The 55,987-nt window shown below is 68.1% G+C and carries 58 protein-coding genes and 2 pseudogenes (2 of these 60 only partly in view); 29 read left to right on the top strand and 31 right to left on the bottom strand.

Going from position 1 to position 55,987, the window contains the following annotated elements; genetic code table 11:
• Positions 1 to 398 carry the 3' portion of a heme-binding beta-barrel domain-containing protein gene (locus tag SBI80_RS10895; RefSeq protein WP_318975214.1) on the top strand. Its footprint begins 235 nt before the window's first position, so the window shows 398 of its 633 coding nt (coding positions 236–633); its start codon lies off the left edge, out of view; it ends in the stop codon at positions 396 to 398.
• A complete protein-coding gene (locus tag SBI80_RS10890; RefSeq protein WP_318974516.1) occupies positions 398 to 658 on the top strand; it encodes a hypothetical protein in 261 nt (86 codons plus the stop codon). Before SBI80_RS10895 ends, SBI80_RS10890 begins: the two co-directional genes overlap by 1 nt.
• Positions 659 to 926: 268 nt before the next feature.
• Here the strand turns inward: SBI80_RS10890 and SBI80_RS10885 are convergent, their stop codons facing one another.
• Entirely contained in the window at positions 927 to 1,796 is an 870-nt protein-coding gene (locus tag SBI80_RS10885; protein ID WP_318974515.1) for an aminodeoxychorismate lyase, read from the bottom strand.
• A 43-nt stretch (positions 1,797 to 1,839) separates the two neighbouring features.
• Here SBI80_RS10885 and ygfZ point away from each other — a divergent pair, with 43 nt between their 5' ends.
• Positions 1,840 to 2,919 carry a CAF17-like 4Fe-4S cluster assembly/insertion protein YgfZ gene (gene ygfZ, locus SBI80_RS10880; protein ID WP_318974514.1) on the top strand — a complete coding sequence of 360 codons (1,080 nt, stop codon included), beginning with the start codon at positions 1,840 to 1,842 and terminating at the stop codon, positions 2,917 to 2,919.
• A gap of 145 nt (positions 2,920 to 3,064) precedes the next feature.
• The gene (locus tag SBI80_RS10875; protein ID WP_318974513.1) at positions 3,065 to 3,256 is read left to right on the top strand and encodes a DUF3073 domain-containing protein; all 192 of its coding nucleotides are present in this window, start codon (positions 3,065 to 3,067) and stop codon (positions 3,254 to 3,256) included.
• 36 nt (positions 3,257 to 3,292) lie between these two features.
• Here SBI80_RS10875 and purM read toward each other — a convergent pair whose 3' ends face one another.
• Complete coding sequence (purM, locus tag SBI80_RS10870) at positions 3,293 to 4,372, bottom strand: phosphoribosylformylglycinamidine cyclo-ligase (protein ID WP_318974512.1); 1,080 nt, start codon at positions 4,370 to 4,372, stop codon at positions 3,293 to 3,295.
• 93 nt (positions 4,373 to 4,465) lie between these two features.
• On the opposite strand from purM, the gene SBI80_RS10865 reads away from it, so the two are divergent.
• Positions 4,466 to 4,882 carry a cupin domain-containing protein gene (locus tag SBI80_RS10865; protein WP_318974511.1) on the top strand — a complete coding sequence of 139 codons (417 nt, stop codon included), beginning with the start codon at positions 4,466 to 4,468 and terminating at the stop codon, positions 4,880 to 4,882.
• Between the two features lie 26 nt (positions 4,883 to 4,908).
• A complete protein-coding gene (locus SBI80_RS10860; protein ID WP_318974510.1) occupies positions 4,909 to 5,886 on the top strand; it encodes an NAD(P)H-binding protein in 978 nt (325 codons plus the stop codon).
• Positions 5,887 to 5,890: 4 nt separating this feature from the next.
• Here the strand turns inward: SBI80_RS10860 and purF are convergent, their stop codons facing one another.
• Both purF and SBI80_RS10850 read right to left on the bottom strand, forming a co-directional pair.
• A complete protein-coding gene (purF, locus tag SBI80_RS10855) occupies positions 5,891 to 7,426 on the bottom strand; it encodes an amidophosphoribosyltransferase (RefSeq protein WP_318974509.1) in 1,536 nt (511 codons plus the stop codon).
• A gap of 116 nt (positions 7,427 to 7,542) precedes the next feature.
• The gene (locus SBI80_RS10850) at positions 7,543 to 7,935 is read right to left on the bottom strand and encodes a sterol carrier family protein (protein WP_318974508.1); all 393 of its coding nucleotides are present in this window, start codon (positions 7,933 to 7,935) and stop codon (positions 7,543 to 7,545) included.
• 16 nt (positions 7,936 to 7,951) lie between these two features.
• On the opposite strand from SBI80_RS10850, the gene SBI80_RS10845 reads away from it, so the two are divergent.
• The gene (locus SBI80_RS10845) at positions 7,952 to 9,154 is read left to right on the top strand and encodes an MCE family protein (protein WP_318974507.1); all 1,203 of its coding nucleotides are present in this window, start codon (positions 7,952 to 7,954) and stop codon (positions 9,152 to 9,154) included.
• A 41-nt stretch (positions 9,155 to 9,195) separates the two neighbouring features.
• Positions 9,196 to 9,618 (top strand): PPOX class F420-dependent oxidoreductase, encoded by a 423-nt coding sequence (locus SBI80_RS10840; protein WP_318974506.1) that lies wholly within the window; start codon positions 9,196 to 9,198, stop codon positions 9,616 to 9,618.
• Here SBI80_RS10840 and SBI80_RS10835 read toward each other — a convergent pair.
• The 4 genes from SBI80_RS10835 to SBI80_RS10820 all read right to left on the bottom strand — a co-directional run bounded on the left by SBI80_RS10835 (position 9,585) and on the right by SBI80_RS10820 (position 14,373).
• Positions 9,585 to 10,229 (bottom strand): Rv0804 family intramembrane glutamic endopeptidase, encoded by a 645-nt coding sequence (locus tag SBI80_RS10835; protein WP_318974505.1) that lies wholly within the window; start codon positions 10,227 to 10,229, stop codon positions 9,585 to 9,587. The genes SBI80_RS10840 and SBI80_RS10835 overlap by 34 nt on opposite strands.
• Before the next feature lie 115 nt (positions 10,230 to 10,344).
• Entirely contained in the window at positions 10,345 to 12,642 is a 2,298-nt protein-coding gene (purL, locus tag SBI80_RS10830) for a phosphoribosylformylglycinamidine synthase subunit PurL (protein ID WP_318974504.1), read from the bottom strand.
• 73 nt (positions 12,643 to 12,715) lie between these two features.
• The gene (locus tag SBI80_RS10825) at positions 12,716 to 13,060 is read right to left on the bottom strand and encodes a VOC family protein (RefSeq protein WP_318974503.1); all 345 of its coding nucleotides are present in this window, start codon (positions 13,058 to 13,060) and stop codon (positions 12,716 to 12,718) included.
• 14 nt (positions 13,061 to 13,074) lie between these two features.
• A complete protein-coding gene (locus SBI80_RS10820; RefSeq protein WP_318974502.1) occupies positions 13,075 to 14,373 on the bottom strand; it encodes a M18 family aminopeptidase in 1,299 nt (432 codons plus the stop codon).
• Between the two features lie 51 nt (positions 14,374 to 14,424).
• On the opposite strand from SBI80_RS10820, the gene SBI80_RS10815 reads away from it, so the two are divergent.
• Positions 14,425 to 15,453 (top strand): Dyp-type peroxidase, encoded by a 1,029-nt coding sequence (locus tag SBI80_RS10815; protein WP_413232697.1) that lies wholly within the window; start codon positions 14,425 to 14,427, stop codon positions 15,451 to 15,453.
• Positions 15,450 to 16,247 carry a family 1 encapsulin nanocompartment shell protein gene (locus tag SBI80_RS10810; protein ID WP_318974501.1) on the top strand — a complete coding sequence of 266 codons (798 nt, stop codon included), beginning with the start codon at positions 15,450 to 15,452 and terminating at the stop codon, positions 16,245 to 16,247. The genes SBI80_RS10815 and SBI80_RS10810 overlap by 4 nt, the downstream gene beginning before the upstream one ends.
• A gap of 111 nt (positions 16,248 to 16,358) precedes the next feature.
• On the opposite strand, the pseudogene SBI80_RS10805 reads toward SBI80_RS10810, so the two are convergent.
• The 6 genes and pseudogenes from SBI80_RS10805 to purS all read right to left on the bottom strand — a co-directional run bounded on the left by SBI80_RS10805 (position 16,359) and on the right by purS (position 21,025).
• Positions 16,359 to 17,500 (bottom strand): annotated as a pseudogene (locus tag SBI80_RS10805) (hypothetical protein).
• 170 nt (positions 17,501 to 17,670) lie between these two features.
• Positions 17,671 to 18,408, bottom strand: coding sequence for a hypothetical protein (locus SBI80_RS10795; protein WP_318974498.1), 738 nt, complete (start codon positions 18,406 to 18,408; stop codon positions 17,671 to 17,673).
• Complete coding sequence (locus SBI80_RS10790; protein ID WP_318974497.1) at positions 18,405 to 19,748, bottom strand: hypothetical protein; 1,344 nt, start codon at positions 19,746 to 19,748, stop codon at positions 18,405 to 18,407. The genes SBI80_RS10795 and SBI80_RS10790 overlap by 4 nt, the downstream gene beginning before the upstream one ends.
• Positions 19,749 to 19,751: 3 nt before the next feature.
• On the bottom strand, positions 19,752 to 20,036 hold the full coding sequence (locus SBI80_RS10785) for a hypothetical protein (RefSeq protein WP_318974496.1): 285 nt from the start codon (positions 20,034 to 20,036) through the stop codon (positions 19,752 to 19,754).
• Positions 20,037 to 20,114: 78 nt separating this feature from the next.
• On the bottom strand, positions 20,115 to 20,789 hold the full coding sequence (gene purQ, locus SBI80_RS10780; protein WP_318974495.1) for a phosphoribosylformylglycinamidine synthase subunit PurQ: 675 nt from the start codon (positions 20,787 to 20,789) through the stop codon (positions 20,115 to 20,117).
• Complete coding sequence (gene purS, locus SBI80_RS10775) at positions 20,786 to 21,025, bottom strand: phosphoribosylformylglycinamidine synthase subunit PurS (protein WP_318974494.1); 240 nt, start codon at positions 21,023 to 21,025, stop codon at positions 20,786 to 20,788. Before purS ends, purQ begins: the two co-directional genes overlap by 4 nt.
• Positions 21,026 to 21,088: 63 nt before the next feature.
• Here purS and SBI80_RS10770 point away from each other — a divergent pair, with 63 nt between their 5' ends.
• Positions 21,089 to 21,739 (top strand): MBL fold metallo-hydrolase, encoded by a 651-nt coding sequence (locus SBI80_RS10770; RefSeq protein ID WP_318974493.1) that lies wholly within the window; start codon positions 21,089 to 21,091, stop codon positions 21,737 to 21,739.
• The gene (locus tag SBI80_RS10765) at positions 21,739 to 22,350 is read left to right on the top strand and encodes a hypothetical protein (protein WP_318974492.1); all 612 of its coding nucleotides are present in this window, start codon (positions 21,739 to 21,741) and stop codon (positions 22,348 to 22,350) included. Before SBI80_RS10770 ends, SBI80_RS10765 begins: the two co-directional genes overlap by 1 nt.
• On the opposite strand, the gene SBI80_RS10760 is transcribed toward SBI80_RS10765, so the two are convergent.
• The 5 genes from SBI80_RS10760 to SBI80_RS10740 form a co-directional block, all read right to left on the bottom strand.
• Positions 22,347 to 23,981, bottom strand: coding sequence for an FAD-binding dehydrogenase (locus tag SBI80_RS10760; RefSeq protein ID WP_318974491.1), 1,635 nt, complete (start codon positions 23,979 to 23,981; stop codon positions 22,347 to 22,349). The two genes, SBI80_RS10765 and SBI80_RS10760, sit on opposite strands and share 4 nt — an antisense overlap.
• A 25-nt stretch (positions 23,982 to 24,006) precedes the next feature.
• Positions 24,007 to 24,711, bottom strand: a complete 705-nt coding sequence (locus SBI80_RS10755; protein ID WP_318974490.1) for a DUF2334 domain-containing protein — start codon at positions 24,709 to 24,711, stop codon at positions 24,007 to 24,009.
• 68 nt (positions 24,712 to 24,779) lie between these two features.
• A complete protein-coding gene (locus SBI80_RS10750) occupies positions 24,780 to 25,268 on the bottom strand; it encodes a glutathione peroxidase (RefSeq protein ID WP_318974489.1) in 489 nt (162 codons plus the stop codon).
• Positions 25,265 to 27,406, bottom strand: coding sequence for a S9 family peptidase (locus tag SBI80_RS10745; RefSeq protein ID WP_318974488.1), 2,142 nt, complete (start codon positions 27,404 to 27,406; stop codon positions 25,265 to 25,267). The genes SBI80_RS10750 and SBI80_RS10745 overlap by 4 nt, the downstream gene beginning before the upstream one ends.
• Entirely contained in the window at positions 27,403 to 28,293 is an 891-nt protein-coding gene (locus SBI80_RS10740; protein WP_318974487.1) for a phosphoribosylaminoimidazolesuccinocarboxamide synthase, read from the bottom strand. The genes SBI80_RS10745 and SBI80_RS10740 overlap by 4 nt, the downstream gene beginning before the upstream one ends.
• Positions 28,294 to 28,333: 40 nt before the next feature.
• Here SBI80_RS10740 and SBI80_RS10735 point away from each other — a divergent pair, with 40 nt between their 5' ends.
• Positions 28,334 to 28,948: a hypothetical protein gene (locus SBI80_RS10735; RefSeq protein ID WP_318974486.1), complete on the top strand. Its 615-nt coding sequence runs from the start codon at positions 28,334 to 28,336 to the stop codon at positions 28,946 to 28,948.
• 107 nt (positions 28,949 to 29,055) lie between these two features.
• A pseudogene (locus SBI80_RS10730) lies at positions 29,056 to 29,915 on the top strand (DUF559 domain-containing protein).
• A gap of 41 nt (positions 29,916 to 29,956) precedes the next feature.
• Here the strand turns inward: SBI80_RS10730 and purB are convergent.
• Positions 29,957 to 31,375 (bottom strand): adenylosuccinate lyase, encoded by a 1,419-nt coding sequence (gene purB, locus SBI80_RS10725; RefSeq protein ID WP_318975211.1) that lies wholly within the window; start codon positions 31,373 to 31,375, stop codon positions 29,957 to 29,959.
• A 65-nt stretch (positions 31,376 to 31,440) separates the two neighbouring features.
• Between purB and relZ the strand changes: the two genes are divergently transcribed.
• Positions 31,441 to 33,156: a bifunctional ribonuclease/(p)ppGpp synthase gene (gene relZ / locus SBI80_RS10720; RefSeq protein WP_318974485.1), complete on the top strand. Its 1,716-nt coding sequence runs from the start codon at positions 31,441 to 31,443 to the stop codon at positions 33,154 to 33,156.
• Here the strand turns inward: relZ and SBI80_RS10715 are convergent.
• From SBI80_RS10715 to SBI80_RS10705, 3 genes are read right to left on the bottom strand one after another with little or no spacing between them, the layout of a single operon-like run.
• The gene (locus SBI80_RS10715; RefSeq protein WP_318974484.1) at positions 33,153 to 34,595 is read right to left on the bottom strand and encodes an APC family permease; all 1,443 of its coding nucleotides are present in this window, start codon (positions 34,593 to 34,595) and stop codon (positions 33,153 to 33,155) included. The two genes, relZ and SBI80_RS10715, sit on opposite strands and share 4 nt — an antisense overlap.
• Positions 34,596 to 34,649: 54 nt before the next feature.
• Complete coding sequence (locus SBI80_RS10710; RefSeq protein WP_318974483.1) at positions 34,650 to 35,636, bottom strand: SDR family NAD(P)-dependent oxidoreductase; 987 nt, start codon at positions 35,634 to 35,636, stop codon at positions 34,650 to 34,652.
• 30 nt (positions 35,637 to 35,666) lie between these two features.
• Positions 35,667 to 36,278, bottom strand: a complete 612-nt coding sequence (locus tag SBI80_RS10705; protein ID WP_318974482.1) for a TetR/AcrR family transcriptional regulator — start codon at positions 36,276 to 36,278, stop codon at positions 35,667 to 35,669.
• 82 nt (positions 36,279 to 36,360) lie between these two features.
• Here SBI80_RS10705 and SBI80_RS10700 point away from each other — a divergent pair, with 82 nt between their 5' ends.
• On the top strand, positions 36,361 to 37,260 hold the full coding sequence (locus SBI80_RS10700) for an alpha/beta hydrolase (RefSeq protein WP_413232696.1): 900 nt from the start codon (positions 36,361 to 36,363) through the stop codon (positions 37,258 to 37,260).
• Between the two features lie 4 nt (positions 37,261 to 37,264).
• Here SBI80_RS10700 and purD read toward each other — a convergent pair whose 3' ends face one another.
• A complete protein-coding gene (purD, locus tag SBI80_RS10695; RefSeq protein ID WP_318974480.1) occupies positions 37,265 to 38,533 on the bottom strand; it encodes a phosphoribosylamine--glycine ligase in 1,269 nt (422 codons plus the stop codon).
• Positions 38,534 to 38,585: 52 nt separating this feature from the next.
• On the opposite strand from purD, the gene SBI80_RS10690 reads away from it, so the two are divergent.
• Genes SBI80_RS10690 through SBI80_RS10680 form a run of 3 tightly spaced genes read left to right on the top strand, consistent with a single transcriptional unit; the run spans position 38,586 to position 41,036 of the window.
• A complete protein-coding gene (locus SBI80_RS10690) occupies positions 38,586 to 39,878 on the top strand; it encodes a cytochrome P450 (RefSeq protein ID WP_413232695.1) in 1,293 nt (430 codons plus the stop codon).
• 26 nt (positions 39,879 to 39,904) lie between these two features.
• A complete protein-coding gene (locus SBI80_RS10685) occupies positions 39,905 to 40,522 on the top strand; it encodes a TetR/AcrR family transcriptional regulator (RefSeq protein ID WP_318974478.1) in 618 nt (205 codons plus the stop codon).
• A 10-nt stretch (positions 40,523 to 40,532) separates the two neighbouring features.
• A complete protein-coding gene (locus SBI80_RS10680) occupies positions 40,533 to 41,036 on the top strand; it encodes an EspA/EspE family type VII secretion system effector (RefSeq protein ID WP_318974477.1) in 504 nt (167 codons plus the stop codon).
• Between the two features lie 4 nt (positions 41,037 to 41,040).
• Here the strand turns inward: SBI80_RS10680 and SBI80_RS10675 are convergent, their stop codons facing one another.
• The 5 genes from SBI80_RS10675 to SBI80_RS10655 form a co-directional block, all read right to left on the bottom strand.
• Entirely contained in the window at positions 41,041 to 42,267 is a 1,227-nt protein-coding gene (locus SBI80_RS10675) for a hypothetical protein (protein ID WP_318974476.1), read from the bottom strand.
• Positions 42,257 to 42,700: a carboxymuconolactone decarboxylase family protein gene (locus tag SBI80_RS10670; RefSeq protein ID WP_318974475.1), complete on the bottom strand. Its 444-nt coding sequence runs from the start codon at positions 42,698 to 42,700 to the stop codon at positions 42,257 to 42,259. Before SBI80_RS10670 ends, SBI80_RS10675 begins: the two co-directional genes overlap by 11 nt.
• Positions 42,701 to 42,704: 4 nt before the next feature.
• Complete coding sequence (locus SBI80_RS10665) at positions 42,705 to 43,553, bottom strand: NAD(P)-dependent oxidoreductase (protein ID WP_318974474.1); 849 nt, start codon at positions 43,551 to 43,553, stop codon at positions 42,705 to 42,707.
• A 25-nt stretch (positions 43,554 to 43,578) separates the two neighbouring features.
• Entirely contained in the window at positions 43,579 to 44,334 is a 756-nt protein-coding gene (locus tag SBI80_RS10660) for an SDR family oxidoreductase (protein WP_318974473.1), read from the bottom strand.
• A 78-nt stretch (positions 44,335 to 44,412) separates the two neighbouring features.
• A complete protein-coding gene (locus SBI80_RS10655) occupies positions 44,413 to 45,879 on the bottom strand; it encodes an aldehyde dehydrogenase (RefSeq protein ID WP_318974472.1) in 1,467 nt (488 codons plus the stop codon).
• Between the two features lie 185 nt (positions 45,880 to 46,064).
• Between SBI80_RS10655 and SBI80_RS10650 the strand changes: the two genes are divergently transcribed.
• The 9 genes from SBI80_RS10650 to SBI80_RS10610 all read left to right on the top strand — a co-directional run bounded on the left by SBI80_RS10650 (position 46,065) and on the right by SBI80_RS10610 (position 53,342).
• Entirely contained in the window at positions 46,065 to 46,676 is a 612-nt protein-coding gene (locus SBI80_RS10650; protein WP_318974471.1) for a TetR family transcriptional regulator, read from the top strand.
• On the top strand, positions 46,673 to 47,896 hold the full coding sequence (locus SBI80_RS10645; protein ID WP_318974470.1) for a cytochrome P450: 1,224 nt from the start codon (positions 46,673 to 46,675) through the stop codon (positions 47,894 to 47,896). Before SBI80_RS10650 ends, SBI80_RS10645 begins: the two co-directional genes overlap by 4 nt.
• Positions 47,896 to 48,723 carry an SDR family oxidoreductase gene (locus SBI80_RS10640; protein ID WP_318974469.1) on the top strand — a complete coding sequence of 276 codons (828 nt, stop codon included), beginning with the start codon at positions 47,896 to 47,898 and terminating at the stop codon, positions 48,721 to 48,723. Before SBI80_RS10645 ends, SBI80_RS10640 begins: the two co-directional genes overlap by 1 nt.
• Positions 48,720 to 50,081, top strand: a complete 1,362-nt coding sequence (locus tag SBI80_RS10635) for a lanosterol 14-alpha demethylase (RefSeq protein ID WP_318974468.1) — start codon at positions 48,720 to 48,722, stop codon at positions 50,079 to 50,081. The genes SBI80_RS10640 and SBI80_RS10635 overlap by 4 nt, the downstream gene beginning before the upstream one ends.
• A gap of 4 nt (positions 50,082 to 50,085) precedes the next feature.
• Complete coding sequence (locus tag SBI80_RS10630; RefSeq protein WP_318974467.1) at positions 50,086 to 50,292, top strand: ferredoxin Fdx; 207 nt, start codon at positions 50,086 to 50,088, stop codon at positions 50,290 to 50,292.
• Between the two features lies 1 nt (position 50,293).
• Positions 50,294 to 50,845 carry a nuclear transport factor 2 family protein gene (locus SBI80_RS10625; RefSeq protein WP_318974466.1) on the top strand — a complete coding sequence of 184 codons (552 nt, stop codon included), beginning with the start codon at positions 50,294 to 50,296 and terminating at the stop codon, positions 50,843 to 50,845.
• A gap of 91 nt (positions 50,846 to 50,936) precedes the next feature.
• Entirely contained in the window at positions 50,937 to 52,064 is a 1,128-nt protein-coding gene (locus SBI80_RS10620; RefSeq protein WP_318974465.1) for an NDMA-dependent alcohol dehydrogenase, read from the top strand.
• A 7-nt stretch (positions 52,065 to 52,071) separates the two neighbouring features.
• Positions 52,072 to 52,506: a nuclear transport factor 2 family protein gene (locus SBI80_RS10615; protein ID WP_318974464.1), complete on the top strand. Its 435-nt coding sequence runs from the start codon at positions 52,072 to 52,074 to the stop codon at positions 52,504 to 52,506.
• Positions 52,503 to 53,342: an SDR family NAD(P)-dependent oxidoreductase gene (locus tag SBI80_RS10610; protein ID WP_318975209.1), complete on the top strand. Its 840-nt coding sequence runs from the start codon at positions 52,503 to 52,505 to the stop codon at positions 53,340 to 53,342. The genes SBI80_RS10615 and SBI80_RS10610 overlap by 4 nt, the downstream gene beginning before the upstream one ends.
• Before the next feature lie 53 nt (positions 53,343 to 53,395).
• Here SBI80_RS10610 and SBI80_RS10605 read toward each other — a convergent pair whose 3' ends face one another.
• The gene (locus tag SBI80_RS10605; RefSeq protein WP_413232694.1) at positions 53,396 to 54,640 is read right to left on the bottom strand and encodes a bifunctional glycosyltransferase family 2/GtrA family protein; all 1,245 of its coding nucleotides are present in this window, start codon (positions 54,638 to 54,640) and stop codon (positions 53,396 to 53,398) included.
• A gap of 118 nt (positions 54,641 to 54,758) precedes the next feature.
• On the opposite strand from SBI80_RS10605, the gene SBI80_RS10600 reads away from it, so the two are divergent.
• Complete coding sequence (locus SBI80_RS10600) at positions 54,759 to 55,166, top strand: HIT family protein (RefSeq protein WP_318974463.1); 408 nt, start codon at positions 54,759 to 54,761, stop codon at positions 55,164 to 55,166.
• Here SBI80_RS10600 and SBI80_RS10595 read toward each other — a convergent pair whose 3' ends face one another.
• On the bottom strand, positions 55,167 to 55,987 hold the 3' portion of the coding sequence (locus tag SBI80_RS10595) for a sensor histidine kinase (RefSeq protein ID WP_318974462.1). 628 nt of this gene lie beyond the right edge of the window; 821 of the gene's 1,449 nt are visible here — the last part of the coding sequence; its start codon lies off the right edge, out of view; its stop codon occupies positions 55,167 to 55,169. It abuts the gene before it with no gap.

Here is a 55,987-nt window from a genome sequence, read left to right as displayed (position 1 = left end):
TCGTGTCGCACGATGGTGGTGAATACCTCAACTGGGAGGCCCGCTCCTGGCTGCTTTCGGAGTCCGGCGAATTCGAGGGGCCAGCGCTGCGCGAGTCGGGCTTCTGGCGCTTCGTCAACGATCCAGACGACCCAGGCGAATCGCAGGCCATCGAACTGCTGCTGGCGCACTCCGCCGGTTACGTCGAGCTGTTCTACGGCCACCCGCTCAACCAGTCGTCCTGGGAGCTGGCGACCGACGCACTGGCGCGCAGCAAGTCGGGCGTGCTCGTCGGAGGCGCCAAGCGGCTGTACGGCATCATCGAGGGCGGCGACCTCGCCTACGTCGAGGAACGCGTCGACGCCGACGGCGGCCTCGTTCCACACCTGTCGGCCCGACTGTCCCGGCACGTCGGGTAGTGCGACCCGGACCGATCGTCTCCGTGTTCGCCGCCGCAGCCCTGCTGGCGGCGTGCAGCTCGCAGCCGTCCGCACCCACGCCCGCGCCGACGACGCAGTCCCCGGCGCCGACGCACGGCGCGCTGTCGCAGTGCCTCGCCGAACACGGCGTGCCCGCCGCTCCCGGCCCGACGACGGGCCCGCCGGCCGGTGTCGACCAGGACGCCTGGGAGCGGGCCACGCAAGCCTGCTCGTCGCTGGAACCCGGTCCCGCGAACTAGGAGCTTCGTCGGGCGCGACCCGCGCTACGTAGTCCAGACATGGAGCGGCCCCCGAGCCGTTGGTTCCTGGTTGGACGGACCGAGGGGCTCGGGGGCCGGGTGACTGCCGGGAATTCGCCAGCGCACGCTGGAAAAGTCCCGGTGCTGCTAGCGGGCAGCCACCTCACTTGTCCATGAGTCAATCAAAGTCTCGGACCACCTCCCTTCCTGTGTAGAAGCGAAGGTACTCCCGAATCTTGGTGCCGACAACCGATTTTGGCGCCGACGATCATCCCTGCTCAGCCATCGCCCGGTCGACGAGCGACGCCATGTCGACGATCCCGGACGGACTCGGCAGAACGAGGCCATCCAGGGTGTGCACGCGGGCGGCCAGCGTGATGCTCGACAGCAGCCAGAGTGCCTGCGCCGCGTCGAGATCCGCCATCCGCAGCGGACGTTCCTCACACGGCATGCCCTGGGCTCGGGCCGCCGCGAACACCGCGCGCACGGTGATGCCCGGCAGAATCGGCATCGACGGTGGCGGGGTGGCCAGCACACCGTTGCGGTCGGCGATCACCACACTGGAGCGAGGCCCCTCCAGGACGAAGCCATCCGAACTCGTCAGCACCACCTCACCCACGCCGAGCCGTTCGGCATGACGCAGGGCGGCGGCGTTGAGCGCATAGGACAGCGACTTGGCACCGGCCAGCGACCAGGGTGGCACGTCACCGGCGGCCGTCACCCCTCGGTCCAGTGTCACCGCCGACACCCCGTCGCGGCGCGAGGTGTGCACCCGCGGTGGCAGTGTCGATACCGTCACCAAGCCGGTGGGCTCGCCTGCCGCACCGCGGCCGTAGACCATCCGCAGCACCGCGTCTTCGGCGTCTTCGGCGTCTTCGGCATCCGGCCACGCCGCGCACGCGGCGACCGCCGCGGCCCGCCACAGCCCTGGGTCCGGCGGCGGAAGCCCGAGGATCGCCGACGACCGCACCAGCCGGTCGAGGTGTGCGGCCAGTAGACGGGCCCGTCCGTTACGGACCAGCAGCGTCTCGAAGACTCCGTCCCCGCGGGCGACCATCGGAGCGGCCACGTCGACGATCGGGTGGCTCGGCGGCACGACCCGACCGTCGAGTGTGACGACGACGCCGATGCCCACCATGGGGGTCGAGGGTAACGGGACCAAACCTCCGTACGCTGGAGGGATGTCCGCAATCCCAGCTCCAGAGTCCGGGCCAGACGTCGGCGCCACGTGGCATTTCGGCGACCCCTTCGGTGAGCAGCGCGCCGCGGCGACCGATGTGGTGGTGGTGGATCGCTCGCACCGGGCGACCATCCGGCTCACCGGTGACGAGCGCCGCAAGTGGCTGCACACGATCTCGAGCCAGCAAGTCAGCGAACTTCCCGACGGGGCGGTGGTCGAGAACCTCAGCCTCGACGCGCAAGGGCGAGTCGAAGATCACTGGCTGCAGACCCAGCTCGACGGCGCCACGATCATCGATACCGAGCCCTGGCGCGGTGAGCCCTTGCTGGCGTATCTGCGCAAGATGATCTTCTGGGCCGACGTCGTGGCCGACCCCGCCGACCTGGCGGTGCTCTCGCTACTGGGACCCAAAGTGTCCGGCGCGGCGGTGCTCGGTGCCATCGGCGTGCCGGCACTGCCCGCGCCGGCGACGGCAGTGCCGCTGCCCGACGGCGGGTTCGTGCGCACCGTTCGCGACGGCGAGGTCGATCTGGTGGTGCCGCGCGACGCGGCCGCCGGCTTGTGGGACCGGCTGCTCTCGGCCGACGTGCGACCGGCGGGCATCTGGGCCCACGAGGCGCACCGCGCCGCGGCCCTGCATCCCCGCCTCGGCGTCGACACCGATGAGCGCACCATCCCCCACGAGGTGGGCTGGATAGGCGGGCCGGGTGAGGGCGCCGTGCACCTGGAGAAGGGCTGCTACCGAGGCCAGGAGACCGTTGCCCGGGTGCACAACCTCGGAAAGCCGCCCCGCATGCTGGTGCTGCTGCATCTGGACGGGTCAACCGACCGGCCGGTGACGGGTGACCCCGTGCTGGCCGGGGGGCGGCCGATCGGTCGCCTTGGCACGGTCGTCGACCACGTCGACCTCGGCCCGATCGCCGTCGCCCTGCTCAAGCGAGGCGTGCCCGCCGACACCCAATTGACCACCGGCGGCGAGGTCGAGACCAGTGCTCTGATCGACCCCGACTCGTTGCCGGCGGCCGCCGGCGTGGGCGCCGGACGACTGGCAGTGGAACGTCTGCGGGGCACTCAGCGCTGAACGCGGTGTCGCCGCACCGCCGCTGAGATGGCCCTGCCAGCATGAGACCGCCGGGCACGGTAAAGTATCGACAGGACGATAAATACACTCAGATCGGAGCCGCCTGCTAATCGGGCCGCTCCGTTATTGCGCGAGGGGGTCCCCCATGGGCCGCGGCCGGGCGAAGGCGAAGCAGACGAAGGTTGCTCGTGACCTTAAGTACAGCTCGCCACAAACCGATTTTCAACGGTTGCAACAAGAGCTGGGCGGCGGTTCAGGCTCCCCCGAGCCGGACAGTCTCAACGGCGACGGTCTCATCGATGACCGGTGGGCCGACGACGACGACTGGCGGCGCTGAGTCGGTCGCGTCAGCGTCCCGGTCCGGAACAGCCGCTCAGAACCTCGGGTGCTGCCCGACCAGCTGAGCGCGGGACTCCCCCTTGGCACCCTTCTTGACGGTGCCCAGGATCCAGCAGTCCAGGTGACGCGCGGTCAAGATCGCCAATGCTCGGTCGGTGTCCTCCGGCGCGACGACGGCGACCATGCCGATACCCATGTTGAACGTCTTGTCCATCTCGGCGCGCTCGATGCGTCCGCGCTGGGCGATCATGGCGAAAACCGGTGCGGGCGTCCATGTTCCGCGGTCCAGTTCGGCGCTCAGCCCATTGGGGATGACACGCTCGAGGTTGCCGGCCAAGCCTCCGCCGGTGACGTGACAGAACGTGCGGACCTGCGTCTCGGCGGTGAGCGCCAGACAGTCCTTGGCGTAGATGCGCGTCGGCTCGAGGAGCTCCTCGCCTAGAGTGCGGCCGAACTCCTCGACGTGACCCGCCAGGTTGCCCCGGTCGATCTCCAGCAGCACCTTGCGCGCCAGCGAGTACCCATTGGAGTGCAGGCCGGTGGAGGCCATGGCGATGATCACGTCGCCGGGCCTTACCCGGTCGGGACCGAGAACGTCGTCGGCCTCGACCACGCCGATGCCGGTCGCCGAGATGTCGTAGTGATCGGGCGACATCAGGCCAGGGTGCTCGGCCGTCTCACCACCGAGCAGAGCACAGCCCGCGATCACGCACCCGTCGGCGATCCCGGAGACGATCTCGGCGACGCGCTCGGGGACGGTGCGGCCGACGGCGATGTAGTCCTGTAGGAACAGTGGCTCGGCACCGCACACCACCAGGTCGTCGACGACCATCGCGACGAGGTCTAGACCCACGGTGTCGTGTTTGTCCATCGCCTGAGCGATGGCCAGCTTGGTGCCCACGCCGTCGGTGGACGACGCCAGCAGCGGTTCGCGATACCCGCTGCGCAGCGCGAACAGCCCGGCGAACCCGCCGAGCCCTCCACGCACCTCTGGTCGGGTGGCCTTCTTCGCAAGCGGTTTGAACAGTTCGACCGCGCGGTCACCCGCCTCGATGTCCACCCCGGCAGATGCGTAGGAGGCGCCGCTGTCCTCAGCCCGCTGATCCTCGCTCATCGCGCCCAAGGGTACCGGGCGCAACCAGCGCGGCGCACATTCCATCCCCCTGTCCGATTCCGTATGACACGCTGAGCCCCGATGCCTCCTCTGATGCCAGCTGCGATCACGGCCGCGCTGGCGATTGCGTTCGCACCGATGGCCACCGCCGCGGCCACCCCTGGGATCGACGTCCAAGCCGACGTCCTGGCCCAGTCGAGGGTGAACGGATACGACTACGTCACCAAGCAGATCACCATTGCGCCCGGCGGCAGCACGGGATGGCACTGGCATCCCGGCCGGGTGTACGGCGTGATCCGTGCGGGCACGCTGACCCACGACTTCGCCGACTGCTCCATCGATGGCCTCTACCCGACGGGTGCGCCCATCACCGAGGCGAGCGGCCCGGACCACGTGCACATCGGTCGCAATCTCGGGCCGGATCCGGTGGTGATGTGGGTGCTCTACATCGTTGCGGCCGGTGAGCCGTTGGCCGTCGACGCGCCGAATCCGGGGTGTCCGTTTGAATAGGCCCCCAGGCGGACACTCATACCCTCATGTCTGACACGGAATCACCCCGTTTGCTGGTGACCGGCGCGACCGGTTACATCGGCGGGCACCTGGCCGCCCTGCTGGTGGAGCGGGGTTCGTCCGTGCGGGCGATGGCCCGGACCCCCAAGAAGTTGGACGACGCACCGTGGCGCGACAAGGCCGAGGTGGTCCGTGGCGACTTGTCCGACGCCGAGTCGTTGACCGAGGCCTTCGAGGGGGTCGACGTCGTCTACTACCTGGTGCACTCGATGGGCAGCTCCAAGGATTTCGTCAGCGAGGAGGAGCGATCGGCACACAACGTGGCCGCGGCCGCCACGAAGGCAGGGGTGCGCCGCATCGTCTACCTGTCGGGTCTGCACCCAGAAGGTGAGCTGTCGCGGCACCTGGCCTCGCGCAATGCCGTCGGCAAGATCCTGATGGAGTCCAGCGTGGAGACCGTGGTGCTGCAGGCGGGCATCGTCGTCGGCTCGGGCTCGGCGTCGTTCGAGATGATCCGGCACCTCACCGACCGCCTGCCCGTGATGACCACTCCCAAGTGGGTGCGCAACAAGATCCAGCCGATCTCCATCGACGACGTGCTGCACTATCTCGTCGAGGCGGCCACCGCGCCGGTCGAGACGTCGCGCACGTTCGACGTCGGCGGCCCCGACGTCCTCGAGTACGCCGACGCCATGCAGGTGTACGCAGACGAGGCCGGATTGCGCAGGCGGTTCATCGTCGCGCTGCCGCTGCTCACGCCCACCATCGCGAGCTGGTGGGTCGGCCTGGTGACGCCGATTCCGTCCGGCCTGGCGCGACCGCTCGTCGAGTCACTGGAGCACGACGCGGTGATGTCCGAGCACGACATCGACGGGGTCATCCCACCACCGCCTGGCGGTCTGATGGGTTACCGCGACTCGGTGGAGCGGGCGTTGCGGCAGGACGGCACCGCGGGACGCGGCCGACGCCACCTCATCAGGTTCAGCTCCGCCACACCCGAGTGAGGCCTCACGGCCGCCGCAGCGCCGAGGCGTTGTCGTTGTCGGCCTGTACGCCGGTGCGCGCCGCATTCGCGAGCATGTGCTCGATGACGTTCTTGCCGAGTGCGGACTCGCTGGGCAGCTCGATCGGGTACTCGCCGTCGAAGCACGCCGAACACAACCGCGACGCCGGCTGCTCGGTGGCGGCGATCATGCCCTGCTGCGAGATGTAGTTCAGGCTGTCGGCACCGATCGCCCGGCGCACCGCATCCAGCATCTCGTCTTCGTTGGCACCGGCGTTCGAGGCGTTCGCGATGAGCTCGGCCGGGGTGGCGAAGTCGATGCCGTAGAAGCACGGCCACTTCACCGGTGGAGAGGCAATGCGGACGTGCACCTCGAGGGCGCCGGCCTCACGGAGCATCCGGATCAGCGCCCGCTGAGTGTTGCCGCGCACGATCGAATCGTCCACGACGATCAACCGCTTGCCGCGGATGACTTCCTTGAGCGGGTTGAGCTTGAGCCGGATGCCGAGCTGGCGAATGGTCTGCGAGGGCTGGATGAACGTGCGCCCGACGTAGGCGTTCTTCATCAGCCCCTGGCCGAACGGGATGCCGGATTCCTGCGCGTAACCCACGGCGGCGGGGGTGCCGGACTCGGGCACGCCGATCACCAGGTCGGCGTCGACGGCAGATTCGCGGGCGAGCCGCCTGCCGATGTCGACGCGCGTCGCGTGCACCGAGCGACCGCCGATGATGCTGTCGGGTCGGGCGAGGTAGACGTATTCGAAGACGCAGCCCTTGGGAGTTGGGTTGGCGAAGCGGGTAGATCGCACGCCGTCGGCGTCGATGGCCAGCAGTTCCCCGGGCTCGATGTCGCGGACGAACGCGGCGCCGACGATGTCGAGCGCGGCGGTCTCGGAGGCGACCACCCAGCCGCGGTCCAGCCGGCCGAGCGACAGCGGCCGCACACCATGGGGATCGCGAGCGGCGTAGAGCGTGTTCTCGTCCATGAACGTCAGGCAGAACGCCCCGCGGACCGTCGGGAGCAACTCCAGCGCCGCCTGCTCGAGCGTCGCATCCGCGGCACCGTGGGCCAGCAGTGCGCCGAGGATGTCCGAATCGGTGGTCGCGGCCGTCGCGCCGCGCGTCTCGACCAGCCCGGCCTCCCTGGCGCGGGTGGCGAGTTCGGTGGTGTTGACCAGGTTTCCGTTGTGTCCGAGCGCGACGCCGGTGCCCGCGGCGGTGTTGCGGAACACCGGCTGGGCGTTCTCCCACGTGGTGGAGCCGGTCGTGGAGTAGCGGCAGTGCCCGATGGCGACGTGGCCCTCCATCGCGGCCAGGGTCTGCTCGTCGAACACCTGACTGACCAGGCCGAGATCCTTGAACACCAGGACCTGCGAGCCGTCCGCGACGGCGATGCCGGCCGCTTCCTGTCCTCTGTGCTGCAGTGCATACAGGCCGTAGTACGTGAGCTTCGCCACGTCCTCACCGGGTGCCCAGACGCCGAAGACGCCACATTCTTCCTTGGGCTCGTTCTCCGTCTGCTCGATCTGCTCGGCGGTCACGATCAGTTTGCTCCCTGGGGGCTGTGGGTGACGTTGGCCAGTCTACGGTCAACATCGGTCGAAGGTGGAATCAAGGTGCGGTGTCGGTGAACTCTGCAACGCCTACGCACCTCGGTTCATTTCGGAAGTTCGACCACCGGCAGCCAGTCACTGATCTCCCCGGCCCGCGAACCCGAAGACGACAGCGTTCCTTCCGCGGTCGCCTCGGCAACCGTCAGCAAGCCGGTCGCCAGCCGCAGCCAGGTGCGCGGATCGGTCTCGACCACGTTCGGAGGATTCCCCCGGGTGTGGGCCAAACCCGAGATGCACTGCACCGCAACGAAGGGCGGCACCCTCACCTCGACGCTGGCACCGGGGGCCAGCGTCGCCAACGTCCTGGCCGTGAGCCGGACCGCCTCGGCGATCGCGGTGCGCTCCGGCACTCCGGAGGCATCGTCGCGCAGCCAGTCGGACAGCGCCACGACCGCCGCGCGGGTCTTGGCCGGATCGGCGGTACGTCGGGCAGCCATACCCTAGTCTCGCAAGATGGCTCTGGACCGCCGTCGGCCGCCATACCGGCTGGCTGGCGCCACGTCGTTGGCGATGGTCGCGGTACTCGGATTCCTGCTCGCCAAGCAGTACCGCGGTGACTTCACCGGGTGGACTGAACTGGACGTGGTGGCGAACCGAGCCGGTCTCGTCGTCGACCCCGGTTCCAAGGTCACCTTCAACGGCGTCGAGATCGGACGGGTGACGCGGATCGAGGCGGGCCGCGCCGACGGTGCCGATCGGGCCCGGTTGGTGATCCAGATCGACGACCGCGACATGACGGCGATCCCCTCCAACGTGGTCGCGGACATCCGGGCGAGTACTGTGTTCGGCAACAAGTACGTGGCCCTCAGTTCACCGAAAACTCCTTCGGCAGAACATGTCTCGCGCGATGACGTGATACGGGTGCAGTCGGTGACGACCGAGTTCGACACGCTCTTCGAGACGGTCACCTCGATCGCCGGCAAGGTCGATCCGATCAAGCTCAACCAGACCCTGACCGCAACCGCGCAGGCGTTGAGCGGGCTCGGCACCAGGTTCGGCGAGTCCCTGGCGAACGCCGACGCCATCCTCGGCGACCTCGATCCCCAACTCCCCCGTCTGCGCCGGGACGTGGCGGCCACCGCCGACCTGGCCGACGTCTACGCCGACGCCTCGCCGAGCCTGTTCGACGGCCTCGAAGCATCGGAGACCACGGCCCGCTCGCTCGACACCCAGCGCCGCGACGTCGACGCCGCGCTGATGGCCGCCATCGGATTCGCCGAGACCTCGGCGGACCCGCTCGAGAGGTCGGGACCCTTCTTGGTCCGCACCGCCTCTGATCTGGTGCCGACGACCAAGCTTCTCGACGACTACCGCGCGATGATCTTCTGCACGTTGCGCAACTATCACGACGTGGGACCGCGAATCGCGCAGTCCCTCGGCGACAACGGGTACTCGCTGGTGACCTACGGCACCGTGATGGGCGCGGGCAATCCGTACGTCTATCCCGACAACCTGCCGCGGGTGAACGCGCACGGCGGGCCCGAGGGACGGCCGGGATGCTGGCAGAAGCTCACCCCCGACCTGTGGCCGATGCCGTATCTGGTGATGGACACCGGCTACAGCATCGCGCCGTACAACCACGTCGAACTCGGTCAGCCGCTTGCCACGGACTACGTGTGGGGCCGCCAGATCGGCGAGCCGACCATCAATCCGTGAGCCTTGACGTCAACGATGGTTGAGGTCCTAGCTTCGGCTGCATGACGTTCACACCGGAGGAAGTCGAGTTCATGCGGGGCGCCGATCTCGGTCGGCTGGCCACCGTGCAGCCCGACGGCACGCTGCAGAACAGTCCCGTCGGGTTCACCTTCAACGAGACGCTGGGCACCATCGACGTCGCGGGCTACCGCATGTCGCGCAGTCAGAAGTACCGCAACGTCGCCGGAAACCCCGGGGTCGCGTTCGTGGTCGACGACATCACCTCCAGAGACCCGTGGCGGGTGCGGTGCCTCGAAATCCGCGGCACCGCCGAGCAGGCCGTCGTCGAACCCGCGACGGGTGGGGCGGGCGATCCACTGGACACCGCGATCATCAGGATCACGCCGCGCAAGGTCATCAGCTTCGGCATTGCCGGCCCCGACCGCGACCCTCACCTGCTCGAGGTGGACGTTCGCGAGGTCTGAGCCCGCACCGCCAGCGCGGTCAGCGCGCCGGCCTCGTTGATCGCGAGGTGCACCAGCATCGGTGCGACGAGACTGCCCGAGCGGTCGTACAGCCAGCCGAACGCCCAGCCGGCCGCGCCGGTGACCAGCACCGTGCCCGCGACCGGCTCACCCGCGCCGCGGGCGTCGGCGACGTGCGACAACCCGAATGCCGCCGCCTGCAGGACGCGCCCCCACCGGTCGCCGAATGCTTGCGCCGCAACGGTTCCCAGCGCACCGCGGAAGGCAGCCTCCTCGGGCCAGATCGTTCCGACGGGGATGCGCACCAGCAGCCAGGCCGCCACCGGCGCCGGTAGCTCGCGCGCGGCCATGCCAACCCGGATGGGTGGTAACGCGGCCGAGGCCGCCACCGCAGTGGACACCGCCGAGGCCGCAGCCAGTCCCCAGCGTGCGCCGCGTCCGCGGGCCGGCGATCGCATCCCCAGCGGCGCCCGAGTCCATCCGACGAGCAGCGTTGCGAGCACCGCGTGGATCGGCACCAGCCAGCGGTCCGGCAGTCGCGGCGCCACCGACCCGGTCCACCCGATCAGCGCCGCGGCCAGGATCGTTGCGCGAAGACGATTGCGCGGCATCAATATTCACCATTGGTGCGCTCGATCACCGTGCGTACCCGCCCGGCGCCAACCCAGGCGATGTCGAGCCGGACCAGGCTCGAGGCCCAGGTCAGTAGTGGATGGAGTTCTCCAGTCACCCGAACAGAGCGGGCAGCACGCCCTCCGACGTGCGGCGCAATTCGTCGAGACTCACGGTGAACTGGCCCTGAACCTCGATGGACGGGCTGCCCTCGTCGACCACGCCGATGCGTTCGGCAGGCAGCCCGCGGGCCTCACACATGGCGCGGAAGCGGCTCTCCTCGGTACGCGGTACCGCGACGAGAACCCGGCCCGCCGATTCGGAGAACAGCGTGACGAACGGGTCGGCACCCTCGGGAAGGATGATCCGACAACCGGTTTCTCCGGCCATCGCGGCCTCGACGACCGCCTGGATCAGCCCACCCTCGGACAGGTCGTGCGCGGCCGAGATCAACCCGTCGCGCGACGCGGACACCAGGACCTCGCCGATGAGCTTCTCGCGCGCCAGGTCCACCGCGGGGGGCAGCCCACCGAGGTGGTCGGCGGTGACCTGCGCCCAGATCGAACCGTCGAACTCGTCGCGGGTGTCCCCGAGCAGCATCAGCGTCTCACCGGGCTCGGTGCCAAGGCCGGTGGGGATGCGGCGGTGCACGTCGTCGATCACGCCGAGCACGCCGACTACCGGCGTCGGCAGGATGGCCGTGGTGCCGGTCTGGTTGTAGAAGCTGACGTTTCCGCCGGTGACCGGAATGCCAAGGGCCGCACAGCCATCGGCGAGGCCTCGGACGGCCTGGGAGAACTGCCACATGACTCCGGGGTCTTCGGGTGAGCCGAAATTCAGGCAGTTGGTGACTGCGACCGGGGTGGCACCGGTGACGGCGACGTTGCGGTAGGCCTCGGCCAGCGCCAGTTGTGCACCGGTGTACGGGTCGAGGAACGTATAGCGGCCGGATGCGTCGGTCGAGATGGCGATGCCACGACCGGTGGCCTCGTCGATTCGCAGCACCCCGCCGTCGGCGTGCTCGGCCAGCACGGTGTTGCCACGGACGTAGCGGTCGTACTGCTCGGTGATGAAGGCGCGGCTGCACAGGTGCGGGCTGCCCAGCAGGGCGAGCAGCGTGGCGCGCAATTCGTCGCCGGTCGACGGGCGGGGCAGCCCGGCGGAGGTGTCGGCATTCAGCGCGTCCTGGGTGTCGGGCCGCGCGACCGGGCGCTCGTAGACCGGGCCCTCGTGGGCGACGGTGCGGGGCGGCACGTCGACGACGGTTTCGCCGTTCCAGGTGATCTGCAGACGGTCGCCGTCGGTGACCTCGCCGATGACGGTCGCCAGCACCTCCCACTTGCGGCACACGGCCATGAACGCGTCGACGTTCTCCGGCGCCACGACCGCGCACATGCGTTCCTGCGACTCGCTGGAGAGCACCTCGGCCGGGGTCATGAACTTGGCCCGCAGCGGCACCTTGTCCAACTCGATGGCCATGCCGCCGTCGCCGGCGGATGCAAGTTCTGATGTGGCACAAGATAATCCGGCACCACCGAGGTCCTGGATGCCGATCACCAGACCCGCGGCGTACAGCTCGAGGCAGCACTCGATGAGCACCTTCTCCATGAACGGGTCGCCGACCTGGACCGAGGGCAGCTTCTTGCGACCCGGCCCACCGCCCTCGTCGCCGCCGAAGGTCTCCGACGCCAGCACCGAGACGCCGCCGATGCCGTCGAGTCCGGTACGCGCGCCGAACAGGATGATCTTGTTACCGCTGCCCGACGCGAAGGCCAGGTGCAGATCCTCCTTGCGCAGCACGCCAACGCAGAGCGCGTTCACCAGCGGGTTGCCCGCGTACGACGGGTCGAACACGGTCTCGCCACCGATGTTGGGCAGCCCCAACGAATTTCCGTATCCTCCGACGCCGCGCACCACGCCGTCCAGGACGCGCCGGGTGTCGGGTGCGTCGGCGGCACCGAAACGCAGCTGATCCATCACCGCAACCGGACGGGCGCCCATCGCCATGATGTCGCGGACGATGCCGCCGACACCGGTGGCGGCACCCTGGTAGGGCTCGACGTAGGACGGGTGGTTGTGCGATTCGACCTTGAAGGTCACCGCCCAGCCGTCGCCGATGTCGACCACGCCCGCGTTCTCGCCGATGCCTGCGAGCATCGAGGCGCGCATCTCGTCGGTCGTCGTCTCGCCGAAGTAGCGCAGATGCACCTTCGAGGACTTGTAGGAGCAGTGCTCGCTCCACATCACCGAGTACATGGCGAGCTCGGCGTCGGTGGGCCGACGACCGAGGATGCCGCGGATTCGCTCGTACTCGTCGTCCTTGAGACCGAGTTCGCGGAATGGCTGCGGCTGATCGGGGGTGGTAGAGGCCTGCTGGACAGTGTCCACTTCGTGGGAGAACCCGGACGTCACCGACTCATTCTATTGGCAGCGCGCGGATCGGCCGCACCAGCGGCCGACGGCGTCCGCTATCGGCGCAATCGGGCTACCCCGCGACGCAGAACGCGTTGCCCTCCGGGTCGGCGAGAACCACCCAGTCGAAGTCCGGGCCGAAGCTGTTCCGACCCAGCTCCGTGGCACCGGCGGCGAGCAGCCTGGCCACCTCCGCCTCCTTGTCACCAGCGTGGAAGTCCAGGTGCACCTTGTTCTTGCCAGGTGTCGGATCCGGTACCCGCTGGAACCCCAGCGTCGGGCCGTCCGTGCGGGCGACCATGACGAACTCTCCCGGCGCCACCGCGTTGAGCTCCCCACCGACGGCGTCGTTCCACCAGGCGGCGAGTGCGTCGGGATCGGAACAGTCGAACGTGACCATCGCGATGTCGAGGCTCATGACCCGACGCTAACTCACTCCGGTGACAGAAATGCCCGCAATGCGGCGGCGTAGGCCGGTACGTCCGCGGCGCCCATCAATTCGCGCGCCGAGTGCATCGCCAACTGCGCCGCACCGACGTCGACGGTCGGGATGCCAGTACGCGCCGCGGTCATCGGACCGATCGTCGACCCGCACGGCAGGTCGGCGCGGTGCTCGTAGCGCTGCAGCGGCACCCCGGCCTGCGCACACGCCAGCGCGAATGCCGCAGCCGTCCGACCATCGGTGGCGTAGCGCAGGTTCGGCTGCACCTTGAGCACCGGACCACCGTTGACCTCGATGAGATGGCCGGGCTCGTGCCGCTCGGGGTAGTTGGGGTGCGTGGCATGCGCCATGTCCCCCGAGGCGACCATCGAGCCGGACAGGCGGCGCAGGAAGTCCTCGCGCGAGCCGCCGGCGGCCAGGGTGATGCGTTCGAGCACCGTCGGCAACAGTTCGGACTGGGCGCCGTGGTCGGACGTGGAGCCGACCTCCTCGTGGTCGAACAGCGCCAGCAGCGGCACGGATCCGCCAGGTTCGGCGGCCAGGAACGCGGCCAGTCCTGCGTAACAGGTGCCCTGGTTGTCCAGGCGCGGCGCGCTGACGAGGTCCCGATCGGCGCCGACGAGTGACGAGCCCGTCAGGTCGTGAGTCATCAGGTCGGCCGCCAACACGGCGGCCGGGTCGACGCCGGCTCGCCCCGCGACGAAGTCGACGAACGACGTCGAGCGGTCACCGACCCCCCAGACGGCGTTGACGTGCCGCTGCGGATTGAGTTCGACGCCCTTGCGGTCCTCGGACAGATGGATGGCCAGCTGCGGCACCCGCAGGATCGGGTCGTCGATGCGGACCAGGACGTCCTCCACCGCTGACCCGCGGCGCACGGACAGCCGGCCGCTGATGCCGAGGTCGCGATCGAGCCAAGAGTTCAGCCAGGCGCCGCCGTACGGTTCGAGGGCCACCACCCGCCAGCCCGCCACGGACCGGTCGGGATGCTGCTTGACCCGCAGATTGGGGCTGTCGGTGTGACCGCCGACGATGCGGAACGGCGCGCCCCGGTCTGCGGCCTTCCACGCGACCAGCGAACCGGCTCGCACGGTGAAGTAGCCCGCGCCGGGTTCATCGTCCACGGCGCTGGGCCAGGCGTCGGCCTCCGGGAGTTCGGTGAAGCCAGCCGCGCGCAACCGTTCTGCCACGGTCGCGCAGACGTGGAACGGCGATGGGGAGGCGTCGATGAAGTCGCACAGGCCCTGGGCCGACGCGTCGACGGAAGACCCGGGCGTGGCGGAGTTCATGAAGTCCATCCTTACCCGATGAGGCGCCTGAGGTGGCGATAGGGTCTGATCGTGATTCGTCGTCCGCAGCCGATTCTCACACCTCTGACGCCTGCCGCCATCTTCCTGGTCGTCACGATCGACGCTGGCGGCGAGGACACGGTTCACGATGCGTTCGCCGACCTGTCGGGTCTGGTCCGCGCCGTCGGATTCAGGAACCCCGCAGCGCATCTGACGTTGGTGACGGGGATCGGTTCGGCGGCCTGGGACCGCCTGTTCGCCGGGCCCCGCCCGGCCAGTCTGCACCCGTTCCGGGAATTGACCGGAGCACGGCACCACGCGCCGGCGACCGCGGGTGATCTGCTGTTCCACATCCGCGGTGAGTCGATGGACGTGTGCTTCGAGCTGGGCGGGCGGGTGCTGGCGTCGATGGCGGGTGCGGTGACCGTCGTCGACGAGGTGCACGGGTTCCGCTTCTTCGAACAGCGCGACCTGCTCGGCTTCGTCGACGGCACCGAGAACCCGGATGGCCCGGAGGCGGTCGACGCGGTCCAGATCGGTTCCGAGGATCCCGACTTCGCCGGAGCGAGCTACGTCCACGTGCAGAAGTACACCCACGACATGGCGGCGTGGAACGCGCTGAGCGTCGACGAGCAGGAGCGGGTGATCGGGCGCAGCAAGCTCGAGGACATCGAGATGGCCGACGACGTGAAGCCCTCGAACTCCCATCTGGCGCTGAACGTCATCTCCGACGACGATGGCAACGAGCTCCAGATCGTCAGGGCCAACATGCCGTTCGGCACCTTGGGCAATGGCGAGTCGGGTACCTACTACATCGCCTACGCGGCCGATCCCGGAGTGACCGAACGCATGCTGCGCAACATGTTCATCGGCGACCCGCCCGGCAACACCGATCGCATCCTGGACTTCTCGACCGCACGCACCGGCACGCTGTTCTTCGTACCGACCGCAGACTTCCTCGACGATCCTCCACCGCTGCCCGATGGCGACTCCGTCGCAGCCGACGCTCCCCCGCCAGCTCTGGCACCCACGTCAACCGGCTCCCTGTCGATCGGCAGTCTGAAAGGACAACCTCAATGAACAACCTCTACCGCGATCTGGCTCCGATCACCGAGGAAGCCTGGGGCGAGATCGAGCAGGAGGCGACGCGAACGTTCAAGCGGCACATCGCCGGACGGCGCGTGGTCGACGTCAGCGAGCCGAGCGGCCCCACGACGGCGGCCATCAGCACCGGCCACCTCACGGGCGTCGACGCGCCCGGCGAGGGCGTCGTGGCCCACCTGCGGGTGAGCAAGCCGCTGGTGCGCCTGCGCGTGCCGTTCACGATCTCGCGGACCGACGTCGACGACGTGGAGCGCGGTTCGCAGGACTCCGACTGGGATCCGGTCAAGGCGGCCGCCAAGCAGCTGGCCTTCGCCGAGGACCGCGCCATCTTCGAGGGCTACGAGGCCGCCGACATCGACGGCATCCGCGCCTGCAGCTCCAACCCGGGGCTGGCGCTGCCGCAGGACCCGCGCGAGATCCCCGACGTGATCTCCCAGGCGCTCTCCGAGCTGCGGTTGGCCGGCGTGGACGGACCGTACGCGGTGCTGTTGTCGGCCGACGTCTACACCCAGGTCAGCGAGACCACTGCCAACGGCTATCCAATCCTCGAGCACATCAACCGGCTGGTCGACGGTGACATCATCTGGGCGCCCGCGATCGACGGCGCGTTCGTGCTGTCCACCCGCGGGGGAGACTTCGACCTGCAGCTCGGCACCGACGTCTCCATCGGCTACCTGTCCCACGACGCCGCGACCGTCCAGCTGTATCTGGAGGAGACGCTCACGTTCCTCTGCTACACCGCGGAGGCGTCGGTGGCGTTGACGCCGTAGCCCGTCTTGCGGTTTGGGCGCGTCGTCATTCGGCCGTCGAACGGAAGGCACACCCAAGTCATCTCTAGCGCGGCGCCACCAGAGAAGACACTTCGTCGAGTCTCCGACCGATCAGCATGGTGCCGACCTTCCACACATCTTGGAACTCGCTCTGCTCGGGCCCCTCAGGGACCAGGCTTGGTCGCAGGTTGCGAGGTCGTACGCGCGCGCGGGCGTGTCATCACCGGTCAGCACCGCCACCTCGCCGTCCGAAGCGATGTATGAATATCCCAGGCTCTCGATGTCGCACGTCTTGCCGCTCTGGCCACTTCGCAGATCGTATTGCTGCCAGATCCGCTGATCGGCATCGGTTGAGATGAAGAGCTTCTCGCCGATGAGACGTGTGTACGGCATCCCGGTCGACCTCGGGAGGACGAGAACTTCACGACCGTGCAGATTCAGGACCACGTCGGACGATGGCGTGCGCACCATCGGAAGATCGCGGGAACCGGTGAGCAGATTGGCCGTAAAATCGGGGCTCGCCAGCAACGCACCCGAATCATCGAAGAAGGCAACTCGATCCGAGAAGGGGTCGTCCGTTGCCGAGAACTCGTATCCGAACCCTCCGGGATACACATACGCCCGCCCCAGCCGAATACCCTGCGGCACTTGAGGTTTCACCTCCTTGCCGTCTGCCACTGAGAAGACGACGTCGGCGGTGGCTGAGCCAAGACCACCCTGAACGGCTACGGGCTGCGGCGACTCGTCACGTTCCCAGTCCTTGGGCTGACCGATGATTCCGTTGCCAGGCACGAACCACGTCAATTGCGCATGCGAGCCCACGCCGTGCGCGCCTGCACCGCTCACCGTCGCGACGGCATAGTCACCGACCTGTTTCACCAGCGGCTCGCCCTGGGTGGACGAGATCCGCACGACCGTCGGACCGTCGAACAGCATCGACCCTTGCTCGGTATCGACCACCCACGCGTGCGTGGGTTGTTTGGATCGCGATCTTGCCGGACGCAGAGCACCATCGCGGGGCCGTTCCCGAAGCAGGCAAAAGCCAAGGCATTCTTGGACTTACCGAGCTCAACCGGCGCAAGGATCCGACGACCGGTCGTCACATCGATGCCGACCAGCCACCAACCGGTGCCCGAGACGCCGAGGAGGTATCCATTGTCGCCCGAATTGTCGAGCAGTTTGAGGACGGTACCGGGCGGCATACCGAGCTGCTGGGCTGAGATCGTCCATCCAATCACCGGTGAGTTCCGCATCGAACTGGTCAACAGTGCCTGCGCCGGGAGTCCAAGAGAGGACTCACGGGGTGGCACCTGCGCGACCGGCTTATGCGTCGCCACGAACACCATGGCGGTGACGACGGCAACGACGAGTATCGCTAGCACCGAGCCGATGACCTACCACCACCGCACCCGCGAAGGTTGCACTATGTCGCACTCTCGAACTCGGCCAGGCGCTGGAGCGCCCGACCGTCGGCGAGTTCGTCGCGCCGATCGGCATTGATCCAGTAGAACCGAACCAGCCGACGAAGCGCGTCTCCCCCGGGGGTGTACGAATCGATGGCCTGCGTCCTGACCTTCCCATCGCTGAACTTCACGAACAAGGTGTGCCTCACTGGCGGAGGCCTTCCTTCTCGACGGTCCGCGATGTCGACGACGTCCTCCCACCTGCCCTCGACGGACGAGACGCCCTGCCCCAGCTCGAAACCTTGAGGAGAGAGCCGCTGAAGGCTGTTGCCACCACGCTTGAACAGAATCCAAAGGTTGCCCAGGCCGGTCAGGGTGAGCACGATCGCGGCTATCGTCCACGTTCGCTGACTGCCGTAGGGCACCGGAAGGTCGATCTCGCCCCGTGGAGCGAAGACGGCGTAGACGGCCACCGCAAGGACGGCGACGACCGTCGCATATAGGAATAGTCGATCGACGATCAGATCTGGGCGGATCGTCGTCTGGTGATCCTCGACTTCCGCACGAGGCTTCACCTTGCCCGCCAGTATGCGCACCAACGCCGACTCCACGCCAAGGAAGGCCAACGCGATCCCCGTCGGGACCACCGCCGTCGCAACCTCCCCGCGTGTCAGTGCCCGGACGGCAGCCACGACGCACAGCAAGACCAGAGCCGTGGCAACCACGAAGAAGAAGACTGATGTCAAGGATTTCTTCACGGTGGACACACCAATTCGCCGACGAATTCGCCAAGTTGCCCGAAGCCGTATCCACCGGTTCCGCTGGCGAGGCCCGCCCAGACGGGACCCAACTCGGGTGCCATGGCGGTCAGCGCGACGTCGACGGTTACGCCGCCAGCGAGCCCCATGCCGCCCTGCCACGCCGCGACACATGCGTCGTGCTTGGTCTCCGCCGTCGCCACGTCGTAGAGCGACGCCACCACACCGAAGGCAGGTCCCCCAAACTTCGCACCCGCGCCGATGTCGTTCAGGGCTCGAGCACTGAGGCCTGGGATGCCGCGCTCGGTCTGCTTCTCCAAAGCCGTCATCGACCCTCCTACGACGTCCGGAATGGGGTCGGCGAAGAATGCGTCCGCCAGCGTGCCGTGCCTGCCATCCGGAGTCGTCACCGCTCCGCTGCACTTCCCGTCGGGAGTTCGCGTCATCACCACGGAGGTGCCATTGGACCACCAGACGTTGGTCGTCTCAGTCCCGTCCTCCCCGTGGACCGTCTCGGCAATCGACACTTCGTTTCCGTTCTGATCGTATTGCGTCACCTGCAGGGTGCCCTCCGGCAGCACGTGAGCGCTCGGCGGCCAGCCTCCCTCTTCCTTGATCACCTGCTTGCTGCCGTCGACCATGTAGAGGGTCTTGTAGTGGTTGCCGTTCTCGTCGGTCGACTCGGTGGTCTCGCGAACCGACGTCGCCATGTCTTGGTTACGAGCCATGTCTTGAAGCTGGCGGCCACCCTCCGTGCTGGGGTCGGGTACCTCATCACCGGGAACCGGGGGAATGGGGCCCGGCGGCCCCATTCTGTGAACCTCGAAGGCAGCGCCTTGCGCGGCTCTCGCCACGAGTAGTGCCTGTGTGGTGTCGTCATCAGCGTCACCGACAGCCACCAGCAACGCATTGATCTCGCCTTGCGCAGTTCGGGCTTGGACCTGCAGCGCGTTGGCATGCTCAGCGGTCATCGCCGCCGGCTTGATCTGGACCACCCAGTTCTCGCTGACGCTGAGCTCGGTGCGATCGATCGCATCGGCCTCCGCCAACAGGTCGGTTCTCGCCTTTCCGATCCCCGCGCTGCCATCCCGCAATGCCTTCGCCACCGCCGCGGCGTAGTCCTGATATTGCGAGGCTCTATTGACCGCCCGCCTGAACATCTCGGTCGCGGCCGAATGTGCCGCGCCCTGCCACGCCCGCATCTCATTCATCCGGTCACAACCATCGTCGAGTTGCCACACCGCTCGATACACCGACTGACCGGCGTTCTCGATCGATGCCGCACCCGCGCTCAACGAATCGGGAATCCAGCTATTCAGCCGGGATCTGGTGGGCAACACGTGCTAGAACAACTTCTTGAAGCCATCGGCGAGTGCACCGTCCTCTACCTCGTATCTGTCACCGGCGCCTCGTACGGCAATGCCCATCGCCGCAACGTCGTCGATGACGTCCTTGGCTGACAGATAGAGATGATCGCCCACTTGTCTCGTGGCCCACTGCGTCTCCGAGCCAGGTAACCCGTCGGCGGCAGAGCTGGCCGCGCCGTCGACATTGACGTCCCGCAGCGCCGAGGACGCCTGGTCGACCTGACCCGCGAACGCACGCAACAACTCTGGATCGACCAGCATCGAGCACCCCCGCGTCGTCCCGGCAACTGTTGGCCATCCGACGCTAACACCCGGTCGGGGTGGTGCCGTGCGGCAAAATCAGGCCGCGAGCACCGCGTCCAAGACCGAGAAGAACAGCCCAAGTCCGTCATCGGAGGGGCCGGTCAGGGCCTCGGTGGCGTGTTCGGGGTGCGGCATCAGACCGACCACCCGGCCGTTGGCCGAGCTGATTCCGGCGATGTCACGCAGCGAACCGTTCGGGTTCTCGCGGTAGCGGAACACGACGCGGCCCTCGCCCTCGAGCTCGTCGAGCACCTCGTCGGAGGCGACGTAGCGCCCCTCGCCCGACTTCAACGGGACCAGCAGGTCGGCGCCCGCCTCGTAGCGGGTGGTCCATGCCGATGATGCCGACGCGACCTCCAGCCACACGTCGCGACAGACGAAGTGCAGGCCGGCGTTGCGGGTCAGCGCGCCGGGCAGCAACCCAGCCTCGCACAAGACCTGAAAACCGTTGCAAATCCCCAACACCGGCATGCCCTTGGCGGCTGCGGAGACCACCTCGCCCATCACCGGAGCGAACTTGGCGATCGCTCCGCAGCGCAGGTAGTCACCGTAGGAGAACCCGCCGGGAACGACGACCGCGTCGACTCCCTTCAGGTCGGCGTCGGCATGCCACAGGTTGACCGGTTCGGCACCGGCGAGCCGCACCGCGCGGGCGGCGTCGACGTCGTCGAGCGTGCCGGGGAAGGTGATGACGCCGACGCGGCCGCTCACTGCTCCTCCCGTGTCACGGTCCAGTCCTCGATGACCGTGTTGGCCAACAGCGACTCGGCGATCTCGGCGAGCGCCTCGTCGCTGACGGTGTCGTCGACTTCGAGTTCGAAGCGCTTGCCCTGCCGGACGTCCGAGATACCGGAGAGTCCCAGGCGACCCAGCGCTCCGACGATTGCCTGTCCCTGGGGATCGAGGATGACCGTCTTGGGCATCACGTTCACTACGACGCGGGCCACGCGCGGCTCCTGTCTTGAAGGGGATTTCTCGGCGCTCACTCTACCGGCGGTCACAATGGGTGCATGCACCTGACGCACTTCGGACACTCCTGCCTGCTGGCGACCTTCCAGGACGGTGGGGACGAGACCACCGTGCTGTTCGATCCCGGCACCTTCTCGCATGGTTTCGAGGGGGTCACCGGACTGTCGGCGATCCTGATCACCCACCAGCATCCCGACCACGCCGACGTCGAGCGGCTACCCGCCCTGATCGACGCAAATCCGCAGGCCGCGCTGTATGCGGACCCGATGACCGCCGCTCAGCTGGGCGGCGCGTGGCAGGCCGTCAACGTCGGTGACGCTTTCGAGGTGGGCCATCTATCGGTGCGCGGCGTCGGCGGCACGCACGCCGTCATCCATCCGGAGATTCCGACCATCGACAACATCTCCTACCTCGTCGGCGACGCCGGCCATCCGGCGCGGCTGATGCATCCCGGTGACGCATTGTTCACCCCCGGCGAGCCGGTCGACGTCCTGGCCACACCGGCCGCCGCGCCGTGGATGAAGATCTCCGAGGCCGTCGACTATCTGCGGGCGGTCGCGCCAACGCGCGCGGTGCCGATCCACCAGGCCGTGGTGGCCAAGGAGGCCCGTGGCATCTACTACGGCCGGTTGTCGGAGATGACCGACACGGACTTCCAGGTGCTAGAGGAGGAGAACGGCACCGAGTTCTAGTGGGGCAAGCGAAGCGGCTGCGCTTCACGGGTCAGATCGCCGGCTTCGGCTCCGCCTCTGGCGTGCGCATGGTCATCGGCTCGTGGTCGGAATCACCCTTCGGCCAGTTCGCCGACGTCATGGTGGAGACGGCCGACGGTGACCGCGCCCTGCTCGCGCCAAGCCCCGAGATCGCCGAATTCGTCTCCGCCACATACACCTTCGACCACATCGAGATTGGAACGGTCACCGCTAGACACAGCGTGGACGCGTTCACGGTCAGCGCGCCAGGCCTGGCGGTCGCGGGGCGACTCGGTGGTCCCGCACGCTTCGACTGGCTGCTACGGCTCGTGCCAGCCCGTCTGGCGACCGCGCCGCCCTGGCTGCGCGCGATCGATCCGGTCGCCTCCCGGTTGGTGACGGGGGTCCGCACCGCGGGGAGTGCGGGCAACGGTCGACGCGAGTACTACGGAGTACGCCGCACCCGGCGCATCGTGGCGATCGAGGGCAGCTACGGCGGGTTGGACTTCGGCGGTCTGGCCCCCTTGCACCCGCCCGTGCGCTTCGGCTTCTCGTCGGCGCCGGCGTCGCCCCAGCTCGTCTCGGTCACCACGACGATCGACGTACCCTAGGACGCCGCGGCGCGACCCGCCGCGCGGCCGGAGAACACGCAGCCACCGAGGAAGGTGCCCTCCAGCGACCGGTAGCCGTGTACGCCGCCGCCACCGAAGCCGGCCGCCTCGCCGGCCGCGTACAACCCGTCGAACGTCGTTCCGTCGGGCTTAAGCACCCTGGCGTCGAGATCGGTCTCCAAGCCGCCCAACGACTTTCGCGTCAGGATGTGAAGCTTGACGGCGATCAGCGGACCGGCCTTCGGGTCGGTGATGGGATGCGGCGCCACTACCCGACTGACGCGGTCGGCCAGATAGTTGCGGGCTCCGCGGATGGCGGTCACCTGGCTGTCCTTGGTGTACTTGTTGACCACTTCGCGATCGCGGGCCGTCACCTCGGCGGCGACGACGTCGTAGTCCAGCGGTTCGACGTCGGGCACCGCATTCATCTTCGCGACGAGGTCGGCCAGCGAGGTCGCCGACACGAAGTCGATCCCGCGATCGACGAAGCGCTGCACCGGCGCCGGGGCGCCTGGCTTGATCCTGGCGAGCACCTGGCGCACGCTACGGCCGGTCAGGTCCGGATTCTGTTCCTGCCCCGAGAGGCCGAACTCCTTGGCGATGATGCGGGCGTTGAGGACGAACCACGTGTAATCGTGGCCCGTCTTGGCGATGTACTCGAGCGTGCCGAGGGTGTCGAATCCGGGGTAGAGGGGTGCGGGCAATCGCCGGCCGGTGGCATCCAGCCAGATCGACGAGGGCCCGGGCAGGATGCGGATACCGTGCCGCGGCCAGATGGGGTCGTAGTTGGTGATGCCCTCGGTGTAGTGCCACATCCGGTCCTCGTTGATTATGCGGGCACCTGCAGCCGCCGTGATGCCCAGCATCCGACCATCGACGTGCGCCGGCACACCGCTGAGCAGCTGTTCGGGCACCCGACCCATGCGGGCTGGCCAGTTCTTGCGCACCAGGTCGTGATTGCCACCGATCCCACCGCTGGCGACGACGACGGCCCCGGCGCGAAACTCGAACTCGCCGACGACGTTTCGCGACGATGCCACCCCACGGGCGGCATCCGACGGTTCCAGCACCGCACCGCGTACACCGGTTACCGCACCCGCCTCGACGATCAGTTCGTCGACCCGGTGGCGGTGCGCGAACCGCACCCTGGGATGGTTCAGGAGGCGGCGGGCGAAGATGTCAACGATGGCCGGACCCGTGCCCCAGGTGATGTGGAACCTTGGCACCGAGTTGCCGTGGCCGCGCGCGTCGTAGCCACCCCGCTCGGCCCAACCGACGAGAGCGAAGGTCCGCAGGCCGCGTTCGTGCAGCCAGCTGCGCTTCTCCCCGGCGGCGAAGTCGACGTACGCGTGCGCCCACTGCCGCGGCCAGTGGTCCTCGGGCCGGTCGAATCCCGCGGTACCCAGCCAGTCCTGCAGCGCCAGCTCGTGGCTGTCCCGAATGCCGAGTCTGCGCTGCTCCGGGCTGTCGACGAAGAACAGGCCGCCGAACGACCAGAACGCCTGCCCGCCCAGGTTGGCGGCATTCTCCTGGTCGACCAGCAGGACCGAGCGTCCCTTGTTCACCACCTCGCAGGCGGCCACCAACCCGGCCAGCCCGGCTCCGACCACGATGACGTCAGCATCAGCCATAGGACTCCACGTTAGCGCTCGGAGGTCAGGCGGCGTCGGTCAACGCGGGCTTGGGCTCCCAGCGATACACCGCCGGCGTGCAGCGGTGCACCAGCGCAAGGTCGATCGCATCCAGCATGGCCTGCCTCGGACCAGAGCGGTGCAGTTGGCCCGCGGCCACGGCGACCCGCACCGTCCCGGCCCGCCGCGCGGTGCGTTCGGCGGTGAGCACCAAGGTGCGGCACCACCAGGTCTCGGTCAGGAACCCCTCGCCGATGCCGACGACGCGGGCCCGTTCGGTGGTTCCGCGGACCAGATCGGTGATACCGCTCAGCTCGGCGACGAGCCGGAAGCCGGTGCGCGGCAACGCCGTCAGCGTTCCGCGTGAAACGGTCCAGCCTGGAGCGGCGAAGAGCCGCGTGCGCAGGCCGAGATGTTCGAGCACCCGGTCGGCACCGGTCAGACGCAGATTCGCCTCGTGTGCCTGCAGCGTGGCGAACTCGCCGCGACGCTTCTTGGTGGCAGCCTCGTCGTAACCGTGCAGCACGACGGCGTCACCGCAGGCGCGGCGCTCCGCCAGCCAGTCGACGGTCTCACCGTCGCGGTCGAGCCGGTAGCCACCCTTGAGGCGTGGCGCGACCAGGAACGATGCGGGGACGCCGCGGGCTACGAGCTCGTCGCGAAACTCGGCGACGTCACTCAGCGTGCGGTCCTTGATCCCCGAGATCGAGACGATCAGTTCTCCAGCCACGGATCGAGTATGACAACGTCAGGTGTCTCGAGGGTGTCGGACACGTGGGCTGGAGTTGACTTCTTGGGTCAGCGGCCGAGCAGGTCTTCGATGGCGCCGACCACCTCGGGCGCGTCGGGTTCGGTACGCGGGCGGAAGCGGTGGACCACCTCGCCACCGGGCGCCAGCAGGAACTTCTCGAAGTTCCACTGCACGTCGCCGGCCTGACCGTCGGCATCGGCCGCCTTGGTCAGCTCGGCGTAGAGCGGATGCCGGTCGGCGCCGTTCACGTCGGTCTTCGCCAGCAGCGGGAACGTCACGCCGTACGTCGTCGAGCAGAACGACTGGATCTCCTCTGCCGTTCCCGGCTCCTGACCCATGAACTGGTTGCAGGGCACGCCGAGCACCGTCAGCCCGCGATCGCCATAGTCCTTGGCCAACTTCTCGAGAGCGGTGTACTGCGGTGTCAGACCGCACTTGGAGGCGACGTTGACCACGAGCACCGGGCCGTCGGCGATCTCGGCCAGGGAGGTCGGCCGGCCGTCGAGGGTGGTCAGCGGGATGTCGGTCAGGCTCATGACCGCGACGCTACCCCGTGCTCGACCTGACCCGCGCCGTAGCGGTCGCGGTCGGCGGTGGCCAGCACCCAGGCGTACATGAACGCCGCTTCCTTCCACCGCTCGTAGCGTCCACTGATGCCACCGTGACCCGCGGTCATCTCGGTCTTCAACAGCACCGGATGGTCGTCGGTCTTCTGATGTCGAAGCGCCGCAACCCATTTCGCTGGCTCCACGTAGAACACCCTGGTGTCGTTCAGCGAGGTCATTGCCAGGATGGCCGGATAGTCCTTGGCGTCGACGTTCTCGTAGGGCGTGTAGGACTTCATGTAGTGGTAGACGTCCTCGTTGGCCAACGGGTTGCCCCACTCATCCCACTCGGTGACGGTCAGCGGCAGCGACGGGTCCAGGATGGTGGTGAGGGCGTCGACAAACGGCACCTGTGCCAAGATCCCCGCGAACAGATCGGGAGCCATGTTGGCGACGGCACCCATCAGCAGACCGCCCGCGCTGCCACCCATCGCCACCAGATTCTCGGGCCGCGTCACGTCGGTACCCACCAGATGCGCTCCGGCGGCAATGAAGTCGGTGAAGGTGTTCTTCTTCTCGAGCAACTTGCCGTGCTCGTACCACGGCCGGCCCATCTCGCCGCCGCCGCGGACGTGAGCGATGGCGAACACCACCCCGCGGTCGAGCAGGGACAGTCGCGCGATCGAGAAGCGCGGATCCTCGCAGGACTCGTAGGCGCCATAGCCGTAGAGCAGCGTCGGGGCCGGAAACCGCTGTCCGGCACGATGAATGACGGAGACCGGGATGCGGGCGCCGTCGGGTGCGAGCGCCCAGTCCCGCCGCTCGACGTACTGTTCGGGCTGGTAGTCGCCGAGTACCGCCTGCTCGCGCAGCAGCGTGCGCACACCGGTGACCAACTCGATGTCGTAGATCCGCACGGGCACGATGAACGACGTGGTCCCCACCCGCAACACGGGCGCCGACCAGTTCGGATTCCCCGACAGGCCCGATGACGTCAGCTCGGTCTCGAAGGTGATCTCCTCCGGCTCGCCGTACCCGCCGTCGTCGGTGATGGGCCACAGCTGAATCCGCGGTAGCGCCTCGCTGCGGTAACTGACGACGAGGTGGGTGGCGAAGGCGTCGACGGCGTCGAGACGGACGTCGGCGCGGTGCCCGATGAGTGTGCGGAACGCAGTCGGGTCGCTGACCGGAGCCTCGACGAGGGTGAAGTTCTCCGCACCGTCGTTGTGCAGGATCAGGAAGCGGTCCTCACCGCCGACGACGGCGTGTTCGACGGAGTACTCGACGAAGTCGCGGCGCGGCAGGATCGAGGTGAACTCGGCGTCCGGGTCGGTGGCGTCCCCGTAGAACACCTCGGAGGTGACCGAACTGCCCGACGCGATGAAGACGTACTCGTTGCTGCGCGCACGGCCGACGCCGACCCAGAACCGCTCGTCGGGTTCGTGGAAGACCTTGACCGCGGGCAGGCCGGCTCCGAGCCGGTGGCGCCACACGGTGTCGGGACGCCAGGCATCGTCGAGGGTGACGTAGTAGATGCTGCGGCCGTCGGCCGCCCAGGTCGCTCCCGCGCCGATGTCGACGATGGTGTCGTCGTAGAGCTCACCGGTGCGCAAGTCCTTGAACCGCAACGTGTATCGCTCGTCGCCGACGACGTCGACGGAGAACGCCAGCGTGTGTCCGTCGATGCTGATCGAGGCGGCCCCGAGGGAGAAGAAGTCGTGACCCTCGGCTTCGACGTTCTCGTCGAGGAGCACCTGCTCCCCCGGTACGTCGGTGGTCTCGTCGAGCTTCGGCGGCACCCAGTCGTCGAGATCGGCGACTGGACACCGGCAGTGGATCCCGTACTGCTTGCCCTCGACACTGCGGCCGTAGTACCACCACTCGCCGCGGCGCGTGGGCACCGACAAGTCGGTCTCCTTGGTGCGCGCCTTGATCTCGTCGAAGATCTTCTGCCGCAGCGGTGCCAGGTACTCGGTCTGCTCGTCGGCGTAGGCGTTCTCGGCCTCGAGGTAGGCGATCACCTCGGGATCGGACTTGTCGCGCAGCCACTCATAGGGATCGATGAACACGTCACCGTGGTGTTCGCGGCGATGGGCGACGCGCTTGGCAATCGGCGGGCTACCGGTCATTTGGCTCCGATCCAGTCTGCGAACTTCAATCCCGAAATACGTTCGTATGCCTCGATGTAACGCGCCCTGGTGGCCTCGACGACGTCGGGAGGCAACGCGGGCGGCGGCACCTCGGCGTGCCGATCCCAGCCCGACTCCGGGCCGGTGAGCCAGTTGCGAACGAACTGCTTGTCGAAGCTTGGCTGAACGACGCCCTCCTGGTAGGCGTCGGCCCGCCAATACCGCGACGAGTCGGGAGTGAACACCTCGTCGGCGAGCACCATCCGGCCGCCCTCGTCGACGCCGAACTCGAACTTGGTGTCGGCGATGATGATGCCCTTGCTCAGCGCGTGCGCGGCGGCCTGCTGGTAGATGCCCAGCGTCAGGTCACGCAACTCGGCGGCACGCTCGGCGCCGACCACCTCCACGATGGCCTCGAAGCTGACGTTCTCGTCGTGCTCCCCCAGATCGGCCTTCGTGGCCGGGGTGAAGATCGGCTCCGCGAACTTGCTGGCCTCGGTCAGGCCCGCCGGCAGCTCGATGCCGCACACACGGCCGGTCGCGCGGTAGTCGATGATGCCGGACCCGGTCAGGTACCCGCGGGCTACGCACTCGACCGGCATCATCTCCAGCCGCTTCACCACCAGTGCGCGGCCGAGCACCTCCTCGGGAATGCGCTCGTCGTCGGGAGGACCGGCCAGGTGGTTGGGCGCATCCAGGAAGTCGAAGAAGAACACGCTCATCGCGGTGAGGATGCGGCCCTTGTCGGGGATCGCGCTGTCCAGGATGTAGTCGAAGGCCGAGATGCGATCACTCGCCACGAACAGCAAGTGGTCGGCGTCGATGCCGTAGAGCTCGCGAACCTTGCCGCTGGCCAGATGTTCGTAGTCGGTCAGAGCTGGGCGCATCGGGCAAGACTATCGGTCCATCTGTGCTGGGATCACACCCATGAGCTCTCGCTACGTGCCGTATGCCACCACACCTGGTCGTCTGCTGTCGCAGCTGATCAGCGACACCGTGGTCGTGCTGTGGTCGACCGTGTGGGTGTTCGTCGGGCTGGCGGTGCACTCCGCGGTGAGTTCGATCGCGGAGGTGGGCAGGCGGCTGGACGACGGTGCCACCGGAGTCTCGGACAACTTGAACTCCGCCGGTGACAGCACCGGCGACGTCCCGCTGATCGGCGACGCGCTGAGCAAGCCGCTGCGCGCTGCCAGCCGGGCGGCGCTGGACATCGCGGGGGCGGGCCACAGCCTCGACACCACGGCTACCTGGCTCGCGGTGATGCTGGCTCTGGCAGTAGCGGCGCCGCCGATCCTGTTCGTCGTGTTGCCGTGGCTGGTCCTGCGCGTCCGGTTCTTCCGCCGAAAGTGGACGGCGCTGACGCTGGCGGCCACCCCTGCCGGCGAGCAATTGCTGGCGCTGCGCGCGCTCGCCAACCGCCCGCTGGCCAAGCTGGCGGCGGTCAGCATCGATCCGGTCGGGGCCTGGCGCCGCGACGACGCCATCGCGATCCGCGGGCTGGCCAACCTGGAGCTGCGATCGTCGGGCATCCGCCGCACCTGACCCCGTCCCCCCTCGATTCGTGCACCCTCCGTTGCACTCACCGCAACCGCGGGTGCACGAATCGCGAGATTGGAACCAGTCGTGGGCCGGCGCGCGTCGTCTTAGACGTGCTCGACGACTACTTGCGGCGCCATGACGGAGTCATCACGCTCGGTAAGCCGAAGAATGCGGACTGAGTCGGTTCGCGGTCCAGCGACTCGTTCGGTCGGGTCACTGGCGGCGCTGCGCGCGCGGGGTCTTCTTCGTCGACGACCGCCCGTTCACCGATGCCGCCCGCATCCGTGCCGCGGTCTGGACGAACGGTGACAGAGCCGCGGCGTCGGGCCTCGCCGCGGCGTGGTGGCTCGAACTGACGCGGTTCGCACCAGACGTCGTCGAGGTCACCGTGCCGAGAGTCAGCAACCACATCCGCCGTCAGGGTCTTCGACTTCGCCGTCGGGATCTGTCGGCTACCGACGTGGTGGAGCGACGAGGTCTGCGCGTCACGGCCCTGCCGCTGACCGTCGTCGAGGCGGCAGTTCGCAGAGGTGGCGGCCCCAAACTCCTGGATCAGGCTCTGCAGCGGCACACCCAGCTGCCGGCGCTTTGGAATGCGCACCTGCGAAACAAGGGCCGGCACGGTTCACCGGCTGCCCGCAGGCTCCTGCAGGCAGCCGACGACGGCACGCGGTCCGAAGCCGAACGCCTCTTCACGCGGCTGCTGAGGGCAGCGCACATCGGCGGTTGGAAGGCCAATCAACGGCTGGCGGGGTACGAGGTGGACTTCCTGTTTCGCCGCGCGAAGGTGGTGGTCGAGATCGACGGCCTCGCCTTCCATAGTGATACCGAGGACTTCCACCGCGACCGCATCAAGCAGAACGCCATCGCGCTGTCCGGCTGGCAGGTGCTCCGTTTCACCTGGCTGGACCTCACCGAGTACCCCGACCGCGTGCTCGCGGAGGTCGACCGCGCGATTCGTGCACGCTAGGTAGCGGCACGCGCTACGGCGGGTGCACGAATCGCGAGAGGTCAGAGGATGGCGTCCGAGGTGTACTTGGCCGCCTCGGGATACCGTCGCACCAGGTCCTCCACGGCGGTCACGACGGCGTCGACCTGCGCACCCGCCGCACCCGTGAACGCCGCCTTGTCGGCCAGCGCGGCGTCCAGCGCCGCGCGGTCCAGCGGCAGCCGCGGATCGGCCGCCAAGCGGTCCAGCAGATCCGGCTCGGAACCCTTCTCGCGCATGGCCAGTGCGACGGCCACGGCATGCTCCTTGATGACCTCGTGCGCCGTCTCGCGGCCGACTCCGGCGCGCACCGCGGCGATCAGGATGCGGGTGGTGGCCAGGAACGGCAGGTAGCGGTCGAGCTCGCGCTGGATCACCGCCGGATAGGCGCCGAACTCGTCGAGCACCGTCAGGAACGTCTCGATCTGGCCGTCGATGGCGAAGAACGCATCGGGCAGCGCCACCCGGCGCACCACCGAGCAGAACACGTCGCCCTCGTTCCACTGCGCGCCAGCGAGTTCGGCGGCCATCGACGCGTAGCCGCGCAGCACCACTTGCAGCCCGTTGACCCGCTCGCACGACCGGCTGTTCATCTTGTGCGGCATCGCCGACGAGCCGACCTGCCCCGGCGCGAAGCCCTCGGTGACCAGCTCGTTGCCCGCCATCAGCCGGATCGTGTGCGCCAGCGACGACGGCCCGGCTCCGAGCTGCACGAGCGCCGAGAGCACGTCGTGGTCCAGCGAGCGTGGGTAGATCTGGCCGACGCTGGTGAACACGTCGGCGAAGCCCAGGAACTCGGCGACTCGGCGCTCGAGTTCGGCCAACCGCGCGGTGTCACCGTCGAACAGGTCGAGCATGTCCTGGGCCGTGCCCATCGGGCCCTTGATGCCGCGCAGCGGGTAGCGGTCGATCAGCTCGGCCAACCGGGTCAGCGCCACCAGGGTCTCCTCGGCGGCCGAGGCGAAGCGCTTGCCGAGCGTGGTCGCCTGCGCGGCGACGTTGTGCGAGCGGCCCGCCATCACCAGATCGCGGTAAAGCTCCGCGCGTTCGGCCAACCGCGCCACGACGGCGACCCCATGCGCGTGCACCAGCTCCAGCGAGCGACGGATCTGCAGCTGCTCGACGTTCTCGGTGAGGTCACGGCTCGTCATGCCCTTGTGCACGTGCTCGTGGCCGGCGAGCGCGTTGAACTCCTCGATGCGGGCCTTGACGTCGTGCCGGGTCACCCGTTCCCTGGCGTTGATCGACGCTAGGTCGACCTCCTCGAGGACGCGCTCGTAGTCGGCGATCACGCCGTCGGGCACGGACACGCCCAGTTCGGCCTGCGCCCGCAGGACCGCGATCCACAGTCGGCGCTCGGCGACGATCTTGGCCTCCGGCGACCAAATCGCCACCATCTCCTCGCTGGCGTACCGACTGGCCAGGACGTTTGGGATAGCCACGGTGTTGCTCACGAGCACACAGCTTACGGCGGCGACGCGGCTACCCGATGAGGCAGAGTGGGGCGGTGCACTTCGTCGGACTGGACCTCGCCTGGGGTGAACGCAAGCCAACGGGCGTCGCCGTGCTCGACGATTCGGGTCGGCTGCTGTACCTCGGCGTGGCGCAGGACGACGCCAGCATCAAGGCCGCGGTCGCACCGTACGTCCAGGGTGACTGCCTTGTCGCGTTCGACGCCCCGCTGGTGGTGAACAACCCCACCGGCCAACGCCCCAGCGAAGCCGCACTCAACCGGGACTTTGCGAAGTTCGAGGCCGGCGCGCACCCCACCAATACTGGCAAGCCCGAGTTCGCCGGGACGCCGCGCGCCGCCCGCCTCGCGAGCGCCCTCGACCTGGACATCGATCCCGGCTCCCCCTCGACTCGGCGGGCCATCGAGGTATACCCGCACCCGGCGACGGTGGCGCTGTTCCGCCTGGGGCGCACACTGAAGTACAAGTCCAAGCCCGGCCGCACCTTCGCCCAGCTGCGCTCAGAACTGCTCAGGTTGATGGATCTGGTCGAGACGCTGGCCCAGGCCACGCCACCGCTGCGGGTCGCCGACCACGACGGCTGGCAGGCACTGCGGCAATCGGTGCAGACCGCCGAGCGCAAGAGCGAGCTGCGCCGCGCCGAGGACCCCATCGACGCCGTCGTCTGCGCCTACGTCGCCCTGTTCGCCACCCGCAGGCCCGAGGCGGTGACGGTCTACGGTGACGCCGACTCGGGGGCGACGATCACGCCGACGCTGCCGCCCGACCTGAGCCCCGCCCCGCCCGAGCCGACGCCGGGCGCGGTGCTCGACGCCGTCGCCGAGTACGCCGCGCGAAGGCCCGGCCTGGTCGACGCCACCGACCGCTACCTCGAGCTGGTCACCACGCTGCTCGACGACGCGGGCATCAACTACCTCAGCGTCACGGCGCGGACGAAGAGCGTCGCCTCGTTCGCCGAGAAGGCCGACCGCAGCGTCGACGGCCGGCGCTTGTTCACCGACCCGCTGTCGGAGATCACCGACCAGGTGGGGTTGCGGGTGATCACGTTCCTGCGCGACGACGTCACCACGGTGGCCAATCTGCTCGCCGAGGAGATGCAGCTGCTCGACGACCGCGACATGGGTCAGGAGACTGCCCGCGAGGGCCGGTGGGGTTACGCCAGCCGACACCTGCTGGTGGCCGTCGTCGGCGAACAGCAGCCGGCATCGGTGCAGGTACGGACGGTCCTTCAGCATGCGTGGGCCGAGTTCGAGCACGACATCCGCTACAAGGGCTCGATCCCCGAGGAGGACGCTCCGGACCTTGACCGCCGGTTCACCCTCGCCGCCGGCCTGCTGGAACTCGCCGACCGTGAGTTCAGCGCAATCCGCGAACGGCTGAAGAGCTCCCCGCCCGTCCCGCGCTCGGAGCAGTCCAGCGATCCGCGCATCGCGACCCCGGTGCTCGCCACCTATCTGGGCAACTACTTCCCCGACGCCGGCTGGTCGCGCACCGAGCACTACGCCTGGATCTCCGGGCTGCTGCTGGAGCTCGGCATCGACTCGCTCGATGAACTCGACGAGCTCCTCGACGGGCTGGACACCGACGCGGTCAACACCAAGATGGACTACCGCTACCCGGCCGGCGCGGTCCGTCGGCTCGACGACGCGCTGCTGGCGCGCTTCGGCGAGCGCTACGTCGGCCTGACGGGCAACGCCCACCGCGTAGCCCAGTTGCAGGCGCGGCTGGAGAAGCTCGCCGACCAGGCCTAGGAGTCCAGCTTCTCGGGGTCGATCAGCTTGGTCGTCGTGATGCCGACGGCCCGGTTGATCGCCACCGTGATGCCGAACAGCACGATGCCGAGGATCACCAGACCGATCGCCAGCACGTACTGCTGCAGCGGCCGCCCCGACAGCGGCAGCACCAGATAGGCCGACGCGACGAAGCCCACCCAGGGCAGCCAGCTCGGCGTCCTGAAGTGCCGGCGGCCGCCTGCCTCGCCCGGGTCATCCTGAACGTCCTTGCGCAGCACCAAGACTGCGATGTTGACCACGGCGAACACGGCCAGCAGCAGCAGTGACGTGGTGCCGCCAAGCGTGGAGATCGCCGAGTCCCCGGCGAACGCGGTGACGTAGAGGATGAGCCCGAACGCGATCGTGGTGGTGAACGCGATGGCCACCCAGGGCGTCCGCCGGGTGCGGTGCACGGTGCCCAGCACCGGCGGCAGCACGTGTTGCCTGGCCATCCCGTAGATCAGCCGGCTGGCCATCAGCATGTTGATCAACGCGGTGTTGGCGACGGCGAACATGGAGATGAACGGCAGGATCTGTTCGATCGGCAGACCCGGCGCTCCTGCCTTGACCACCTCGACCAGCGGGGTCTCGCTGGCTTCGAGCGTGCCGACGGGCACCAGCGCGACGGCGACGACGGCCACCACGATGTAGACGACGCCTGCGATGCCCAATCCGGTCAGCAGCATCTTGGGGAAGATCTTGACGGGGTCCTTGGTCTCCTCGGCCATGTTGACCGAGTCCTCGAACCCGACCATCGCGAAGAACGCCAGCGACGTGGCCGTCGTGACGGCGAGGAAGGCGTTCTTGTCCTCGGCGGTGTCGAAGGCGACGACGCGGGAGAAGTCGATGGCGTCGGAGCCCGCGGAAGACCCGGTGAAGGCCCAGAACCCGACGAAGATCACCAGCATCAGGCCGGTGATCTCGACGATGGTCAAGACGACGTTGAGCTTTACGCTCTCGCCAACGCCGCGCAGGTTGACGACCGCGACGATGACCATGAACAGCAGAGCGACGGCGGCGACTCCGCCTGTGCCCCAATCCAATCCGAAGCCCTTGAAGAAGTTGGACGCAAAGAACCGCGACGCGGTGGACGCCGAGGTGATGCCCGAACACATCACGATGAAGGCGACCAGGAACGTCACGAAGTGCACGCCGAATGCCTTGTGCGCATACAGCGCTGCACCCGCCGCCTGCGGGTACTTGGTGACCAGCTCCAGATAGCTGAAGGCGGTCACCATCGCGATCAGGAACGCCACCAGGAAGGGCAGCCACGCCGCCCCGCCGACCTCGGCGGCGACGTCACCCGTCAGCGCGTACACCCCCGTGCCGAGGATGTCCCCGATGATGAACAGCAGCAGCAGACCCGGGCCCATCACCCGTTTCAGCTCGGGCTGCTCCTCGACCGCCGCCTGTGCCATGACGCCTCCCTGATGATTGGCTGTGAAGTCACGAGGTAGCCGCATCGGCCGGCCTCAGTGGGGCAACGGGCTCCAGTCGGACGGCGTTTCCGTCGCCGCCGCCACCGCGTCGAGGAAGCGGGCGACCATCGCGGGATCCTCCGGCCGCTGCCAGCCGAACGTGGTCGGGCGCTGCGCGCGATCGTGCCAGAAGTGGGGCGGGTGCGACGGGGGACTCGTCGCGACGAGCCATACCGCGGTGTCGGCACCCTCCTCCGCAGTGCGCAGCAGGGGCCCCGTGAGCTTCTGGAACGTCGGGAGCGCCTCGGCGACACCGGGCGTCGCTGCCCAGCCGGGATGCATGCTCTCCACCCGGACGTCGCCGCACTCGGCCGTGAGGCGCCGGGCCCACGCGTCGGCGAGCACCACCTGCATGCGCTTGGTCCTGGCGTAGACCCGCACGCCGTCGTAGTCGCCGCGGCGGGACTCCACGTCGTCGGCGTCGAGCGACGCGCTGTACATCCCTCCGGAGGACACCCACACCACCGATGCCCCGTCCGCCGTGCGCAGCAGGGGCAGCAGTCGCTCGGTCATCAGGTGCGGGCCAAGGACGTGGCAGGCCAGCTGCAGCTCGTGCCCCTGCGGCGTCTCGTCGCGCTGCTTGGGCATGGCACCGGCGTTGTGCACCAGGCCGTGCAGCGCATCGATGCGTCCCGCCAGGTCCTCGGTCCAGGCTCGCACCGCGTCGAGATCCCCGACGTCGCACACCTCGTCGATCACCACCGCACCGGGAACCTCACCGCGGATCACGCCCGCGGAGCGCTTGACCTTGTCGGGATTGCGGCCCAGCAGGTGCACGGTCGCGCCGAGTTCGGCGAACGACTTCGCCATCGCCTCACCGAGACCCGACGTGGCGCCGGTGACGACGACCCGCTTGCCCGCCATCGCGCCGGCCGGCGGATCGGCGGGCCAGAAGCGCTGGCGCAGGCCGTAACCGATCTTGGAGTAGCCGAACAGCACGGACCGATCCAGGGCAGCGTCGAGCACGCCGGTGAGCATCATGGCTTCCAAGTTAGCGCCGAGCCGAACGGCTCAGTCGAACGGTGCGAGCACGTCGATGACGTCGATGAGCGCGGCGCGCGCCGTCGCACGCGGACCGTCGCCCACGCCGACGAGGGAGGCGACGACCGCGCCGTCGACCGCACACACCAGGGCGGTCATCAGCTCGGCGCGCACCGAGCGACCGGACCGTTCGACGATCTCGACGACCGCCTGGGTGCGCTGCTTCATGATGCGGCGCTGGACGTCGCGCAGGCCCGGTTGGCGCGCGCAGGCGATGTAGCGCTCGTAGCGCGAGATCAATTCTTCGGAGACCGACGTGCCGGGCCCATCGCCAACCAGCAGATCGACGAGGACGTCGGCCGTCGACTCGGCCCCGCGCCGCCGCCGCGACAGCGCCGCGACGCGCGAATCCAGGAGCTCGGCCTCCCGGGTTCCGACGTGTTCGACGGCGCGCTCGACGAGGTCGTCGAGGGACGAGAAATAGTACGTCGTCGACGCCAGCGGAAGCCCGGCCCGACGGGCGACGGCACGGTGCCGAACGGCGTCGAAGCCGCCTTCGCACAACAGATCGGCGGCCGCGCTGACCAGCGCGTACCGTCGTCTCTCACCCTTCGGGGTGACCGCTGCCGTCACGCCTTGCATGCTGCCAGCAACCGCACTTCGACATAGGGCTTTCGGACAACTACGAGAGTCTCCTCATTTGGGCGATGGCATGATGGCGCGCATGTCGGGACAGCTGAGCCGCCGTGCGATTTTGCGACTCGGCGTCGGTGCCGCGGCCGGTGCCGCCGGCGCGGTCGCGGTGGGGTCTGCACTGCGCCAACCGGCGGAGTCCGCGCCACCCGTGGCGATGACGAGTGTCGGCGCGCCACTGGCTCCGCCGCCACCGCTCGAACCGCCGCCGGCCGCTGTGGCGCCCACCTACGTCACCGGTTCCTTCGTCTCGGCGGCCCGTGGCGGGGTGACGACGAACTGGGCCATTGCCAGGCCACCCGGGCAGACCGCGCCCCTGCGGGCCGTCATCGCGCTGCACGGCAAGGGCCAGGATGCGGCCGGGGTGATGGCCGGCGGCGTCGAATCGGGGCTGGCGCAGGCCGTTGCCGCGGGCATTCCGCCGTTTGCGGTGGTCGCGGTCGACGGCGGTGGGGGTTACTGGCATCACCGTGCCTCGGGTGAGGACGCCGGCGCCATGGTGCTCGACGAGTTGATCCCGATGCTCGGCGGTCAGGGGCTGGACACGTCTCGGGTCGGCTTCCTTGGCTGGTCGATGGGCGGCTACGGCGCGCTGCTGCTCGGGTCGCGGCTGGGGCCGGCGCGCACGGCGGCGATCTGCGCCGTCAGCCCCGCGCTGTGGACCTCGTCGGGGGCCACCGCGCCCGGTGCGTTCGACGGTGCCGACGACTACGCCGCCAACAGCGTGTGGGGTCTGCCGAATCTCGGGGCGATCCCGATCAGGATCGACTGCGGCGACAGCGATCCGTTCTACTCGGCGACCAAGCAGTTCATCGCGCAGCTGCCGACGCCGCCGGCTGGCGGATTCTCACCCGGCGGGCACGACGGCGCGTTCTGGAGTTCCCAGCTGCCGGCCGAGATCGCCTGGATGGCCCCACTCCTGGTCGCCTAGCCGGCTAGAGGGTGATGCGCCCCTCCGCGGCGGCGAGCCCGATGTCGGTGCGGAAGTGGCTGCCCGGCAACTTGATTCGACCGATCGCTGCATAGGCTTGCTCGCGGGCTGCCGCGAGATCGGCCCCCGTGCCGACCACCGACAGCACGCGTCCGCCCGAGGACACCACCGAACCGTCCTCGCGGCGAGCGGTGCCGGCGTGCAGTACGTCGGGTCCGTCCGCGCCGGTGATGACGTCGCCGAGACGGGGACGGCCGGGATAGTTCTCGGCGGCGACCACCACCGCGACGGCGGCACCGTCGCGCCACTGCAGCGGCGGCTGTGCGGCCAGCTCGCCGGTGGCAGCGGCCATCAGCAATTCGCCGAACGGGCTCCGAAGCAGCGGCAGCACGGCTTGAGTCTCGGGATCGCCGAAGCGGCAGTTGAATTCGACGACGGCCGGACCACTCGAGGTGATCGCCAAGCCGGCGTAGAGCAGCCCGGAGAATGGGCATCCGCGCCTGACGAGTTCGGCGGCGACGGGTGCGACGACGTCGTCGACGATGGCCGTGACGACGGTCTCGGGCAGCCAGGACAACGGCGTGTAGGCGCCCATCCCGCCGGTGTTGGGTCCGGTGTCACCGTCGCCGACGCGCTTGAAGTCCTGCGCGGGTAGCAGGGGCACCACGGTCTCGCCGTCGACGACGCAGAACAGCGACACCTCGGGACCGTCGAGGAACGACTCCAGCAGCACCGGGTGGCCGGAGTCGAGCAGGCTCGCGGCGTGGGCCCGGGCCGCATCGCGGTCGGCCGAGACCACCACGCCCTTGCCCGCAGCCAGCCCGTCGTCCTTGACCACCCAGGCGGGGTCGCCTGCTGGCGGACCGAAGCGGTCCAGGGCGGCGTCCAGCCGGGCGGGGTTGTCGACGATCTCGCTGCGCGCGGTGCGCACCCCGGCGGCGTCCATCACGTCCTTGGCGAACGACTTGGCGCCCTCGATGCGCGCTGCCTCCTTCGAGGGACCGAAGCAGGCGATCCCTGCGGCCCGCACGGCATCGGCGACGCCGAGCACGAGCGGCACCTCCGGACCGACGACCACCAAGTCGGCACCGAAGTCCTTGGCCAGCTTGACCACCTCGTCACCGGAGGTGATGTCGACGTCGCTCTGCTCGGCGATGGCTGCCGTTCCCGCGTTGCCCGGCGCCACGGCGAGCGCCTCGACCCCGGGGTCGCGGCGCAGCGCGAGCAGCAGCGCATGTTCACGGGCACCGGATCCGATCACGAGGACGCGCACGATCGACAACCCTAAACCTTCGACCTCGGCCATACACTTGACGCTTAGGTGTATGGTCGGTCCCAAGGTGTCCTACGTCACACGAGGAGGTGTCGCCGTGTCGACCACACAGCGCGGCTGTCCGCTACTACCCCCCGGGTATGACTTCACCGACCCCGACGTCCTCCTGCAGGGCATCCCGGTCATGGAGTTCGCCGAGCTCCGCAAGACCGCTCCGGTTTGGTGGAACGAGCAGCGGGAATCGATCTTCGACGACGGCGGCTACTGGGTGATCAGCCGACACGAGGACATCAAGGCCATCTCGCGCAATGGCGAGCTGTGGTCGACCAACCGCAAGGGCGCGGTGATGCGCCTGCCGGACGGCGTCACCGCCGAACAACTCGACCTGACCAAGGCGCTGCTGATCAACCACGACGCCCCCGAGCACACACGGCTGCGCAAGATCGTCTCGCGGCTGTTCACGCCGCGGTCGGTCGCCGCGCTGGAGGAGAAGCTCGCCGTCGCAGCCCACGACATCGTCGCCGCAGCGGCCGCCAAGCCGAGCGGCAACTTCGTCGACGACGTCGCCACCAAGCTGCCCCTGCTCGCGATCGCCGACCTCATCGGAGTGCCGGAGGAAGACCGCGAGAGGCTGTTCGCCTGGACCAACTCCATCATGAACACCGACGACCCGGACTTCGACTCCGATCCGACGACGGCCAACGCCGAGCTGATGGGCTACGCGTACACCATGGCCGAGGAACGCCGCCGGTGCCCGGCCGACGACATCGTCACCCGGCTCGTGCAAGCCGACCTGGGAGGAGAAGGCGGCGAATCCCTCGGTGACGTGGAGTTCGCATTCTTCGTCATCCTGTTGGCGGTGGCGGGCAACGAGACCACCCGCAACGCCATGACGCACGGCATGAACGCCTTCCTCGACAATCCCGCGCAGTGGGAGCTGTTCAAGCGCGAGCGCCCCGCCACCGCCGTCGACGAGATCGTCCGGTGGGCCACGCCGGTGCACTGCTTCCAGCGCACGGCGCTGGCCGACGTCCAGTTCGGCGACGTGACCATCCGGGAGAGCCAGCGGGCCGGGCTGTTCTACAGTTCGGCCAACTTCGACGAGACGGTCTTCGACCGACCGTTCGAGTTCGACATCACTCGAAACCCGAACCCGCACTTGGCCTTCGGAGGCAACGGCGCACACTTCTGCATCGGCGCCAACCTGGCTCGAATGGAGATCAAGCTGATCTTCGGCGAGCTGGCCGATCAGATCCCCGACATCGCCAAACTGGATGAGCCGCAACGCCTTCGATCGGGATGGATCAACGGCGTAAAGGAACTGGCGGTCTCCTACCAGGGCTGACGGGGCGCGGCGGCTACCATCTCGGGGTGCGCACCCATGGCTGGGCGGGATCGGCACCCGCCACCGACGACGAGGCCGTCGCGCGGATCCTCGGTGCCGCGGGCAAGGCCATCGACGAGCGTGGTGCCGACTTCAGCATCGCCGACGTCGCACGCACCCTCGGGGTCACCCGCCAGACGGTCTACCGCTACTTCCCCAGCACCGACGCGCTTCTGGTGGCCGCCGCGGTCCACGCGGCCAATGACTTCCTGGCGCGTCTGGCCGATCACCTCCGCGGGATCACCGATCCGGTCGACGCCGTCACCGAGGCCATCGCGACCGCACTGGAATGGCTGCCCAAGGACAAGCACATCGGCCTGCTGGTGGCACCTGGTCGCGCCGATCAGCACACCGCGTCCGTGACGTCGGACGTCGCCCTGCAGTTCGCCAATTCGATGCTGCGGCGCTTCGACGTCGACTGGGCGGCAGCCGGGTTCACCGAACCCGAACTCGACGAACTGGCCGAGCATCTGCTGCGCATCATTCAGTCGTTCGTCATCGACCCGGGCCGCCCGCCACGTACCGGGGAAGACCTCCGGGCCTATCTGCGGCGGTGGGTCGGGGGCGCGATTTTGCCGACTCGAGGGTCCTCACCCGGCACTTAGACTCGACAGGGTGAGTGCACTCGACGGGTTTCGGGCCATCTGGTCACAAGCCAACGCCGTCTTCGGCGAGGGCGCTCCCGGCGTCCTCCCCGATCAGGGCCCGCGCCTGAAGATGCTGCAGGACTCCGTGACCTCGGCCGGCTCCCGCGCCTCGTGGGCCGGTTCTGCCGCGGAGTCCTTTGCCGAGGCCAACCATCGCATCGCGCGCACCATCGGAGACATCGCCCAGCTCGACCAGCGCCTGGCCGCGGAGATCCGGCAGACGGCAGCCGTGGTGACGGCCGGACGTCGCGACCTGGCAGACGTCCGTCGTCGCGTGGACGACGCGGCTTCACGGGTACCCGCCACCGCTGAGGGCGAACGACTGTTGTATCCGGTGATCAGCAAGGGCGCCAGCGACATTCGGGCCATCGTCGTTCGCGCGCACGCAGACCTGGCGTTCATCGCCGGGCGTATCCTCGACCTCGGCGGCGACTACCGCACCCTGGGCAGTTCGGCACGCGCCGCCGACTGACCCCTCAGACCACGGTCAGCGGCAACGACTTGCGATTCTCGAAGACCCAGGATGCTCCCCGACTGAACCTGCATACCGCGACTTCGCCGAGCTCGTTTGCCGCAGTGTCGGTTTCGGTCAGTCGGACGGACCAGTCGGATCGGCTGCCGGACACCTCGGCACGCAGGCGCGGGTCGACGGCCTGCACGACGGCCTGCAGGGGCGTGTCGGCCACCGGTGAGCACAGGGCGATCCAGGCGCCGTCGTCGTGTGCCGGTGAGGCGTGCACGTGCACGGCATCGGACTGCACGTCCGCGGTCACGTATGCGGCCGGGTTCAGCAGCGGATGCAACTCGAGCACCCGCAGTGCACCCTTGGCACCAGCCGGCAGAGCGAGCGCGCGGTGGATGCGTTCGGCCGCCACCCCGGCGATGCCGATGAGCTGCTTGGTGCGGATCGACTCCTCGAGCGCGGCATCACCGTTGGCCCTGGCTCGCACGGCGAGCGTGAACGAAAGGACCAGCAGATGCATCTGCAGGCACACCTCGTCGGCGATGCGGACCAGCGCCGAGTGCGAGAAGGCACCGAAGTCGACGTCGGCGAGCAGTGGACCCGAATAGTCGGCCTTGCCATCGTCATCCGGGTCGATCGGATCGAGCTCGCAGGCGTAGGCGTTGGTGGCGCCGACCACGTCCATGGCCGGGATGAACGGCGCCGGCGGGTAGGACTCGTCGATGATCACCGTCCACCGGCAGTGCGGATGCCGATCCGCGGGCGTCCGCGGCGGCCGATGGACGGGTCGGACCTGCGCCTTGCGATTGGTGGCCAGCGCGGTGGCGTCGAAGGTCGGGTCCTCGATGTCGTGGCACATGCCCTTGACGTAGTCCTCACCCATCGGTTCGACGTCGAGCAGTGCGCCGCAGTGGTCGAGGTGGAACTCGCCGTGCCAGCGGTCGTGGACGGTGTAGCGAAAGTCCATGAACTGCGGCGGGGCACCGATGTCGAGCTGTAGCCCCTTGAAGAGGGTGAAGATGTCGACACCCTCGTAGTTCAGCGCCCGCTGCATCCGCTTGGTGTAGAGCGGGCTCGCGGCCGCCCATTCCTCGATCGCGATCTGCAGCATCTCTTCGCGGCCGAATTCGGATATGCACCAAGCCATTCCGGAGCGGTCGATCATCTGGCCGATCAACAGCAACTCGGGCACCAGGGTCGCCAGCTCGGCCCGGGTGAGCGACGCGTATCTACTCGCCATCGAGGTTCTTCCCGGTGTTCATCTTGACTGCGGCGCTGGCGTTGGCCTTCTTGTCCTCGCCGTCGCCCGACGCGGCCGCCTTCTTCCGCTTCGCTGCGACTCGCCCCACTACGCCGTTGAGCCCCGAAGCCCTCGGGAAGCCGAGGTACTGCGTCAGGAAGATCGCCATCTCCCCGAGCTCGTCCTCGGTGAGCTCTTCATTCGCCAGCGCGGCGTTGACCTGCACCTCGGCCAGGCCCTGCTCACCCAGGGCCGTCACGACCGTCAGGGTCATCAGGCGCTTGTCGCGCATGGACAGACCGGGGCGGGTCCAGATCGCGCCGAACAGATGGTCGACCGTCAGATCGAAGAAGGGGTCGCCCTCGATGTCGGGCATCTCCCACGAGTAGACCTCGTTCATCTTGTCTAGGCCCTTGCGGCGCAATTCGTCCACGATCTCAGCTCCTCTCGTGCGGGACGCCGAGGCCGGCGGCCAGGTTCTGCAGCGCCAGCCGAGCCAGCGGCAGGTCGACGTCCACCGTCGCGCCCAGCCCCAGCGCCAGGCTCAGATCCTTCTCCCCCAGCCCTCGCGTGTGCACGAACACGTCGTGCAGCCAGTGGTCGGCAGCCAGCGGCGCCATGTCGTCGCGCACCATGACGGCCCCCGCCCCGCCGGTGAGCGCATCGGTGTGCCGGACCACCCGGCCGAGCTGCTGCAGGTCGATGCCGCTGGCCTCGGCCAATGTCATTGCCTCACACGCCGCCGCGAAACCGGTGAACGTCAACATGTTGCGGGCCAGCTTCATTCGGGTGCCCGCACCCGGCGGACCCGCGTGGATCACCAGCGATGCGAACTGCTTGAATGCCGGTTTGATCCGCTCGTACACCTCGCGATCGGCGCCCACCATCACCGCGAGCTCACCCCGCTCGGCGGCGGCGCCGCCACCGGAGACCGGCGCGTCGATGACGTGAATACCGCTGGGCCGCAGGCGGTCCGCCAACTCGACTGCGGTATCGGGGCTGATCGTGGAGTGGATGGCGATCACGGTGTCCGGCTTGGCGTGTGCGGCGAGCTCGGCGACCACGGTGCGCACCTGGGCGTCGTCCAGCACGGTCACGCAGACGACGTCCGCGGCAGCCACGTCGGCGATGCCGTCGGCCAGCGACGCACCGACCTCGGCCAGCGGCGTCATCGCCTCGGCCCGGACGTCGAACACGGTGACGCCACCCGGCCACTCGACGAGCCGCTTGGCCATCGGCGCGCCCATGTTTCCCAGTCCGATGTACCCCAGCGCGAGGCTCATCATCGTCTCCTCTTCGCGCGAGCACTCATCAGCGGATGATCTGTCCGCCGTCGACGTTGAAGATCTGGCCGGTGATCCACTTGGCCTGGTCCGACAGAAGGAACAGGCACATGCCGACCAGGTCCTCCGGCTGTCCCATGCGCGACAACGGGATTCCCTTGACGATGTCGGCGACCATCTCCTGCGGCGTCGTCGTCCGGTTGGCCTCGGTGTCGATGGGGCCGGGTGCGATCGCGTTGATGCGGATGTTCTGACCGCCGAGCTCGGTGGCCAGCTGCTGGGTCAGGCCGTTGACGCCGACCTTGGCCAAACCGTAGAAGTTCGAGTACAGCCAGGCGGCGGTCGATGACTGATTGACGATCGCACCACCACCGCGCTTGGCCATCTTGCGGTAGACGGCGCGGGTGCAGACCAGCGCGCCGTCGAGGTTCACGCTCATGAACTTCTTGTAGTACTCCCAGTCCACGGTGATCAGGAAGTCCAGCTTCATCCCGCCGAAGATGGCGGCGTTGTTCACCAGGTAGTCGATGCCGCCGAACTCCGAGAGCGTCTGCGCGGCCATCTCCTTGGCGGAGTCGGGATCGCTGACGTCGACCCGCACGGCCAACGCGTTGCCGCCCTCGCCCTTGATTCCGTCGGCCACCTTCTGCGCGCCCTCGACGTTGATGTCGGCGATCACCACTGCGGCCCCCTCGCGGGCCAGCGCCTCGGCATACGCCTGGCCGATGCCGCCACCCGAGCCGGTGACAATCGCCACCTTGTCCTTGAACTGGTCGCCGTACATGTTCCTTCTCTCTGCTCGAATGTGGGGTTCTGTCAGGCGATGTGGACGGGCCCGTGACGGAAGTCCACGCTCGGCGGGTTAGGTCGCGGTGGCGATCGCCTTGATCTCGAGGTACTCCTCGAAACCGGCGAGCCCCATCTCCCGGCCGATGCCGGATTGCTTGTAGCCACCGAACGGCATGTCCGCCGAGTACCAGACGCCACCGTTGACGTTGACGGTGCCGACCCGCAGCCGAGCCGCCACCCCCGCCGCGCGGTCGTCGTCACCGGAGAAGACGGTGCCGGACAGCCCGTACGGCGAGTCGTTGGCGATGCGCACGGCGTCGTCGTCGCCGTCGTGGGCGATGACGGTCAGCACGGGGCCGAAGATCTCCTCCCGGGCCACCGTGGCCTCGTTGTCGAGGCCGGCGATCACGGTCGGCTCGATGAAGAAGCCCCGATCGCGACCCGCGGGCCGGCCCCCGCCGCAGGCGAATCGGCCCCCCTCGGCGATCGCCGAGTCGAGATAGCCCTGGATGCGATCGCGCTGGCGCGCGGAGATCACCGGCCCGCAAATGGTGCCAGGGTCCGTGGGGTCACCCGGCGCGAGCCCGGCCATGGTGGCCGCGGCCGACTCCACGGCCTCGTCGTAGCGCTGGCGTGGCACGACCAGGCGCGTGGTGATCGCACACCCCTGACCCGCGTGCATCGACGCGGTGAACGCGGCCATCGAACACGCACCGGCGAGATCGGCGTCGTCGAGCACCAGGAACGCCGACTTGCCACCCAGCTCGAGGAAGACCTTCTTCAGCGTGGCAGCGGCGTCGGACATCACCGCGCGACCGGTGGTGGTCGACCCGGTGAACGACACCATGTCCACGCGCGGATCGGTCGACAGCCGCGCACCGACACCGTGGTCGCTCGACGTCACGACGTTCACGACGCCGGCGGGGAACTCGGTGTGCTCGGCGATCAGCTCGCCGAGCACCGCTGCCGCCCAGGGGGTGTCGGGGGCGGGCTTGAGGATCAGGGTGTTGCCGGCTGCGAGTGCGGGACCGAGCTTCGCCAGGTTGATCTGGTGCGGGAAGTTCCACGGCGTGATGGCGCCGACGACGCCGATCGCCTCCCTGGCGATCGTGCGATGCGTCTTGATGCCCATCGGCGCCGCGATGCCCAGATCGGTCGTCCACGGGTAGGACTCTGCGGTGTCGGTGCAGAAGCTCAGATCCTCGACGGGGCCCTCGAGCTGCGCCATCGACGTCAGCATGCGCGGGGCGCCGACCTCCGAGATCGTCAGCTCCCGCAGCTCCTCCACGTGATCGCGCATGGCCCGCTGGAGCTGGCGGATGCACCGCACCCGCAGTTCGACGTTGGTCGACCAGTCGGTGTCGTCGAAAGCCCTTCGCGCAGCATCGATTGCGGCGTTCATGTCCGCATCCGAGGCATCCGCCGCGACGCCGAGGACGTCCTCGGTGGCCGGGTTGAGCGTCGTGAACGTGCCGCCTCCGCCGGTCACCAGCTTGCCGTCGACGAGCAGTCGACTCTGGCGATCGCCCAATAGCGCCATCCGAACTCCCGATTCACTTCTGGACAACTGTCTGGCCTTGGTCAGGTCGAACCATATCCCCCGGTTCGGCCGGGCCGCAAGGGCGGACCGCTGGACGACCATCAATCCCGACGACAACGTTTGATTCGCACGCTCTTTGACGTCCACGCTTGCCTACCGCGGGTGCCGTCGGATAAGTTGGACATGTGTCCAGCGACGCCGTAACCGCCATCACAGCTCCGAGTGAGGCCATGGACGAGCCGCCACGCAACCGCCGGCAGCAGGAGACCTTTCGCAAGGTGCTGCGGGCGGGCATCGAGATGTTGCGCGAGTCCTCGTACGCCGACCTCACCGTGCGAGCCGTCGCCGCGCGGGCCAAGGTCGCACCGGCCACCGCCTACACCTACTTCTCGTCGAAGAACCACCTGATCGCCGAGGTCTACCTCGATCTGCTCAAGCAGGTGCCCTACTACACCGACGTCAACGAACCGATGGCGCGGCGCGTCGAGCAGGCCCTGCGCAGCATGGCTCTGATGGTTGCGGACGAGCCGGAAGTGGCCGCCGCCTGTACGACGGCACTGCTGGCGGGTGCCGACCCCACCGTGCGCCGCGTGCGCGACCGCATCGGTGCCGAGATCCACCGCCGCATCAGGTCTGCCGTCGGTCCCGACGCCGACCCCCGCATGATCGCCGCGCTGGAGATGACGTTCTTCGGCGCACTGGTCAACGCCGGCAGCGGTGTCTTCACCTACCACCAGATCGCCGATCGGCTGAGCTACGTAGTCGGCCTGATCGTGGGAGAGGACGGCACCAGATGACATCCCTCGAGGTACCCGAAGTCCTGCTCGACCCGTACGACTACGACTTCCACGAGGACCCGTACCCGTACTACAAACGGCTGCGCGACGAGGCTCCGCTCTATCACAACGCCGACCTCGGCTTCTGGGCTCTCTCGCGACATCGCGACGTGCTGCAGGGGTTTCGCAACAGCACCACGCTGTCCAACCGCGAGGGCGTCTCACTCGATCCGATCTCCCGTGGCCCGCACGCCAGCAAGACGATGTCGTTCCTGGCCATGGACGACCCCGACCACCTCAGGCTGCGGACGCTAGTCTCGAAGGGCTTCACGCCGCGTCGAATTCGCGAATTGGAGCCGCGGGTCACCGAACTCGCGGTCAAGCACCTCGACGTCATGCTGGCGAAGGCTCGAGATGGTGGGGGTTCGACCGTCGACTACGTCGCCGAGTTCGCCGGCAAGCTGCCGATGGACGTCATCAGCGAGCTGATGGGCGTACCGGAGTCCGACCGCGACCGCATTCGCGCCATGGCCGACGGCGTCATGCACCGCGAGGACGGTGTCAACGACGTGCCCGCCGAGGCCATCGAGGCGTCGCTCAATCTGATCGTCTACTACCAGGACATGGTCGGCGAGCGGCGCAGGAAGCCAACCGACGACCTGACCACGGCGCTGCTCGAGGCCGAGATCGACGGCGACCGGCTCACCGACGACGAGGTGCTCGGCTTCATGTTCCTGATGGTGATCGCCGGCAACGAGACCACCACCAAACTGCTTGCCAACGCCGCCTTCTGGGGCTATCGCAACCCCGACCAGTTGCAATCCGTCTTCGAGGATCCGAGCCGGATCCCGCTGTGGATCGAGGAGACCCTGCGCTACGACACCTCCAGCCAGATCCTCGCCCGCATGGTCGCCGGCGACCTGACGCTCTACGACACGACCATCCCCGACGGTGACGTCGTGTTGCTGCTGCCCGGCTCGGCCCACCGCGACGAGCGCGTGTTCGACGATCCCGACGACTTCATCATCGGCCGCGAAATCGGTTCGAAATTACAGAGTTTCGGCAGCGGTGCCCACTTCTGCCTGGGCGCCCACCTCGCCAGGATGGAGGCGCGGGTGGCGCTCGCCGAATTGTTCAAGCGCATCGGCGGATACCACGTCGACGAGGCCAACGCCGTTCGCGTGCACTCCAGCAACGTTCGCGGATTCGCCCATCTGCCCATGAGCCTGGAGGTCCGCTGATGCCCCGCTTCGCCCCGCTGCCCGACCGCCGACCGGTGATCGTCGCCGGCGCCTCGGCCGGGATCGGAGAGGCCACCGCGATCGAGCTCGCCTCGCGCGGCTTCCCCGTCGCCCTCGGCGCTCGCCGGGTCGAGAAGCTCGACGACATCGTCGGCAAGATCAATGCCGAGGGCGGTGAGGCCGTCGGCTTTCACCTCGACGTCACCGACCCCAACTCGGTGAAGTCCTTCGTCGCCAGCGCCGTCGAAGCCCTCGGTGACATCGAGATCTTGGTGGCCGGCGCCGGAGACACCTACTTCGGCAAGCTCGCCGACATCAGCACCGACGACTTCGATTCGCAGTTGCAGATCCACCTCGTCGGCGCCAACCGGCTGGCCGGTGCGGTGCTCCCGGGCATGCTGGAACGCCAGCGCGGCGATCTGATCTTCGTCGGATCCGACGTGGCGCTGCGACAGCGACCCCACATGGGTGCCTACGGTGCAGCCAAGGCTGCCCTGGCCGCCATGGTCACCAACTTCCAGATGGAGTTGGAGGGCACCGGAGTTCGGGCGTCGATCGTGCACCCCGGACCGACCAAGACGTCGATGGGCTGGAGCCTGCCCGCCGAGCTGATCGGCCCCGCGCTGGAGGACTGGGCCAAGTGGGGCCAGGCGCGGCACGACTACTTCCTGCGGGCCTCGGATCTGGCGCGTGCCATCACCTTCGTCGCGGAGACACCGCGCGGCGGGTTCATCGCGAACATGGAACTGCAGCCCGAAGCGCCGTTGGCGAGCGCCCCCTCGGAGCGCCAGAAGCTCGTACTCGACGAGGAGAACCCGACGTCATGACCATCACCAAGGACGTTCGGCGGGTTTCCGGTGGTGAGGAGGAGTACGGCCACCTCGAGGAATTCCGCACCGACCCCATCGGTTTGATGAAGCGCATCCGCTCCGAGTGTGGCGCCGTTGGTTGGTTCCAACTGGTCGACAAGCAGGTCGTCATGCTGTCCGGGGCGGAGGCCAACGAGTTCTTCTTCCGCTCCAGCGACGCGGAGCTCAACCAGGCCGAGGCCTATCCCTTCATGACGCCGATCTTCGGTGAGGGCGTGGTGTTCGACGCCGACCCCGAGCGCCGCGCCGAGATGTTGCACAACACCGCATTGCGCGGCGAGCAGATGAAGGGTCATGCCGCGACGATCGAGAACGAGGTTCTCAAGATGATCGCCGACTGGGGACCCGAGGGTGAGATCGAACTGCTGGACTTCTTCTCCGAGTTGACCATCTACACCTCGACGGCGTGCCTGATCGGATTGAAGTTCCGCGAGCAGCTCGACAGCCGATTCGCCCAGTACTACCACCAACTCGAGCGCGGCACCGACCCGCTGTGCTACGTCGACCCCTACCTGGACATCGAGAGCTTCCGAATTCGCGACGAGTCGCGGGTGAAGCTCGTCGAACTGGTGCAAGAGATCATGAACGGCCGCATCGCCAACCCGCCGGCGGGTAAGGAGGATCGCGACCTGCTCGACGTGCTGGTCTCGATCAAGGACGACGAGGGCAACCCGCGGTTCACGGCCAACGAGGTCACGGGCATGTTCATCTCACTGATGTTCGCGGGACACCACACCAGCTCGGGTACCTCGTCGTGGACGTTGATCGAGTTGCTGCGCAACCCCGAGGTCTACGCGCAGGTTCAGCAGGAGCTGGACGAGCTCTACGCAGACGGGCAAGAGGTCAGTTTCCATGCGCTGCGCCAGATTCCGAGACTCGACAACTCACTGAAGGAGACGCTGCGCCTGCATCCGCCGCTGATCATCCTGATGCGCGTCGCGCAGGACGAGTTCGAAGTGGCCGGCTACCCGATTCACCAGGGTCAGATGGTGGCCGCCTCGCCAGCGATCAGCAACCGGATCGCCGAGGACTTCCCGCGGCCGGACGACTTCGACCCCGACCGCTATCAGAAGCCTCGACAGGAAGATCTCGTCAACCGCTGGACCTGGATTCCCTTCGGCGCCGGAAAGCACCGCTGCGTCGGAGCGGCGTTCGCCCAGATGCAGATCAAGGCCATCTTCTCGGTTCTATTGCGCCAGTATGAATTCGAGATGTCTCAGCCGTCGGAGAGCTACCAGAACGACCATTCCAAGATGGTCGTCCAGCTGGCCCAACCGGCCAAGGTGCGCTATCGCAGGCGAGCCGAGAGGGCCTGAGCTGATGGGTTGCTACCGCGTTGAACTCGACGAGGACCTGTGCCAGGGCCATGCGATGTGCGAACTGGAGGCTCCCGAGGTGTTCGCGGTGCCCAAACGGGGCGTCGTCGAGATTCTCGATGCCGAACCCTCCGACGACATTCGCGAGGACGTCGAGCGGGCGATCGAAATGTGTCCCACCCAAGCACTATCCATTCGAGAGAAGGACTGACATGTTCGAACCCGGGGCGCGGCGCGCCCAACTCGAGGACTGGGTGCAGCGGTGGCTGCAGGCCAACGCGGACGGTGAGGCCGCGGGCGATTGGAAGCCGTTGGCGGAGTTCTACGCCGAGGACGCCACCTACGGCTGGAACATCGGCCCGAAGGAGGACGTCATGTGCATCGGCAAGGCGCAGATCCGCGACGTCGCACTCGGCTTGGAGATGGAGGGCCTGGAGAACTGGGTCTACGAGTACCAGAAGGTACTGATCGACGAAACGCAGAACGAGATCGTCGGGTTCTGGAAGCAGGTCGCCAACAAGGGTGACGGCACGCGGGACGAGATCTACGGCATCGGCGGATCGTGGTTCCGACTGAACGACGATCTGCTCATCGAGTGGCAGCGCGACTTCTTCGACTTCGGCCACGTTCAGAAGGCGTTCTTGAAGCTGATCGAGTCCGGGGATCTCACCCCGACCATGCAGAAGCGCATCGAGCGCAGCCTCGCCGGGGAGCAGCTGCCGGGCTACTACCCGATCGGCACCAGCCCGGTGCCGATCTGGTGAATTCCACCAAGCGGTTGCTTGGGGTGGGTGTGACCAAGTTAACTAGAGGTTCTAGTCTGGCCTCACTGGCTCGAGCGGAAGGCACGTACCGATGAAGACAAAGGGCGCTCTCATCTGGGAGTTCAACCAACCGTGGTCGATCGAGGAAATCGAGATCGGCGATCCCGTCAAGGACGAGGTCAAGATCCAGATGGAAGCGTCGGGGATGTGCCATTCCGACCATCACCTGGTGACCGGCGGCATCCCGATGGCGGGCTTTCCGGTGCTCGGCGGCCACGAGGGTGCAGGCGTCGTCACCGAGGTCGGGCCCGGGGTAGAAGACCTGGCCCCAGGTGATCACGTCGTGCTGTCCTTCATCCCGTCGTGCGGCGTATGCCCGTCCTGTCAGGCCGGCATGCGCAACCTCTGCGATCTGGGCGCCGGTCTGCTCGGCGGCACGGCCGTCTCCGACGGCACGCACCGCATCACCGCCAAGGGCCAGCCCGTCTTCCCGATGACCCTGCTCGGCACGTTCAGCCCGTACATGGTGGTGCACAAGAGCTCCGTGGTGAAGATCGATCCGTCGATCCCCTTCGAGGTGGCCTGCCTCGTCGGTTGCGGTGTCACCACCGGCTACGGTTCGGCCGTGCGCGCCGGGGACATCCGCCCCGGTGACGACGTGTGCGTCGTCGGCGTCGGCGGTGTGGGCATGTCGGCGCTGCAAGGCGCGGTCATCGCCGGCGCCCGGAACATCTTCGTCATCGAGCCGGTCGAGTGGAAGCGCGACGCCGCGCTGAAGTTCGGCGCGACGCACGCCTATCCCGACCTGGAAACCGCGTTCGGCGGCATCGCCGAGGTCACCTGGGGACTGATGGCCAAGCAGGTCATCGTCACCGTCGGCGAGCTGCACGGCAAGGACGTCGACAACTACGTCAACCTGACGTCCAAGGGCGGCACCTGCGTCCTGACCGCCATCGGCAGCCTGCTGGACACCGAGGTGTCGCTGAATCTGGCGATGCTGACCCTGATGCAGAAGCGCTTGCAGGGCACCATCTTCGGCGGTGGCAATCCGCACTTCGACATCCCCCAGCTGCTGTCGATGTACAAGGCCGGCAAGCTCAACCTCGACGACATGATCACCAGGCAGTACAAGCTGGAGCAGATCAACGAGGGCTACACCGACATGCTGGAGGGTCGCAACATCCGCGGCGTCATCCGCTACACCGACGCCGACAGGTAGACGCGCCGTGGCTCAGGAGACCGCCGAGAAGTCCCCCGTCGTCACCGCCTCGGAGGCATCGTGGCGGTGCGTACAAGCCGGTGACCGCGACGGCTGGCTGGCGCTGATGGCCGACGACGTCGTGGTCGAGGATCCGATCGGCGAGGCCGTCACCAATCCCGACGGCACCGGCGTCCGGGGCAAGGAGGCGCTCGCGGCCTTCTACGACGCCAACATCGGGCCCAACCGACTGACCGTGACCTGCGAGGAGACGTTCCCGTCGAGCTCACCGACGGAGATCGCCTACATCCTGACGCTGCACACTCGGTTCCCGAACGGGTTCACGGCGACGGTGCGCGGGGTGTTCACCTACCGGGTGAACGACGAGGGCGCGATCACCAACCTGCGCGGCTACTGGAACATGGACGCCATGCAATTCGGCCAGGAGGAGGACCCGAGCTGAGCGGAGCCGTCGTCGTCGGCGGATCGCGCGGGATCGGGTTGGCAGTCGCGAAACTGCTTGCCGCCGAAGGGTTCGGTGTCCTCGTCAACGGCCGGGATGCCATCGCGGTGACCGCGGCCGCAGAGCGGATCGGCGGGGTGCCCTTCGCCGGCTCGCCAGCCGACCCCGAGACCGCGGATGCCCTGATCGAGCGCTGCGTCGCCGAATTCGGCCGCATCGATGCCCTCGTCAACTGCGCGGGCACCGCGGAGCCTGCCGGTTCGTCGATCCTGAACGTCACCTCCGCGCAGTTCCACGAGCTGCTCGACGCCCACCTCGGCACGACGTTCGAGACGTGCCGGGCGGCCGCGCCGAGGATGGTCGCCCAGGGCGGCGGCGCGATCGTCAACACCAGTTCGTTCGCGTTCCTCGGCGACTACGGCGGCACCGGCTACCCGGCTGGCAAGGGCGCCGTCAACGGTCTCACCCTGGCGATCGCCGCCGAACTGCGCGAGCACGGGGTGCGTGCCAACGTCGTGTGCCCCGGGGCGAGGACGCGATTGTCGACCGGCCCCGACTACGAAGCCCAGATCGCGGAGCTCAACCGCCGCGGCCTGCTCGACGACGTCAGCATGGCGGGCGCGTTGGATGCGGCACCACCGGAGTACGTCGCTCCCAGCTACGCGTATCTGGTGAGCGATCTCGCCAAGGACGTCACGGGTCGGATCTTGGTCGCCGCAGGGGGTTTCATCGGCAGCTTCGATCGGCAGACCCCGAGCATCCTCGCCTACCGCGAGCACCGCGACGCACCGCCGTGGACGGTCGGCGACGTCGACGGGTTCATCCGCGGGAGCTGATCGGCGCGCTCGTGAATCCTCTGCGATCTTGGGTCCCGATTTCCGCAGCGGATTCACGGACGGCGCGCAGACGAGCGGCGGTGCATGCCGAACACCCGCCGCAGTGCGACGAAGCGCACCAGCGTGGCGACGAGGTTGGCGACCACCAGCACCGACAGTTCGGCGATCTTGCCGATCGTCGGGTCGAATCGGTGCAGCACCAGCAGTGAGCCGCTGGTGATCGCAAGCCCGAACAAGAAGACCAGCAGCCCGTGGAACTGGTGGCGGGCCACGCCGGCACGCCCCCGCACCCCGAACGTGAAGGCGCGGTTGGCGGCGGTGTTGGCCACGGCGGTCAGCAGCAGCGCGACGAGGTTGGCCACCTGCGATCCCAGCACCGGATGTAGCACCAGATACAGCAGCGCGTAGGCCAACGTGCTTGCCACGCCCACGATTCCGAAGCGAACCAGCTGCCCGACCATGCCCTTCGGCACCCCTGGCACCAGGGGCTCACGGCCCAGCGCGGCCTGAATTTCACATAGCGGCAGCGCGCCGGTGGCCAACGCCCGGCCCACCCGCCAGCAGCCCTTGAGGTCGTCGATCGCGGTGCCAACGACGTCGACGCTGGAATCTGGATCGTCGATCCAGTCCACCGGCACCTCGTGGATGCGCAGGCCGGCGCGTTCGGCGATCACCAACAGCTCGGTGTCGAAGAACCAGCCCGTGTCGACCACCAGTGGCAGCAATCGCCGGGCGACGTCGGCACGCACCGCCTTGAATCCGCACTGGGCGTCCGAGAAGCGGGCGCCAAGCAACCCGCGGAGGATGAGATTATAACTGCGCGAGACGAATTCACGCTTGCGACCCCGCACCACGCGCGACGACGGCGTCAGCCGCGATCCGATCGCGACGTCCGAGTGCCCCGAGATCAGCGGGGCAACCAGCGGCATCAGCGCGGTGAGATCGGTGGAGAGGTCGACGTCGGTGTAGGCGACCACGTCGGCCGGTGACGAACTCCATGCCGCCCGGAGCGCGCCGCCGCGTCCCTTGGCGTCGAGGTGCAGCACCTCCACGTGGTCGAGTTCGCCGGCCAGGCGCCGCGCCACCGCGAGGGTGCCGTCGGTACTGGCATTGTCGGCCACCGTGATTCGCGACGGATAGGGCACGTCGGCGGCCAGGAACCGATGCAGGCGCCGGACACTGGCCTCGAGGTCTCGTTCCTCGTTGAAGACGGGAACGACGACGTCCAGCACGTACCGGCAGCGTTCGGACGGACCCGACGGGCGTGGCGAACCGCCGGGCGTGGGGGAATTCGCCACGTCGGTCGCCCCACCCACGTTCGCGGAGCAAGCTGCCGGCGATCTGCGCTTCCGCTGCGAACTAGCTGTCAGGGACTCGCGACGTCGCCAAGGGCCCTCACTCTGGCATGCTCGACCCATGGCCTCCGTGTTCACCATGATCATCAATCGAGAGATCCCCGGTCGGTTCGTCTACGAGGACGACGAGGTCGTCGCATTCCTCACCATCGAACCCATGACACCGGGACACACGCTCGTCGTCCCGCGGGCCGAGGTCGACAACTGGCAGACCGTCGAGCCCGACCTGTTCAACCGCGTCATGGCGGTGGCGCAGCACATCGGCCGCGCAGTGTCCAGGGCATTCGACACCGAGCGCTCGGGCCTGATCATCGCCGGCCTCGAGGTGCCGCACCTGCACGTGCACGTCTTCCCCGCCCGCGACCTGGCCGACTTCGGCTTCGCGAACGTCGACCGCAGCCCCTCGCCCGAATCGCTGGACGAGGCGCAGGCCAAGATCAAAGCTGCTCTGGCAGAACTGGATTCGTGATCAGCTGACGGTGGCGGGCACGTCGGCCACCGACACGTCGGCGATCCGCGGCAGCTGCACGGTGAACCGGCAGCCGGCGCCGGGGGCGGTGGTCACGCTGACGGTGCCCCCATGCGCACTGACCAGCGAGTCGACGATCGAGAGGCCGAGACCGGTGCCGCCACTGGTGCGCGCCCGCGACGAATCGGTACGGTAGAACCGCTCGAAGATGCGATGGGCGTCCTCGCGACTCATGCCGGGCCCCTCGTCGGACACCTCCACGATGGCGGTGTCGCCCTCGGTGCCGACCCTCACCGTGATGCTGGCCGTCTCCGGGGTGTGCTGCAGCGCATTGGCGACCAAGTTGCTCAACACCTGCCGCAGTCGGGCCTCGTCACCGAGCACCTCGGGTATGCCCGGACCGTCGAACACCTCCATCGACACGCTTCGCTTGGGCGCGATGGACCGGGCATCGTGCACGGCGTCGCTGGCCAGCGCCAAGAGGTCCACGCGGCGCTGCTCCAAAGGTCGTTGCGCGTCGAGGCGGGCCAGCAGCAGCAGGTCCTCGACCAGAAGGCCCATCCGCTGGGACTCGCTCTCGATGCGGCTCATCAACAGTTCCACGTCGCGGGCGGCCCCCTGGCGATAGAGCTCGGCGAAACCGCGGATGGTGGTCAGCGGCGTGCGCAGCTCGTGGCTGGCATCGGTGATGAACCGGCGCATCCGGTCCTCGGACGTGCGCGCCTGTTCGGCCGAGGCCTCCGACGCGGCCACCGCGCGCTGAATCTGCGCGAGCATTCCGTTCAGCGCCAACGACAGTCGCCCGACCTCGGTGCGCGAAT

The organism is Mycolicibacterium sichuanense, from assembly GCF_033741125.1.
GTDB lineage: Bacteria > Actinomycetota > Actinomycetes > Mycobacteriales > Mycobacteriaceae > Mycobacterium.
The sequence above is the reverse complement of the archived record's forward strand: the minus strand, read 5'-3'. Positions and strand labels throughout refer to the sequence as shown.

Coding starts and splice junctions, on each gene's coding strand:
- SBI80_RS10885 (WP_318974515.1), bottom strand. CDS start 1,796: ATGGTGGGCATCGGCGTCGTCGTCACACTCGACGGTCGGGTCGTGCCG.
- ygfZ (WP_318974514.1), top strand. CDS start 1,840: ATGTCCGCAATCCCAGCTCCAGAGTCCGGGCCAGACGTCGGCGCCACG.
- SBI80_RS10875 (WP_318974513.1), top strand. CDS start 3,065: ATGGGCCGCGGCCGGGCGAAGGCGAAGCAGACGAAGGTTGCTCGTGAC.
- purM (WP_318974512.1), bottom strand. CDS start 4,372: ATGAGCGAGGATCAGCGGGCTGAGGACAGCGGCGCCTCCTACGCATCT.
- SBI80_RS10865 (WP_318974511.1), top strand. CDS start 4,466: ATGCCAGCTGCGATCACGGCCGCGCTGGCGATTGCGTTCGCACCGATG.
- SBI80_RS10860 (WP_318974510.1), top strand. CDS start 4,909: ATGTCTGACACGGAATCACCCCGTTTGCTGGTGACCGGCGCGACCGGT.
- SBI80_RS10850 (WP_318974508.1), bottom strand. CDS start 7,935: ATGGCTGCCCGACGTACCGCCGATCCGGCCAAGACCCGCGCGGCGGTC.
- SBI80_RS10845 (WP_318974507.1), top strand. CDS start 7,952: ATGGCTCTGGACCGCCGTCGGCCGCCATACCGGCTGGCTGGCGCCACG.
- SBI80_RS10840 (WP_318974506.1), top strand. CDS start 9,196: ATGACGTTCACACCGGAGGAAGTCGAGTTCATGCGGGGCGCCGATCTC.
- SBI80_RS10835 (WP_318974505.1), bottom strand. CDS start 10,229: ATGCCGCGCAATCGTCTTCGCGCAACGATCCTGGCCGCGGCGCTGATC.
- SBI80_RS10825 (WP_318974503.1), bottom strand. CDS start 13,060: ATGAGCCTCGACATCGCGATGGTCACGTTCGACTGTTCCGATCCCGAC.
- SBI80_RS10820 (WP_318974502.1), bottom strand. CDS start 14,373: ATGAACTCCGCCACGCCCGGGTCTTCCGTCGACGCGTCGGCCCAGGGC.
- SBI80_RS10810 (WP_318974501.1), top strand. CDS start 15,450: ATGAACAACCTCTACCGCGATCTGGCTCCGATCACCGAGGAAGCCTGG.
- SBI80_RS10785 (WP_318974496.1), bottom strand. CDS start 20,036: ATGCTGGTCGATCCAGAGTTGTTGCGTGCGTTCGCGGGTCAGGTCGAC.
- SBI80_RS10770 (WP_318974493.1), top strand. CDS start 21,089: ATGCACCTGACGCACTTCGGACACTCCTGCCTGCTGGCGACCTTCCAG.
- SBI80_RS10760 (WP_318974491.1), bottom strand. CDS start 23,981: ATGGCTGATGCTGACGTCATCGTGGTCGGAGCCGGGCTGGCCGGGTTG.
- SBI80_RS10750 (WP_318974489.1), bottom strand. CDS start 25,268: ATGAGCCTGACCGACATCCCGCTGACCACCCTCGACGGCCGGCCGACC.
- SBI80_RS10745 (WP_318974488.1), bottom strand. CDS start 27,406: ATGACCGGTAGCCCGCCGATTGCCAAGCGCGTCGCCCATCGCCGCGAA.
- SBI80_RS10740 (WP_318974487.1), bottom strand. CDS start 28,293: ATGCGCCCAGCTCTGACCGACTACGAACATCTGGCCAGCGGCAAGGTT.
- SBI80_RS10735 (WP_318974486.1), top strand. CDS start 28,334: ATGAGCTCTCGCTACGTGCCGTATGCCACCACACCTGGTCGTCTGCTG.
- SBI80_RS10715 (WP_318974484.1), bottom strand. CDS start 34,595: ATGGCACAGGCGGCGGTCGAGGAGCAGCCCGAGCTGAAACGGGTGATG.
- SBI80_RS10710 (WP_318974483.1), bottom strand. CDS start 35,636: ATGATGCTCACCGGCGTGCTCGACGCTGCCCTGGATCGGTCCGTGCTG.
- SBI80_RS10705 (WP_318974482.1), bottom strand. CDS start 36,278: ATGCAAGGCGTGACGGCAGCGGTCACCCCGAAGGGTGAGAGACGACGG.
- SBI80_RS10700 (WP_413232696.1), top strand. CDS start 36,361: ATGTCGGGACAGCTGAGCCGCCGTGCGATTTTGCGACTCGGCGTCGGT.
- SBI80_RS10690 (WP_413232695.1), top strand. CDS start 38,586: ATGGTCGGTCCCAAGGTGTCCTACGTCACACGAGGAGGTGTCGCCGTG.
- SBI80_RS10675 (WP_318974476.1), bottom strand. CDS start 42,267: ATGGCGAGTAGATACGCGTCGCTCACCCGGGCCGAGCTGGCGACCCTG.
- SBI80_RS10665 (WP_318974474.1), bottom strand. CDS start 43,553: ATGATGAGCCTCGCGCTGGGGTACATCGGACTGGGAAACATGGGCGCG.
- SBI80_RS10660 (WP_318974473.1), bottom strand. CDS start 44,334: ATGTACGGCGACCAGTTCAAGGACAAGGTGGCGATTGTCACCGGCTCG.
- SBI80_RS10655 (WP_318974472.1), bottom strand. CDS start 45,879: ATGGCGCTATTGGGCGATCGCCAGAGTCGACTGCTCGTCGACGGCAAG.
- SBI80_RS10645 (WP_318974470.1), top strand. CDS start 46,673: ATGACATCCCTCGAGGTACCCGAAGTCCTGCTCGACCCGTACGACTAC.
- SBI80_RS10640 (WP_318974469.1), top strand. CDS start 47,896: ATGCCCCGCTTCGCCCCGCTGCCCGACCGCCGACCGGTGATCGTCGCC.
- SBI80_RS10635 (WP_318974468.1), top strand. CDS start 48,720: ATGACCATCACCAAGGACGTTCGGCGGGTTTCCGGTGGTGAGGAGGAG.
- SBI80_RS10630 (WP_318974467.1), top strand. CDS start 50,086: ATGGGTTGCTACCGCGTTGAACTCGACGAGGACCTGTGCCAGGGCCAT.
- SBI80_RS10625 (WP_318974466.1), top strand. CDS start 50,294: ATGTTCGAACCCGGGGCGCGGCGCGCCCAACTCGAGGACTGGGTGCAG.
- SBI80_RS10620 (WP_318974465.1), top strand. CDS start 50,937: ATGAAGACAAAGGGCGCTCTCATCTGGGAGTTCAACCAACCGTGGTCG.
- SBI80_RS10600 (WP_318974463.1), top strand. CDS start 54,759: ATGGCCTCCGTGTTCACCATGATCATCAATCGAGAGATCCCCGGTCGG.